The sequence below is a fragment of the Pedobacter cryoconitis genome (assembly GCF_014207135.1).
Classification (GTDB): domain Bacteria; phylum Bacteroidota; class Bacteroidia; order Sphingobacteriales; family Sphingobacteriaceae; genus Pedobacter; species Pedobacter cryoconitis_D.
The window spans coordinates 230,687-288,357 of sequence record NZ_JACHCC010000009.1 but is presented as its reverse complement, the minus strand read 5'-3'; the positions used below and the strand labels follow the sequence as shown (position 1 = coordinate 288,357).

General features: G+C 41.0%; 54 protein-coding genes, 6 tRNA genes and 1 riboswitch (2 of these 61 running past the window's edge). Of the genes, 33 read left to right on the top strand and 27 right to left on the bottom strand.

The genetic code is table 11. From position 1 onward, the window contains the following. From sprA to HDF25_RS17920, 8 genes are all read left to right on the top strand, one after another. Positions 1-2,141, top strand: partial view of a cell surface protein SprA gene (sprA, locus tag HDF25_RS17955; RefSeq protein WP_184627261.1) — the end only. 5,047 nt of this gene lie to the left of the window's left edge; 2,141 of the gene's 7,188 nt are visible here — the last part of the coding sequence; its start codon lies off the left edge, out of view; the stop codon is at positions 2,139-2,141. Positions 2,142-2,248: 107 nt separating this feature from the next. Then, a complete protein-coding gene (gcvH, locus tag HDF25_RS17950) occupies positions 2,249-2,629 on the top strand; it encodes a glycine cleavage system protein GcvH (RefSeq protein ID WP_184627259.1) in 381 nt (126 codons plus the stop codon). 85 nt (positions 2,630-2,714) lie between these two features. After that, on the top strand, positions 2,715-3,041 hold the full coding sequence (locus HDF25_RS17945; RefSeq protein ID WP_260409402.1) for a VanZ family protein: 327 nt from the start codon (positions 2,715-2,717) through the stop codon (positions 3,039-3,041). After that, positions 3,025-3,162 carry a hypothetical protein gene (locus HDF25_RS17940; RefSeq protein WP_184627255.1) on the top strand — a complete coding sequence of 46 codons (138 nt, stop codon included), beginning with the start codon at positions 3,025-3,027 and terminating at the stop codon, positions 3,160-3,162. Before HDF25_RS17945 ends, HDF25_RS17940 begins: the two co-directional genes overlap by 17 nt. Before the next feature lie 157 nt (positions 3,163-3,319). Further along, positions 3,320-6,166, top strand: coding sequence for an outer membrane beta-barrel protein (locus HDF25_RS17935; RefSeq protein ID WP_184627253.1), 2,847 nt, complete (start codon positions 3,320-3,322; stop codon positions 6,164-6,166). 134 nt (positions 6,167-6,300) lie between these two features. Next, positions 6,301-6,516: a ferrous iron transport protein A gene (locus HDF25_RS17930; RefSeq protein WP_184627251.1), complete on the top strand. Its 216-nt coding sequence runs from the start codon at positions 6,301-6,303 to the stop codon at positions 6,514-6,516. A 7-nt stretch (positions 6,517-6,523) separates the two neighbouring features. Beyond that, on the top strand, positions 6,524-8,644 hold the full coding sequence (gene feoB, locus HDF25_RS17925; RefSeq protein WP_184627249.1) for a ferrous iron transport protein B: 2,121 nt from the start codon (positions 6,524-6,526) through the stop codon (positions 8,642-8,644). Positions 8,645-8,662: 18 nt separating this feature from the next. After that, positions 8,663-9,277, top strand: a complete 615-nt coding sequence (locus HDF25_RS17920) for a SprT-like domain-containing protein (RefSeq protein ID WP_317618214.1) — start codon at positions 8,663-8,665, stop codon at positions 9,275-9,277. On the opposite strand, the gene HDF25_RS17915 is transcribed toward HDF25_RS17920, so the two are convergent. From HDF25_RS17915 to pdxA, 13 genes are all read right to left on the bottom strand, one after another. Continuing rightward, on the bottom strand, positions 9,226-10,044 hold the full coding sequence (locus tag HDF25_RS17915; RefSeq protein ID WP_184627247.1) for a hypothetical protein: 819 nt from the start codon (positions 10,042-10,044) through the stop codon (positions 9,226-9,228). The two genes, HDF25_RS17920 and HDF25_RS17915, sit on opposite strands and share 52 nt — an antisense overlap. Before the next feature lie 60 nt (positions 10,045-10,104). After that, positions 10,105-12,081, bottom strand: a complete 1,977-nt coding sequence (locus tag HDF25_RS17910) for a thiamine pyrophosphate-dependent enzyme (RefSeq protein ID WP_184627245.1) — start codon at positions 12,079-12,081, stop codon at positions 10,105-10,107. 5 nt (positions 12,082-12,086) lie between these two features. Further along, entirely contained in the window at positions 12,087-13,478 is a 1,392-nt protein-coding gene (locus tag HDF25_RS17905; RefSeq protein WP_184627243.1) for a LutB/LldF family L-lactate oxidation iron-sulfur protein, read from the bottom strand. Positions 13,479-13,545: 67 nt separating this feature from the next. Beyond that, positions 13,546-15,162: a M28 family peptidase gene (locus HDF25_RS17900; RefSeq protein WP_184627241.1), complete on the bottom strand. Its 1,617-nt coding sequence runs from the start codon at positions 15,160-15,162 to the stop codon at positions 13,546-13,548. Positions 15,163-15,369: 207 nt separating this feature from the next. Continuing rightward, positions 15,370-15,807, bottom strand: a complete 438-nt coding sequence (gene rpiB / locus HDF25_RS17895) for a ribose 5-phosphate isomerase B (RefSeq protein WP_184627239.1) — start codon at positions 15,805-15,807, stop codon at positions 15,370-15,372. Between the two features lie 3 nt (positions 15,808-15,810). Then, on the bottom strand, positions 15,811-16,701 hold the full coding sequence (tatC, locus tag HDF25_RS17890) for a twin-arginine translocase subunit TatC (RefSeq protein ID WP_184627237.1): 891 nt from the start codon (positions 16,699-16,701) through the stop codon (positions 15,811-15,813). Positions 16,702-16,781: 80 nt separating this feature from the next. Next, the gene (accC, locus tag HDF25_RS17885) at positions 16,782-18,122 is read right to left on the bottom strand and encodes an acetyl-CoA carboxylase biotin carboxylase subunit (RefSeq protein WP_184627235.1); all 1,341 of its coding nucleotides are present in this window, start codon (positions 18,120-18,122) and stop codon (positions 16,782-16,784) included. 36 nt (positions 18,123-18,158) lie between these two features. After that, the gene (gene accB / locus HDF25_RS17880; protein WP_184627233.1) at positions 18,159-18,638 is read right to left on the bottom strand and encodes an acetyl-CoA carboxylase biotin carboxyl carrier protein; all 480 of its coding nucleotides are present in this window, start codon (positions 18,636-18,638) and stop codon (positions 18,159-18,161) included. A gap of 82 nt (positions 18,639-18,720) precedes the next feature. Then, positions 18,721-19,710, bottom strand: a complete 990-nt coding sequence (locus HDF25_RS17875) for a beta-ketoacyl-ACP synthase III (protein WP_184627231.1) — start codon at positions 19,708-19,710, stop codon at positions 18,721-18,723. A gap of 13 nt (positions 19,711-19,723) precedes the next feature. Further along, a complete protein-coding gene (gene plsX, locus HDF25_RS17870; RefSeq protein ID WP_184627229.1) occupies positions 19,724-20,662 on the bottom strand; it encodes a phosphate acyltransferase PlsX in 939 nt (312 codons plus the stop codon). 100 nt (positions 20,663-20,762) lie between these two features. Continuing rightward, a complete protein-coding gene (gene rpmF / locus HDF25_RS17865; RefSeq protein ID WP_184627227.1) occupies positions 20,763-20,954 on the bottom strand; it encodes a 50S ribosomal protein L32 in 192 nt (63 codons plus the stop codon). 18 nt (positions 20,955-20,972) lie between these two features. Then, on the bottom strand, positions 20,973-21,506 hold the full coding sequence (locus HDF25_RS17860; RefSeq protein ID WP_184627225.1) for a YceD family protein: 534 nt from the start codon (positions 21,504-21,506) through the stop codon (positions 20,973-20,975). 76 nt (positions 21,507-21,582) lie between these two features. Further along, a complete protein-coding gene (gene pdxA, locus HDF25_RS17855) occupies positions 21,583-22,662 on the bottom strand; it encodes a 4-hydroxythreonine-4-phosphate dehydrogenase PdxA (RefSeq protein ID WP_184627223.1) in 1,080 nt (359 codons plus the stop codon). A gap of 269 nt (positions 22,663-22,931) precedes the next feature. Here pdxA and HDF25_RS17850 point away from each other — a divergent pair, with 269 nt between their 5' ends. From HDF25_RS17850 to HDF25_RS17820, 7 genes are all read left to right on the top strand, one after another. Beyond that, the gene (locus tag HDF25_RS17850; RefSeq protein WP_184627221.1) at positions 22,932-24,356 is read left to right on the top strand and encodes a hypothetical protein; all 1,425 of its coding nucleotides are present in this window, start codon (positions 22,932-22,934) and stop codon (positions 24,354-24,356) included. Between the two features lie 159 nt (positions 24,357-24,515). Next, on the top strand, positions 24,516-25,298 hold the full coding sequence (gene rsmA / locus HDF25_RS17845; protein WP_184627219.1) for a 16S rRNA (adenine(1518)-N(6)/adenine(1519)-N(6))-dimethyltransferase RsmA: 783 nt from the start codon (positions 24,516-24,518) through the stop codon (positions 25,296-25,298). A gap of 11 nt (positions 25,299-25,309) precedes the next feature. After that, positions 25,310-26,236, top strand: coding sequence for a 2-hydroxyacid dehydrogenase (locus HDF25_RS17840; protein ID WP_184627217.1), 927 nt, complete (start codon positions 25,310-25,312; stop codon positions 26,234-26,236). 9 nt (positions 26,237-26,245) lie between these two features. Beyond that, positions 26,246-26,623 carry a hypothetical protein gene (locus HDF25_RS17835; protein ID WP_184627215.1) on the top strand — a complete coding sequence of 126 codons (378 nt, stop codon included), beginning with the start codon at positions 26,246-26,248 and terminating at the stop codon, positions 26,621-26,623. Positions 26,624-26,639: 16 nt separating this feature from the next. After that, on the top strand, positions 26,640-27,056 hold the full coding sequence (locus HDF25_RS17830) for a hypothetical protein (RefSeq protein WP_184627213.1): 417 nt from the start codon (positions 26,640-26,642) through the stop codon (positions 27,054-27,056). A gap of 113 nt (positions 27,057-27,169) precedes the next feature. Next, the gene (locus tag HDF25_RS17825; protein ID WP_184627211.1) at positions 27,170-27,613 is read left to right on the top strand and encodes a MarR family winged helix-turn-helix transcriptional regulator; all 444 of its coding nucleotides are present in this window, start codon (positions 27,170-27,172) and stop codon (positions 27,611-27,613) included. A gap of 11 nt (positions 27,614-27,624) precedes the next feature. Continuing rightward, positions 27,625-28,473: a universal stress protein gene (locus HDF25_RS17820; protein ID WP_184627209.1), complete on the top strand. Its 849-nt coding sequence runs from the start codon at positions 27,625-27,627 to the stop codon at positions 28,471-28,473. A 43-nt stretch (positions 28,474-28,516) separates the two neighbouring features. Here the strand turns inward: HDF25_RS17820 and HDF25_RS17815 are convergent, their stop codons facing one another. Continuing rightward, positions 28,517-30,394, bottom strand: coding sequence for a M1 family metallopeptidase (locus tag HDF25_RS17815; protein ID WP_184627207.1), 1,878 nt, complete (start codon positions 30,392-30,394; stop codon positions 28,517-28,519). 231 nt (positions 30,395-30,625) lie between these two features. Here HDF25_RS17815 and greA point away from each other — a divergent pair, with 231 nt between their 5' ends. Together greA and HDF25_RS17805 are read left to right on the top strand one after the other, a co-directional pair. Beyond that, a complete protein-coding gene (gene greA, locus HDF25_RS17810; protein WP_184627205.1) occupies positions 30,626-31,099 on the top strand; it encodes a transcription elongation factor GreA in 474 nt (157 codons plus the stop codon). A gap of 11 nt (positions 31,100-31,110) precedes the next feature. Then, positions 31,111-31,503, top strand: coding sequence for an HIT family protein (locus HDF25_RS17805; RefSeq protein ID WP_184627203.1), 393 nt, complete (start codon positions 31,111-31,113; stop codon positions 31,501-31,503). A gap of 11 nt (positions 31,504-31,514) precedes the next feature. Here the strand turns inward: HDF25_RS17805 and HDF25_RS17800 are convergent, their stop codons facing one another. From HDF25_RS17800 to rsgA, 3 genes are read right to left on the bottom strand one after another with little or no spacing between them, the layout of a single operon-like run. Then, on the bottom strand, positions 31,515-31,841 hold the full coding sequence (locus tag HDF25_RS17800; protein WP_184627201.1) for a nucleotide pyrophosphohydrolase: 327 nt from the start codon (positions 31,839-31,841) through the stop codon (positions 31,515-31,517). After that, entirely contained in the window at positions 31,842-32,294 is a 453-nt protein-coding gene (dtd, locus tag HDF25_RS17795) for a D-aminoacyl-tRNA deacylase (RefSeq protein ID WP_184627199.1), read from the bottom strand. 5 nt (positions 32,295-32,299) lie between these two features. Further along, a complete protein-coding gene (rsgA, locus tag HDF25_RS17790) occupies positions 32,300-33,220 on the bottom strand; it encodes a ribosome small subunit-dependent GTPase A (protein WP_184627197.1) in 921 nt (306 codons plus the stop codon). Between the two features lie 93 nt (positions 33,221-33,313). On the opposite strand from rsgA, the gene HDF25_RS17785 reads away from it, so the two are divergent. The 4 genes from HDF25_RS17785 (at position 33,314) to thrC (ending at position 38,639) form a co-directional block, all read left to right on the top strand. Then, positions 33,314-33,670 (top strand): MmcQ/YjbR family DNA-binding protein, encoded by a 357-nt coding sequence (locus HDF25_RS17785; protein WP_184627195.1) that lies wholly within the window; start codon positions 33,314-33,316, stop codon positions 33,668-33,670. 261 nt (positions 33,671-33,931) lie between these two features. After that, entirely contained in the window at positions 33,932-36,379 is a 2,448-nt protein-coding gene (thrA, locus tag HDF25_RS17780) for a bifunctional aspartate kinase/homoserine dehydrogenase I (protein WP_184627193.1), read from the top strand. Beyond that, a complete protein-coding gene (locus tag HDF25_RS17775) occupies positions 36,376-37,311 on the top strand; it encodes a homoserine kinase (RefSeq protein ID WP_184627191.1) in 936 nt (311 codons plus the stop codon). Before thrA ends, HDF25_RS17775 begins: the two co-directional genes overlap by 4 nt. An 11-nt stretch (positions 37,312-37,322) precedes the next feature. Further along, a complete protein-coding gene (thrC, locus tag HDF25_RS17770) occupies positions 37,323-38,639 on the top strand; it encodes a threonine synthase (RefSeq protein ID WP_184627189.1) in 1,317 nt (438 codons plus the stop codon). An 11-nt stretch (positions 38,640-38,650) separates the two neighbouring features. On the opposite strand, the gene HDF25_RS17765 is transcribed toward thrC, so the two are convergent. The 3 genes from HDF25_RS17765 to metH all read right to left on the bottom strand — a co-directional run bounded on the left by HDF25_RS17765 (position 38,651) and on the right by metH (position 43,785). Continuing rightward, a complete protein-coding gene (locus HDF25_RS17765) occupies positions 38,651-39,088 on the bottom strand; it encodes an META domain-containing protein (protein ID WP_184627187.1) in 438 nt (145 codons plus the stop codon). Positions 39,089-39,162: 74 nt separating this feature from the next. Continuing rightward, entirely contained in the window at positions 39,163-40,116 is a 954-nt protein-coding gene (metF, locus tag HDF25_RS17760) for a methylenetetrahydrofolate reductase [NAD(P)H] (RefSeq protein WP_184627185.1), read from the bottom strand. 9 nt (positions 40,117-40,125) lie between these two features. Then, positions 40,126-43,785 (bottom strand): methionine synthase, encoded by a 3,660-nt coding sequence (gene metH, locus HDF25_RS17755; RefSeq protein WP_184627183.1) that lies wholly within the window; start codon positions 43,783-43,785, stop codon positions 40,126-40,128. Positions 43,786-43,902: 117 nt separating this feature from the next. Beyond that, positions 43,903-44,011: riboswitch (SAM riboswitch) on the bottom strand. Positions 44,012-44,222: 211 nt separating this feature from the next. Between metH and HDF25_RS17750 the strand changes: the two genes are divergently transcribed. After that, on the top strand, positions 44,223-44,846 hold the full coding sequence (locus HDF25_RS17750) for a class I SAM-dependent methyltransferase (protein WP_184627181.1): 624 nt from the start codon (positions 44,223-44,225) through the stop codon (positions 44,844-44,846). 38 nt (positions 44,847-44,884) lie between these two features. Here the strand turns inward: HDF25_RS17750 and HDF25_RS17745 are convergent, their stop codons facing one another. From HDF25_RS17745 to murQ, 3 genes are read right to left on the bottom strand one after another with little or no spacing between them, the layout of a single operon-like run. Further along, positions 44,885-45,634, bottom strand: a complete 750-nt coding sequence (locus HDF25_RS17745; protein ID WP_184627179.1) for a Bax inhibitor-1/YccA family protein — start codon at positions 45,632-45,634, stop codon at positions 44,885-44,887. A 50-nt stretch (positions 45,635-45,684) separates the two neighbouring features. Next, the gene (locus HDF25_RS17740) at positions 45,685-46,254 is read right to left on the bottom strand and encodes a hypothetical protein (RefSeq protein ID WP_184627177.1); all 570 of its coding nucleotides are present in this window, start codon (positions 46,252-46,254) and stop codon (positions 45,685-45,687) included. Positions 46,255-46,260: 6 nt separating this feature from the next. Further along, entirely contained in the window at positions 46,261-47,067 is an 807-nt protein-coding gene (gene murQ / locus HDF25_RS17735; RefSeq protein ID WP_184627175.1) for an N-acetylmuramic acid 6-phosphate etherase, read from the bottom strand. Positions 47,068-47,252: 185 nt separating this feature from the next. On the opposite strand from murQ, the gene HDF25_RS17730 reads away from it, so the two are divergent. Beyond that, the gene (locus HDF25_RS17730) at positions 47,253-48,860 is read left to right on the top strand and encodes a S41 family peptidase (protein ID WP_184627173.1); all 1,608 of its coding nucleotides are present in this window, start codon (positions 47,253-47,255) and stop codon (positions 48,858-48,860) included. A gap of 54 nt (positions 48,861-48,914) precedes the next feature. Here the strand turns inward: HDF25_RS17730 and der are convergent, their stop codons facing one another. After that, positions 48,915-50,216 (bottom strand): ribosome biogenesis GTPase Der, encoded by a 1,302-nt coding sequence (der, locus tag HDF25_RS17725; RefSeq protein WP_184627171.1) that lies wholly within the window; start codon positions 50,214-50,216, stop codon positions 48,915-48,917. Between the two features lie 46 nt (positions 50,217-50,262). Continuing rightward, entirely contained in the window at positions 50,263-51,141 is an 879-nt protein-coding gene (gene era, locus HDF25_RS17720) for a GTPase Era (RefSeq protein ID WP_184627168.1), read from the bottom strand. 111 nt (positions 51,142-51,252) lie between these two features. Here era and HDF25_RS17715 point away from each other — a divergent pair. The 10 genes from HDF25_RS17715 (at position 51,253) to HDF25_RS17670 (ending at position 56,068) form a co-directional block, all read left to right on the top strand. Further along, positions 51,253-51,328: transfer RNA gene (locus tag HDF25_RS17715), tRNA-Met, on the top strand. A gap of 38 nt (positions 51,329-51,366) precedes the next feature. Further along, positions 51,367-51,438 (top strand) — tRNA-Glu (locus tag HDF25_RS17710). A 44-nt stretch (positions 51,439-51,482) separates the two neighbouring features. After that, positions 51,483-51,555 (top strand) — tRNA-Met (locus tag HDF25_RS17705). Between the two features lie 44 nt (positions 51,556-51,599). Next, positions 51,600-51,671, top strand: a tRNA-Glu gene (locus HDF25_RS17700). Positions 51,672-52,125: 454 nt separating this feature from the next. After that, positions 52,126-52,509 carry a hypothetical protein gene (locus HDF25_RS17695; protein WP_184627166.1) on the top strand — a complete coding sequence of 128 codons (384 nt, stop codon included), beginning with the start codon at positions 52,126-52,128 and terminating at the stop codon, positions 52,507-52,509. A 262-nt stretch (positions 52,510-52,771) separates the two neighbouring features. Then, positions 52,772-53,254, top strand: a complete 483-nt coding sequence (locus tag HDF25_RS17690; RefSeq protein ID WP_184627164.1) for a GNAT family N-acetyltransferase — start codon at positions 52,772-52,774, stop codon at positions 53,252-53,254. A 12-nt stretch (positions 53,255-53,266) separates the two neighbouring features. Next, positions 53,267-54,079, top strand: coding sequence for a helix-turn-helix domain-containing protein (locus tag HDF25_RS17685; RefSeq protein WP_184627162.1), 813 nt, complete (start codon positions 53,267-53,269; stop codon positions 54,077-54,079). A gap of 40 nt (positions 54,080-54,119) precedes the next feature. Further along, positions 54,120-55,661, top strand: a complete 1,542-nt coding sequence (locus HDF25_RS17680) for an FAD-dependent monooxygenase (protein ID WP_184627160.1) — start codon at positions 54,120-54,122, stop codon at positions 55,659-55,661. A 222-nt stretch (positions 55,662-55,883) separates the two neighbouring features. Next, a tRNA-Met gene (locus HDF25_RS17675) sits at positions 55,884-55,956 on the top strand. Positions 55,957-55,996: 40 nt separating this feature from the next. Further along, positions 55,997-56,068 (top strand) — tRNA-Glu (locus HDF25_RS17670). A gap of 61 nt (positions 56,069-56,129) precedes the next feature. On the opposite strand, the gene HDF25_RS17665 is transcribed toward HDF25_RS17670, so the two are convergent. Both HDF25_RS17665 and HDF25_RS17660 read right to left on the bottom strand, forming a co-directional pair. After that, positions 56,130-57,491: a carbohydrate porin gene (locus tag HDF25_RS17665; RefSeq protein WP_184627158.1), complete on the bottom strand. Its 1,362-nt coding sequence runs from the start codon at positions 57,489-57,491 to the stop codon at positions 56,130-56,132. Positions 57,492-57,601: 110 nt separating this feature from the next. Beyond that, on the bottom strand, positions 57,602-57,671 hold the end of the coding sequence (locus HDF25_RS17660; protein ID WP_184627156.1) for a hypothetical protein. 368 nt of this gene lie beyond the right edge of the window; only the last 70 of its 438 coding nucleotides appear in the window; its start codon lies off the right edge, out of view; the stop codon is at positions 57,602-57,604.

Below are 57,671 nucleotides of genomic sequence, written 5' to 3'. Positions count from 1 at the left end.
CCAATGTACATAAAGAGCGTACCGATCCGACTAAAAAACCTAAACTCTGGGATATAGAAAATTTCAGCGGGACTTATTCTTATACTAAATTCCTGCATCACGATTTTATCAATGAGAATTCAATACAGAAAACCTATCATGGTTCCCTGGCTTATAACTATTCAGGACAGTCAAAAAATTACAGACCTTTTGATAAGATCATTAAATCAAATCTGCTGACTTTATTAAAAGATATTAACATCAGCCCTTTACCTACATCCATTAATTTCAGAATTGATGTGGATCGTTTTTATTCGGAAAATAGTCTGAGAAATACTGATCCTGATAATACCATACCAATCAATACGACTTTCAATAAAAACTTCCTGATCACCCGGGTATATGCCATTTCATGGAACCTGACTAAATCCCTGACCCTGGATTTTGATGCAACTAATTATTCCATCATTGACGAACCGGACGGAAGACTAAATGGCTTGAAACGTGATACAGTATGGCAGAACCTGCTCAGACTGGGACGTACCACAGACTATACCCACAACATGAATATTACTTATGCTTTACCAATCAATAAAATTCCCGGATTGGACTGGATAAACGTAGCCACACGTTATGGAACAAACTTCAACTGGCAGACAGAGCCATTGGCGACCTTAAGAGATCCTACAATTAACCTCGGAAATACTATACAGAATTCAAGAACGATCCAGATTAATCCAACCTTTAATTTTACCAGTCTGTATAATAAATTCGGCCTGCTGAAAAGAGCAAACGGAGATAGCGGAGGACCGGGATTCCTGCTTGGTTTATTGACCAGTATTAAGAATATCAATGCGGCCTATACACAGACCAAAGGGATATTTTTACCAGGCTACCTGCCAACGACAGACTATTTTGGTATAGATAAGCTCTCGGGTGCACCAGGTCTTGGCTTCGTATTTGGTAGCCAGGCTGACATCAGACAGCGTGCAATCAACAGTGGCTGGATAACGAAAGATACCCTTCAAACCCAGTTGTATGTAAATACAATGAGACAGGACCTGAGTATTACCGGCGTACTGGAACCTTTCCGTGATTTCAGGATTACTCTGACTGCAAATAAGAACCAGACCATGAATTACTCTACCAATTTCAGGTTTGATACCAACACGCAGTCTTTCCGTAACCTGAGCCCTTATACAACCGGTGATTACAGCGTTTCATTTATTACCCTGGGGACTGCTTTCTCAGAAAGCCCGGGTAGTACGGTATCCAAACTCTTTAACCAGTTTATGGATAACAGGTCGATCATTTCCCAGCGTTTAGGAGCAAAAAACCCGAATTCACATGGTGTGGTTGATGGTTTTGCAGATGGCTATGATAAAAACTCCCAGGATGTAATTATAGCGGCTTTTATTGCTGCTTATACAGGTCAGGATGCCTCAAAAGTCAGTTTAAACTCTTTCCCTAAAATACCATTGCCTAACTGGCGGATTAATTATGGCGGTTTAACCAAAATAGACTTTATCGGAGATTATTTTAAATCAGTTGACCTGAGACATTCTTATCGTTCTATTTATAGTGTTAATGGTTTTAACTCTTTGCTTCAGTATCAGCAGACCGACGGTTATGTAAGCAGCAGAGATGTGAATCAGGATTTCCTTCCTTTTTATCAGTATTCACAGGTAACTATTGCAGAACAGTTTGCTCCGTTGATTGGAATTGATGCCCGTTTGAAAAATAACCTGACTGCGAATTTTGAAGTGGCCAGAACCCGTATGCTGGGCCTGAGTCTTGCCAACAGTCAGCTTGCGCAATTGTCAGAGAATAACCTGGTTTTCGGAATTGGTTACCGTACCACTAAATTCAGGTTCCCGTTCGGTTTATTTAAACAATTGAAGATGGATAACAATATGGACTTCAAACTGGACGTTTCTGTAAGAGATAATAAGACTGTAATTTACAGGGCAGATATATTGACCGCAGAAGTTTCTTCCGGAGCGAAGAACATTACGTACAGACCTAGTATAGATTATATCCTGAACCAGCGGTTTAATATCAAGTTGTTCTATGATTCGAATATTACCAAACCATATACTTCGCAATCATTCAATACTTCATTCAGTAACTTTGGGTTTAGCTTAAGAATTACATTGAATTAATACATAAACAATTTTAAACAGGCTTTCAGGCCTGTGAAATATAAAAATCTTAACATTGGGTATAAAGGAGATATTAATTACCTTTGGTCAATCAAATCGAATAAAAAATGAATTTTCCATCAGAACTAAAGTACACTAAAGACCACGAATGGGTTAGAGTTGAAGGTAATGAAGCCTTTATAGGTATCACTGCTTTTGCACAACGCGAATTAGGTGATATCGTTTATATCGATATCAATACCGTAGGTGAAGAAGTAAATAAAGATGATGTTTTCGGTAGTGTTGAAGCCGTTAAAACTGTGTCTGATTTATTTATGCCTGTTACTGCTACTGTATTAGAAATTAATGCTGCATTGAACGATAGCCCGGAATTAGTGAATTCTGATCCTTACGGAGAAGGCTGGATGGTAAAAGTAACCATTAAAGATGCTGCTCAGGTTGCTGAATTATTAGATGCTGCTGCATATCAGACTTTAGTTGGTGCGTAATTAAATGAATATATTCAAAGCATTATCATATCAGCGCTGGGCCCTTTTGTGGACCGTGTTTATTCTAATCCTTTGTACTATAAAAATGCCCGATTCCATTGGTGGATCGGGCTTTTTCTTTACCGGATTTGATAAGCTTGTACATCTGGGGTTTTTCTTCGTCTTAACTATTTTGCTGTTTTTTGGTAAAATACAGAGTCAGCATAATTACAGTTTCAGGTCATATACAATACTTAAGATCATTGTGCTTACTTTTATACTGGGCGCTTCAATTGAGCTGATCCAGAAGTATTTCTTTAGTTACAGATCAGCAGAATGGTGGGATCTGGGATGCGACATGATTGGCGTATTTATGGGCGTATTCGGATACGTATTTCTGCATAAATCAAACTACAATGAGAAGAAAAATTAGTTTATTACTTTTATTGGCTGCGGTAGGATTGAACGGATGCAGCATTTTCAGACCCGGATGTCATTGTCCGAAGGTAGTCCACACTGCTGGTCCTCAGGCTAAAACGGGCAGGAATAGTTAATCATCTATTCTGCCCTGTGTTAAAACAATTGAGCAGCCTTTCAGGTGCTTAATTTGATGTATTTAAAATGTTACCCTTCTTTTAACACTCCTCGCCAAACTATTTTCCCCGAATTGAGTCTCATTAGGAGTTAATTGAAAAATATCAAGCTCCCTAAATGATGAATTTTACAAAAAATCTCCTGCTGACTGCCTTTATCCTCCTCAGCTTTTCTGCCTATTCGCAACAAAAAAATGGCTCCGTAACGGGTAAAGTCATTAATGCGAAAGACAAATCACCGATAGACTATGCCTCTGTTGCAGTTAAGAGTCTGAGGGACTCCAGTGTAGCTGGAACCATTAATACAGACCCTGATGGTAGTTTTGCGATCAAAGGACTCTCTCCCGGACCTTACAGGTTAACCGTGGCCTATCTTGGTTTAAAAAGTGTGAATAAGGTATTTACAGTAACTGCTGCTGTACCTGCCGTTAACCTCGGGACTTTCGGAATGGATGACAATGGATTAAACCTGAACACGGTAGTTATTAAAGGAGTAGTTACTCCTGTAGTGGTGAAAACAGATACTGTTGAATACAGTGCCGGGGCCTATAAAGTAAGAGAAAACGCAGTTGTGGAAGATGTCCTGAAAAAGTTACCCGGCGTGGATGTGGCTAAAGATGGATCCATCAAAGCCCAGGGCGAAACAGTTACCCGTGTACGTGTGGATGGTAAAGACTTCTTTGGTAATGACCCTTTACTGGCGACCAAAAATTTACCAGCCGATATGATTGATAAGATCCAGGTTATAGACCTGCTTTCCGATCAGTCACAGTTTACTGGCGTCGATGATGGGAACAGAGAGAAAATTATTAATATCACGACTAAAAAAGATAAGAAGAACGGATATTTTGGTAATTCAAGTGCTGGTTATGGTACAGATGGCCGTTATGATGTGAACCTGAATGCCAATAAGTTTGATAAGGAACAGCAGTTTTCCTTAATAGGTCAGTTTAACAATGTAAATAAACAGAATTTCGGCGGTGGCGGTGGATTGGGAACCGGCGGCGGTGGCGGTGGTGGCGGTCGTTTTAGTATTGCTTCCGGAGCCCCTCCTCAGGGAATCACAAACACGAATGCAGCCGGACTTAACTTTGCTGACGTTTATACAGACCAGACAAAAATCACTGCCAGTTATTTTTTCAATAAAACATCTTTATTTAATGATCAGAACAGTACCGTGCAGAATTTATTAGGAAATGGTACAACTACATTTAATCAGGACCTGACCAGTACTACGAATGCGACGAATCACCGTTTTAATTTTTTAGTGGATACGAAAATTGACTCCTCAATGTCTATCCGCGTTCAGCCCAATATTACCTATACAGAGACGGGACTGGGACAGAATACCAGTTATGTGAACAATTACAGTGATTATACAACTGTAGGTACACAGGGGCTCAATACAAGTTCTAAGACACCAACCATTACCAATAATATCCTGCTCAGGAAAAAATTCGCAAAGAAGGGGCGTACCATATCCCTGAATATCAATACGACTATCAATGATAATGATGCTAAGAATTATAATGATATCGTAAACAATACTACCGGAGCTGATCCTGTAAAGAGCGCACTCATTAACCAGCTGAATAACCAGAGTTCAGATGCAATCAGTAATACTTCGAGACTGGTTTATACAGAGCCGCTTTCTAAAACCCTGAACCTGGAACTGAATTATCAGAATATGTATAATTTCAGTAATAGCGAGCGGTATACGTATAATTTTAATCCCGTTACTTCTCAGTACGACCTGCCGGATCTAACCTATACGAATAGTTATGAGAACAAAACATTGACTAATGCTGTGGGTACAAGTCTAAGCAAAGTGGCGAAAATGTATACCTGGAATATCGGGGTTGCAGTACAAAATACCGAAAGGAGAAATGAAAACCTGACCACCGGTAATATACTGAACCAGAGTTTTTATAATTTCATCCCATCGGGTCAGTTCCGTTATAATTTCAGCAAAGGTAAAAGATTGGTGATCAGATATCGCGGAAGTACACAACAACCTTCCATTGCGCAGATCCAGCCAATTCCGGATAACTCAAATACACAAAGTATTCCGATTGGTAATCCTAACCTGAAACCTTCTTTTACCAATAATCTTACCGTTGTATATAACAATTTTGACTTTGCGAAGTCACGTTCCCTGTTCATTTTTGCAAACGTAACCCAGACATTTAATTCTTTTGGGAATAACAGCATGCTGATCAATACACCTACTGATCCGAACTTCGGAAAAATTGCAGTGATACCTGTCAATGTCGGAGGTGTATATGCAGGAACTTTCGGGTCCTCTTTGGGTTTCCCGGTAGTTAAGGATAATAAACTGACCCTGAATATTGACCTTGGAGGTACATACGCAAGAGGGGTGAACTTTACGAACTCTATTCAGAATATCACAAATAATCTGTCTGTGACGAATAAATACAGACTGGTTTCTTCCCTGGATAAACTGGATATGGTGGCAAGTGTGGCAGGATCAATTAACAGGGCAACTTATTCTGCGCAGGCAGGGTCCAACACTACTTACTACACGCTGAATCCGGCGATTGATATCAGTTATATGTTCCCTGGATCAATACGTCTGGCTACTACAGTAGATTATTATCAGAATACAGGCAGAGGGGCTGGTTATGATAATAGTTATACATTGGTAACAGGTTATATCAGCAGACAATTCTTTAAAAACAGAGGAACTTTCAAAGTAGCTGTCAATGATGCACTGGACCAGAATCAGGGAATTTCAAGAACTGCTACCAATAATACAATCACAGATTTAAGATATAATGTGTTGAAAAGATATTATATGTTTTCGTTTACTTATTCGCTCAACAGAATGGGTGGTAAGAACATACAGGGAGATATGCCTGGCCAGGGTGGTGGAAGAGGTGATCGTGGTGGTTTTGGCGGCGGTGGCGGTGGTGGCGGCGGCGGTCGTAACCGGGGAGATATGTAGAATTTAAACAAGAAAAGCCAGATTCAATTGAATCTGGCTTTTCTTGTTTAAGAACAACCTGGTTTTTGATGGATAAGTCCTTGTTTATTTGGATTTATTATTGATAAAGGGTACCTTGCGGACTAATTAAAGATATGAACCTTTCGCAGTTAAATCCAGGAGAACGTGGCACTATTGTAGCTTTTACAGATTTAGAAATGTCAGTGAAATTAATAGAGATGGGCTGCTTGCCTGGTGAAGTTGTGGAGGTCGAACGTTTTGCTCCGCTGGGTGATCCAATGGCTATCCGCGTTGCGGGATATCAACTTTGTTTACGTAAAAACGAAGCTTCTGTGATTATAATCTCTTAGATACATTTTGGCTGCTACTACTTTAAAAATTGCACTGGTTGGGAATCCGAATACGGGAAAATCAACTTTGTTTAACCTGCTTACCGGGTTAAACCAGAAAATCGGGAACTTTCCGGGAATTACTGTTGATAAGAAAACAGGTTATTGTAAACTCTCTGCGGACAGACAGGCTGAAGTAGTCGATCTGCCAGGTACCTATAGTTTATATCCGAAGAGTAAAGACGAGAGTATCGTTTTCCAGGTTCTGGCAGATCAGCAAAACCGGAGCCATCCGGATCTGGTAGTACTGGTGGCTGATGCGACTAACCTGCGCAGGAATTTATTGTTGTATTCTCAGGTAGCTGATCTGCAGATTCCGGTAATACTTGCCCTGAATATGACAGATATGGCTAAAAAGGAAGGGATCGATATTAATATTGATGAACTTTCTTCACGTCTGGGTGTACAGGTTGTGGCTATTTCTGCAAGAAGTAAAACAGGCCTCGAAGAACTGAAAAAAGCAATTGCCAATGCGACTACTATTCCTACCCAGGTGGAGGGAGCAGATGTTAATGTACTGGCAAAAGATGCCATAGAAGAAGCAAAGACTTTTCTGGGTACCAGCAATGATTATTTTGCTTTACAGTTACTTCATCAGCATGAACACCTTGATATTTATACTTCAGCACAGCATACACAATTAGAACAGATTAAAAAGGCACACCATTTTGAGTCTTCAAAATTACAGGCAGCCGAGACAATCGCGCGTTACAGATATTTAAGCACTGTCTTAAGCGGTGTGATCAAAGATACAGGTGCTATAAAGAAATTTGCATTCAGTGATAAAATAGACTCTGTATTAACAAATCGTTTCTGGGGATTTTTTATCTTCATTTTTATCCTGTTATTTATTTTTAATGCCATTTTTTCGCTGGCCGCCTATCCAATGGGACTCATCGAAGAGGGATTTGCCTGGTTTACGAAATTCGGACATGAACATCTTCCCGATGGAATATTAACTAATCTTTTTCTGGATGGTATTGTTGCCGGAATAGGTGGGATTAGTGTGTTTGTTCCTCAGATTGCAATTTTATTTGCACTGATTTCAATTCTGGAAGATACCGGTTATATGGCCAGGGTAACCTTTATGATGGACAAAATCATGAGGAAATTCGGGATGAGTGGTAAATCTGTGGTCCCGATGATCGGTAGTTTTGCCTGTGCAGTACCCTCTATTATGAGCGCCAGGAATATTGAAAACTGGAAGGACAGGATTATTACGATTATGGTTTCACCATTGGTCAGCTGTTCTGCAAGGCTTCCTGTTTATACTTTACTGATCTCTCTGATCATTCCGGATACGAAACTGTTCGGTATCATCAATATGCAGGCATTAGCCCTGATGGGGATGTATCTGATCAGTATTTTCGCTGCGGTTATCGTTGCTTTTGTCATGAAATTCCTGATCAAGGCTACAGAGAAATCATATTTTATTATGGAGTTACCAGTTTACAGGATGCCAAGATGGAACAATGTCCTGTTTACCATGTATGAGAAATCCAAGACATTCGTATTTGAAGCAGGTAAGGTGATCATTGCTATTTCCATTGTATTGTGGGTAATGGCTACTTATGGCCCTCCCAAAAGCTTTGACCAGATAGAGAAAAAATATGCAGCGATTGAGCTGAAGAAAGACAGTTTACAGATCAGTACACTGGAAAGAGATAAAGCTGCAGAAAAACTGGAAAGTTCTTATGCAGGTATTCTGGGCCGGACTATAGAACCTGTCATCAAGCCCCTGGGTTTTGACTGGAAGATAGGTATTTCACTGATTACATCATTTGCAGCAAGAGAGGCGTTTGTAGGAACGATGGCTACCATTTACAGTGTAGACAACGGAGAGGGACAGACAGGAACGATAAGAGATAAAATGAGAGAAGCCAGAAATCCTGAAACCGGATTGCCGGTATTTACCTTTGCTACTGGTTTTGCGCTGATGCTGTTTTACGCTTTCGCAATGCAGTGTATGAGTACGGTAGCGGTTGTATACAGAGAGACCAAATCATGGAAATGGCCGGTTATACAAATCGTGTACATGACAGGAATGGCCTATGTAGCCAGCTTAATAGCCTTCCAACTTTTAAAGTAAATTCTTTATCTTAGTACTGTGGAAAAAATCAATGTTTTAGCACAGTATATGCCCCCCGAGGCAGCTCCGGTAATAGCTAAATGGATTGATTATTTTCAGTGCGAATTTAAGATATCCAAAAGCAGGGCCACTAAACTGGGGGACTACAGACACCCTTTTAAACAATTGGGACATAAGATATCAGTGAACAACAATCTGAACCGCTATGCTTTTCTGGTGACTACAGTTCATGAATTTGCACATTTGCTCACCTGGAATGATCATAAAAATAAGGTCAAACCCCATGGTGGAGAATGGAAGCATAATTTTAAAAGAATGATGACCCCTTTTCTGGATCAGCAGATTTTTCCGGAAGATCTCCACATCGCTATCAGCACTTATCTGAGTAATCCGTCGGCTTCGAGTTGTACCGATTTAAAGCTCTCCAGGGCGCTCAAAAAATATGATGTTGTCAGAGATCATACCCGCCTGGAAGAGTTGCCCCAGCATACTGTATTTACTATTAAGGATGGACGCAGATTCAAAAAGGGAGAGCAGCTCAGGAAAAGGTTCCGGTGTGAATGTCTGGATAACGGTAATATCTATTTGTTTAGCCCGCTGGCCGAAGTGGTTGCAGCTGCAACAGGAACATAAACAGCGTTGTGATCCTCGATAACCCATTTCAGTTTTAACCAGCGATCTTTAAAGAGTCCCGGGAAATTTAACAGGCTGTCTACGTAAGTATCTTTATTTTTTACCAGGATACTTGCCTTATAGTTTGACTGTCTTTTACTCTTGAGCGTAATATAAAGTGCATCAGGATACGTAGTGATATTATCGAATACCATTTCAAACTTATCAGTACCATTGATTGCATCATTGATACCTTTCACATCCGAAACATAATTATCATCCGGATATTTACTGTCAGCAGGTTGTACAGGCAGATAGGGAAGTGTGCGGAGTGCTTCTTCTGAACTTGCTGTGCGGTTATCTATTTTAAAGGTAACGTTATTGCGCAGGTAAATGCGACGGTCCCTGTAAACACCTCCCTCCTCATTCATGAGTTTATTCCGTTCCTTCACCAGGATCAGACTGTCATTTTTAAAATAGTAGCTTTTTACTGTATTACTGATAGTCCCGTTAGTGGTATAGGTTTTATATAACATACCATTATCATGGGCACTGTATTTTTCTGCGTACACCGAGAAATCGCCTGATTCATAAATCAGACTGTACTGCTTTCTGTAATCTTTAAGATTCCTGTCAATCGCTGCAGAAAAATTTAAGATGGATTTATCGGTTATTCCGGTCATACCTTCTTCGGGCAAAGCAGCTTGCGGATGGGTAGACTTAAAATAATTACAACCAGGAAGCGTAAAGAGCAGTAATCCTAAACTTAGTAAATAAATGGTTCTCATGTCGCGCTTCTGTAAATAATGGCAATGCTGTCCAGGACAGGCCATTATCGTGCCAACGCATCAATAGGCCAGTATTTTTTGTACAGTTTTATGCAAACGGCTCTTGGCGAGGAACTGATCTTCCAGTATTTTACTCATCGGAATGGCCGTATCTATACTTGCACAGCGCATGACGGGGGCATCAAGATAGGTGAAGCAGTGTTCGGCAATCCATGCTGCGATCTCTGCTCCGAAACCACAACTCAGGGTATCTTCATGAAGTATAATCACTCTGCCGGTTGATTTTACGGCTTCCGAAACGGTTTCTTTGTCCCAGGGTTGTAAACTGCACAGATCTACCAGTGAAATAGCTAATTCCGGGTGGGCCTCCAGGTAGGACAAAGCCCAGTGTACCCCAAGACCATAGGTGATTATTGTCAACTGGTTGCCCTGTTTTAACAGGTTTGCCTTTCCGATTGCGACCGTGTAATAACCAGCAGGAACTTCACCACTTAAACTTCTGTATAAATATTTATGTTCAAAATAGAGCACAGGGTTAGGATCTTCAATCGCGGCAATTAATAAACCCTTAGCATCATATGGGAAAGCAGGGTACACTATTTTGAGTCCGGGAGTTTTGGTAAACCAGGCTTCATTACTCTGAGAATGAAAAGGCCCTGCCCCAGTACCGGCTCCTGTTGGCATACGAATTACTACATCCGCTTTTTCTCCCCAGCGATAATGTGTTTTGGCCAGGTTATTTATAATCTGGTTAAAACCACAGGTGACAAAATCAGCAAACTGCATTTCTACGACAGCTTTATATCCATTGATAGAAAGGCCAAGTCCCGCACCTACAATTGCAGATTCACAGATGGGGGTATTTCGCACTCTGGCTTTACCAAATTCTTCTACAAAACCAGCAGTTATTTTAAAGGCACCTCCGTATTCGGCAATATCCTGACCCATAATAACCAGGTTGTGATGTTGCTGCATTCCGATTCTCAATCCGTCACTGATGGCATCAATATACCGCATTTCTGTAGCTGATTCAGTAGGGAGAGTAACTTCCTGTATATAGGGGTAATACATATCCGCGAGTTCCGTTTCTATCGAAGGGACAGGATCCGCATCTTTAAAAGCAAGCTCAATCTCCCGGTCTATTTCAGCTTTAAATTCAGCTTTGATCTCCTGTAACAATTCATCGGTCAGTACGCGCTGATGAAAAAGGTAATCTTCAAATGTTTTAACAGGGTCTTTAGTGCCCCATTCTTCAAACAGCTGAGCAGGTATATATTTTGTGCCCGAAGCTTCCTCGTGGCCGCGCATTCTGAAAGTTAAACATTCAAGCAGAACAGGTCTGGGATTTAAGCGGATGCTCTCTGTGATTTCGGTAATCGTATCGAAAACTTCGAGGATATTGTTTCCGTCTATCTGAATCCCCTCAATGCCATAACCAATTGCCCGGTCAACCAGGTGTTCACAATTAAATTGTTCATTGATAGGGGTAGAGAGACCGTAGCCATTATTTTCAATCAGAAAGATGACTGGTAAATTCCAGACTGAAGCTACATTGATGGCTTCATGAAAGTCGCCTTCACTGGTAGCGCCTTCCCCTGTAAAAACCAGGGTAGCCTTATTTTGACCCGCAATCAGATCCGCCATGGCAATTCCGTCAGCCAGGGCCATTTGCGGACCCAGGTGAGAGATCATACCAATGATTTTGTAATCCTGCGTGCCGAAATGAAAAGACCTGTCCCTGCCTTTGGTAAAGCCGGTTACCTTTCCCTGCCACTGCGCCATTAAGTTACGCAGGGGAATATCCCTGGAGGTAAAGACCCCCAGGTTCCTGTGCATGGGAAGAATATATTCTTCTGCATTCATGGCCAGGGTTGAACCTACAGCAATAGCTTCCTGTCCGATTCCTGAAAACCATTTCCCTATATGACCCTGTCTGAGCAGGATCAGCATTTTTTCTTCGACCATTCTGGGATAAAGGAGACACTTATACAGCGACAATAATGTTTTATCGTCTTTTTCTTTCCGGTCGAAATGCATATAGGTTAGGTTTGTGGTTTAGTTTTATTTTGTTCCTCCCACTGTTTAGCGAAGGATTTAGGTGCTACTTCCGGCATTTCACGATACTTTCCCCACATCTTTTTAAAGAAAAATTTAAGAAAGAAGTTCTTGATTTTTCCTCCGAACATATCCATTCTGGATCTTTTCGCCATTCCGGCATTCCATACTTTCCAGCCAATTTCTTCAGTTTTAGAATTTTCATGCTGGTCTGCAGCATCTCTTCTGTTCAGGAGCAGCATTTTATGAATGTCAATTTTTACCGGGCAGACTTCAGAACATTTCCCGCAAAGACTTGAGGCATAACTCAGGTGTTTGAAATCTTTCATCCCCTGTAGATGCGGAGTAATGATAGAGCCGATCGGGCCACTATAAGTTGTATTGTAGGTATGTCCCCCAATGTTTTTATAAACCGGACAGGCATTCAGACAGGCTCCGCAACGGATGCAATACAAGCCCTGACGCTGATCTTTCTGCGCGAGCAGATTGGTACGTCCGTTATCCAACAGGATCACATACATTTCTTCCGGTCCGTCAGTTTCACCAGGCTGTCTCGGGCCACTCAGAATAGTATTATATACAGTCAGGTTCTGACCCGTTCCATGGCTGGATAACAGCGGCCAGAAAAGGTCAAGATCTGCCATCGAGGGGATTATCTTTTCAATGCCGACAATGGCAATATGTATTCTTGGAAAGGTTGTGCTCAGCCTGGCATTACCTTCATTTTCCGTTAATGCAATGCTGCCCGTATCAGCGATCAGGAAATTACCACCAGTTATACCGATATCAGCGGTCAGATATTTTTCACGCAGTAATTCCCGGGCTTTCTGTGTAAGCTGTTCGGGTGTGAAATCTATAGGTGTACCAAATTTCTCGTGGAATAATTTAGCGATATCTTCTTTGGTCAGGTGCATTGCCGGTGTGACAATGTGATAGGGTTTCTGTCCCAGTAACTGAACAATAAATTCGCCCAGATCACTTTCTACAGAGGTTATCCCATTTTTCTCCAGAAAGTCATTTAAATGAATTTCTTCAGTAGTCATGGATTTCGATTTGATAACCGATTTGCCACCGTTCCTGTTGATTATATTTAAGATCTCTTTTTGTGCTTCTTCTGTATCATTTGCCCAGATTACTTTTCCACCCCGACGCTGGAAATTCGATTCAAATTCAGGTAAGAATTTGTCGAGATTTTCCATTACCCGCCATTTGATTACATGGGCCTTCTTTTTTGAGTTTTCTAAATTCTCAAATCTCGTTAAACCCTTTGCAACCGCATCATTGTATTTACCAATGTTGTGGTTGATCGTGTTACGATGATCCAGATCAAATGCCTTCTCATCTGCCTTTTCCAAAAACTCTTCAGCAATCTTCGTCATTTTCAAATATAATAATTACGCTTGTAGCTAAACGAAAAAACCTGCACGTTATGCAGGTTTTTTGAAATTAGTTTTTAGGTGTGCCATCTTCGTTTTTATCTACCTTAGGCCGGTTTGGACGGTTTGCCAGGTCCCAGGCAGTAAAATAGACTAATTTTGCCCGTCTGGCCAGCATGTCGAAGTTGATTTTACTCACTTCATCACCCGGCTGATGGTAGTCTTCATGTACGCCGTTGAAATAGAAGATCACCGGTATACCGTGTTTGGCAAAATTATAATGGTCTGAACGATAGTAGAACTGGTTTGGATCTGTTCTGTTATTATATTTCATATCCAGGTTCATTTTCAGGTAGTCGTCATTGGCTTTTATTCCTGCCGCATTCAGTTCTGAACTTAACATATCAGACCCAATGATATATACATAATCAGGATGATCTTTATGTGCAGAATCGACCCTTCCGATCATATCAATATTTAAATCAGTAATCGTATTTTCCAGTGGAAGTACAGGGTGTTCCGAATACCATTCTGAACCTAAAAGACCTTTTTCCTCACCAACTACTGTCATAAATAAGATACTTCTTTTAGGCCCTTTTCCTGCGGCTTTAGCTTTAGTAAAGGCATCGGCAATCAACAATACGCCGGTAGTTCCCGAGCCATCATCATCAGCACCGTTGTTCACTTTATCTGTACCGGAAGTCGTCAAACCAATATGATCATAATGACCGGTGATCACCAGGATTTCCTTTTTTAAGACCGGATCCGAACCTTCCAGGAAACCCAGTACATTCTCTGCCCTTACTTTAACTTCGCTCTTCAATGCACTGCCAGACACTGCTGTATTGATGATAAAAGAGGCTGGTTTTCCTGTAGAACTGATCTTTTGCTGGATAGTCTCTACCGAAGTCCCTGAAGCTTTTAGCAATTCGTTAGCGGTAGCTGTCGAGATACTAATGGAAGCAAAGGGTTTCATTTTTGCCATACGTGCAGTACTTTCGGCTGTTTTCAGTGAAAGTTGACCCGAACCCGCATACATTAACTTTGCTTCTTCAGAAAGGTTATCCAGCGCAGGGTCAATTTCCAGAACAGCCAATGCTTTGTGATCTGCCAGGTATTGGATTTTCTGACGTTTTGCAGCCATTGCTTTTCTTCTTGCAGCACGGTCTGCCGGGGCAGGCTCATCTTTTAAGGTTGGATTTCCATTCGCAAAGATCAGTACTACTTTTCCGGCCACATCGATATCTGCATAGTCATTATAATCGGCTGTATTGATGCCATAACCAGCGAATAGTACTTCTTTAACATCAAAGTTAAATCCCTGGAGGGATACATTATAGGCCGGAATAACAAAATCTTTATTGTTTTCCTTAGCCTGGCCATTAATCTTGAAATTACTTTGGGTCAGGTTATAGGTAACCATATCAATAGGCTGGAAATATTCTCCCTCTACCGGGCCTTTTAGACCAATACTTTTGAAATAGTTTTTGATATAATCGGCAGCCATCCAGGCTCCTTTTTTACCAGTTTCCCTGCCTTCATATTCATCAGATGCGAGTACAGAAAGGTGTTTGTAAGCATTTGCCTTATCAATGCTTTCACTGAATTTAACCGCAGTTTTATTCTGCGCACAGGCAGCCAGACATAGCAGAAATGCCAGGCTTGTACTTAAAATGTGTTTATTCATTATTTAGCTTTTGTTAATTATCTTATTTAATTAGTTGGAAAATCGGTTCAGTTTAAAGAGGGATTGAAGATAAGAAAATAACCGCTGAGTTGCCTGTAAGACTCATGTTACATGAATTCTTTTCCCGGTTCCGGACGGGATCCGGATTTTAAACAGAAAAGGCCCGGGTTGTTTACCCGGGCCTTTTTATAAATTTCTAAAATCTGTTTAGCAGGATATTTTTCCTACACGGGTTGCATGCCTGCCCCCTTCAAATGCAGTATTCAGAAAAGTCATCACCATTTCTTTAGCTAGTTCTTCAGTTACAAAACGTGCCGGGATACAGATTATATTTGCATTGTTGTGCATCCTCGATAAAGCTGCAAGTTCATTCTCCCAGCATATCGCAGCCCTGATTCCCTGGTGTTTATTCGCTGCTATGGCTATTCCGTTTGCACTTCCGCAGATCAGGATGCCAAAAGGGAATTCCCCATTTTCAACCGCTGTTGCCACCGGATGTGCAAAATCAGGATAATCTACTGAATCAGCTGAATAAGTTCCAAAATCTTTGACTTCAAAGTCCGTGAGAAAAGCACGTAATACTTCTTTATAGTTAAAACCGGCATGGTCAGCGCCAATGGCTATTTTTAATGGTGTTACAGACATGATTTATGAGTTATTGCCTTTAGTTGTACCGTATAATTCTTTGTTTTTTCTGCGTTCAATTTTTGCTGAAATGAAAATACTCAATTCATATAAGATGAAGAGCGGGAAAGCAACCACAAGCATCGTCACCATATCCGGAGTAGGGGTAACTACAGCTGCAATGATCAGGATGATTACAATTGCATATCTCCGGCTTGCCCGCATAAATGCCGGGGTCATGATGCCAAAAATGGAGAGGATATAAATAACTACTGGTAGTTCAAATATAATTCCTGTTCCAATTGTTAAGGTGGCAACAGATGATAAATAAGAGTCAATAGTGAAAGTATTTTCGATCATCGGACTCACCGAGAAATTCGTCAGGAAGTTAATCGAGAGTGGACAGATAATGAAATAGCCGAATAAAACACCTATCAAAAATAATACAGAAGCAAAGAAGACAAATCCTCTTGCAGCCTTCCTTTCTTTATCATGAAGGGCTGGTTTTATAAATAACCAGAGTTCAAAAAGGATATAAGGGATACCAAAAACTACCCCGGTCATGATACAGGAATTGATCTGTAAGGTAAACTGGCCGGCCATTTCCGTATTGATGATTTTACCATTGATTTTGGTGATACAGAAGTCAGTTCCCAGCGAAGGGAAGATCTGAACTAATTTACACATCATCCGGTAAGTCCAGAAAGTAGGGCTGTCAGGGCCCATAATGATAGTGTTGAAGAGGAAGTCGTAATACCAGAAGGCAAGACCAGTGAAAATTACTACGGCAAGTAAAGATCTTAGTAAGTGTTTTCTTAATACATCAATATGGTCGAAGAAAGACATTTCAGATTCCAGATTCTTTCCTTTATTCTTAATAGCACCAATTAGGTCCTTCGCTTTGTTATCACTCATGTACGTTATTTGTAAACAAAAATACCATTCTATTTTATTAGAATGGTATTTACGTTTTAAATATAATAATTAGATTTTCTCTATTCAGAAAAAACAAAAGTTTCCATGAATTTCGTGGTGAAATTCCCGGCCCTGAAGTTAGGGTCTTTCATTAATTTTAAATGGAAAGGAATGGTTGTTTTCACACCTTCAATCACGAATTCACTTAAAGCACGCTCCATCGTACTGATTGCTTCTTCACGTGTTTGTGCAACACAGATCAGTTTGGCAATCATAGAGTCATAGTTGGAAGGAATCTGATAACCTGCGTAAACATGTGTATCAACCCTTACACCATGTCCTCCCGGAGAATGGAAGTTCGTGATTTTTCCAGGACAAGGTCTGAAGTTATTGAAAGGATCTTCAGCATTGATCCTGCATTCGATAGCATGCATATCCGGAAGATAATTCTTACCAGAGATAGGAACGCCACAAGCCACTTTGATCTGTTCTTTAATTAAATCATAGTTGATAACTTCTTCAGTAACCGGGTGTTCAACCTGGATACGGGTATTCATTTCCATGAAGTAGAAGTTACGGTGTTTGTCAACTAAAAATTCGATGGTTCCTGCACCTTCATATTGTACAGCAGCTGCACCTTTGATAGCAGCTTCACCCATACGCTCTCTCAGTTCAGGAGTCATAAAAGGTGATGGAGCTTCTTCTACCAGTTTCTGGTGACGACGCTGAATAGAGCAGTCGCGCTCAGATAAGTGACAGGCTTTACCATACTGGTCACCAATAATCTGGATTTCAATGTGGCGTGGATCCTCGATGTATTTTTCTAAGTATAAACCGTCGTTTCCGAAAGCAGCACCCGATTCCTGTCTTGCACTGTCCCATGCATTTTCAAACTCTTCATCTTTCCATACCACACGCATTCCACGGCCACCACCACCGGCAGTTGCTTTAAGGATAACAGGGTATCCGACCTGATTAGCCAGAACGATACCTTCTTTTACGCTTTCCAGTAAACCTTCAGAACCTGGGATAGTAGGTACCCCAGCTTTTTTCATGGTTTCCTTGGCAGAAGCTTTATCTCCCATAGAATTGATCTGTTCAGGTGTAGCACCAATGAACTTAATTCCATAGTCTCTGCAGACAGAAGAGAATTTAGCATTCTCTGATAAAAATCCATAACCAGGATGGATCGCATCGGCATTGGTTAATTCAGCAGCAGAAATAATGTTCGGGATACTTAAATAGGAATCTTTACTCGGAGGAGGGCCTATACAAACAGCTTCATCCGCGAAACGAACATGTAGACTTTCTCTGTCGGCAGTCGAATAAACTGCGACAGTTTTAATGCCCATTTCTTTACAGGTACGAATAATACGCAATGCAATTTCGCCCCTGTTGGCAATTAATATTTTTTTAAACATATAATTGATAAGATGATAATTTGCCAGAAGCAAATATTACATAGGTTCTACTAAAAATAATGGTTGGTCGTATTCTACAGGTGATGAATTATCAACCAGTACTTTAACTATTCTTCCAGAAACTTCGCTTTCAATTTCGTTGAATAACTTCATTGCCTCGATAATACAGATAACTTTACCTGTAGTGATCTCATCGCCTACATTTACAAACGAAGGTTTGTCCGGGCTTGATGAACGGTAAAAAGTTCCGATCATCGGAGATTTGATGGTAATATATTTAGAATCATCAGCTTCTGCAGAAGCCGCGTTGCCTCCTGTTACAGCAACAGGTTGTACTGCCGGAGCGGAAGGTAACACCTGAGGTGCCACTGCCTGGGCAGGAACTGTTGTGGTAATAACCGTTGGGGCCTGGTTAGTTTTAATAGTGATTTTGAAGTCCTTTTGCTCAATTGCAACTTCATTGACGCCCGAACGAGAAACAAATTTAATGAGTTCCTGAATTTGTTTGATATCCATTTTTTGGTGTTTTGTTGAAAAGATATTGGTCTTTTAAAGACTCTAAGTTAATATTTTTATTTGTATAAAATTGGCATACAAATTAGTAAGCCCATTTTAAGTACACTGATCCCCAGGTAAATCCACCACCAAAAGCAGCAAGAATAATATTATCGCCTTTTTTGAGTTTGTCTTCCCATTCCCATAAACACAAAGGGATAGTTCCGTTAGTTGTATTTCCGTAACGTTCAATATTGATCATTACTTTTTCAGCACCAACACCCATTCTTGAAGCCGTAGCATCAATAATTCTTTTATTAGCCTGATGAGGCACTAACCAGGTCACATCTTCAGCCGAAAGCTGATTGCGTTCCATGATTTCTGCTGCTACATCAGCCATGTTGGTTACTGCAAATTTGAAAACTGCTTTTCCTTCCTGATACACAAAATGTTCCCTGTTGTCCACAGTTTCATGAGATGCCGGTTTTACAGATCCACCAGCTTTCTGATGCAGGAATTGTCTTCCGGCACCATCAGATTTCAGTACGGAATCAATGACGCCGTTACCTTCTTCATTGGGTTCAAGCAATACCGCTCCACAGCCGTCTCCAAAAATAATACAGGTAGTTCTGTCTGTATAGTCAATGATCGAGGACATTTTGTCTCCGCCAACAACCAATACTTTTTGATGTTTCCCCGATTCAATAAACTGTGAACCAGTAGAAAGTCCGTAAATAAATCCGGAACAGGCTGCCTGCAGATCAAAACCCCAGGCATTCTTCGCGCCAATTTTATCTGCTAAAATATTTGCCGTAGCCGGGAAAGGTAAATCAGGCGTAGTGGTACAGAAAATGATCAGATCAATTTCTTCTGCTGTTATTCCTCTTTTCTTTAACAGTCCGTTAACTGCATGAACTGCCATGTCGGAGGTGCCTAAACCTTCACCCTTTAATATTCTTCGCTCTTTAATACCCGTTCGTGAGGTTATCCATTCATCAGTAGTGTCAACAATCGATTCTAGTTCTTTATTAGAAAGCACATAGTCAGGAACATAACCTTGAACCGCAGTAATTGCAGCGTGAATTTTATTCATTTGTTATCAGATTTTATTTAAATGCATCTTGTATTTTTTCTACCAGACCTGTTAATATCATGTCTCTCGCCTGAAAGATCATGTTTTTAACAGCGGTAGGCGAGGAGATTCCATGACCTATGATCACAGGTGCATTTACTCCAAGAACCGGACTTCCACCGTAATTTTCATAATTGAATCTGTCGAAGAACTCATCTTTAAGTCCTTTTTTGATCGTCATTATGTAAAACGATTCAGCCAATTTAAGCATAATGTTTCCGGTAAACCCGTCACAAACAATAACATCTGCTTTTTCATTGAATAAATCACGCCCCTCAATATTACCTATAAAGTTAAAGAGATTACATTCTTTCATCAAAGGGAAAGTTGCCAGACTCAGCATATTTCCTTTTTCATCTTCTTCACCAATATTGATCAGACCAACCTTTGGATTATTTATCTGCATCACATTTTCTGCATATAAACTTCCTAAAACCCCGAACTGGAGTAAAGTGTCTGGCTTACAATCGGCATTTGCACCAACGTCAAGCATTAAACCCCTTCCCCCGTCAAGTTTTGGAACGATTGTACACAGGCATGGCCTGATGATGCCCGGAACTGTTTTTACACTGAAAACAGCACCTACCATCATCGCACCGGAATTACCCGCTCCGACGAATGCATCAAGTTCTCCCTTTTTTAACATGGAGAAACCTACAGAAATACTTGAGTTTGGTTTTTGAGCAATTGCTCTTGTGGGATGTTCGCCCATACCAATTACCTCTTCGGTATGAACATATTCAAAGTGATCGGGATTGAACCCATTCTCGGCAAGCAAAGGCTTTATTTGCTGAGTATCACCAATCAGCACTAAGTGCTCATTGGGCGCTAGTAATTCATGAGCAGCTATTGCTCCCAAAACGTTCGCTTTGGGAGCATAGTCTCCGCCCATTATATCGAGACCTATTTTCATAGTAAAAAATCAGTTTGTGAGTAAAGCATTATTGCCTTTTTTTTCAAGCGCCTAAGTTAAACTTAAACAGGCTGAAAACACAAACAATTTCTCAGGAAAATTAACCTATTGTGGTATTTTCAATAACCAGTTTACCGTTGTAGTACAAATTACCATCAACATTGTATGCGTGGTGTGGAGTGTGGATTGCACCAGTAGTTTGACAAGTAGCTAAAGAAGGAGCTACCGCTTTATAGTGTGTTCTTCTTTTATCTCTTCTACTTTTAGAGATCTTGCGTTTTGGATGTGCCATTGATGTTTTATTTAATTATTATTTTAATTTTTTTAATGCTTCCCATCGTGGGTCAGCACTTGTTGTATTCTCTTCTTGCTGAGCGGGATTAGCCAGACTTTCCAGTCTTTCAATCATCTCTTCGTCGCATTTGGCACCATTGCCGTTCTGCTCACAAATTTTTATATAGGGTACTGATACAGTGATAAATTCATATAGAATATCAGCAATATCAATGCTACTTTCTTTTTTATTCAGGATGATGATCTCTAAATCATCACTCTCCAGTTCATCTTCTGCAAACTTTACAATCTGTCTTTCAGCAATGTCAAGCGGTGCATCAAATTCAGCTAAACATTTGTCACACTCTAATCTTATCGTTCCGGTTAAACGGATTTTTAAAATCAGCATTGTTTCCTGTTTATCCAGTTCTACCGCTACTTTAAGGGCACCCTTTTTGACTAAAGAGTACTCGTAGGCATCAAAAAAGCTGTTATCAATCTCAAAATCAAATTGATGCTTGCCAATTTTTAAGCCAGTAAACGGAATCGAGAATTGTTTTAAAGGTTTCAATTGTAACAAAATTTTAGCCCGCAAATGTATGAATTAATTTGATATTTCTGAAATGTTTTAGAAATATTATTGTTTGTTAATTTGCATCATCCTTCACATCTGCTGCAGTTTCTATAATTTTTCCGCCGCTTCTTAACTGATTGCCTAACAGATCGTCCTGTTCACGTCTGTGTTTGACAATATGTACTGCCGCAAAAACTGCTTCGATGAAAGAAGAAGGATCTGCAACGTTTTTTCCGGCTATATCGTAACCTGTGCCATGATCAGGTGAGGTACGTACATATTTCATTCCTGCGGTGAAATTAACCCCACTTCCAAAAGCAATCGTTTTAAACGGAATTAAGCCCTGGTCATGATACATCGCGAGTACAGCATCAAATTGTTTATAGGAACCTTTGCCAAAGAATCCGTCGGCCGGATAAGGACCGAAACAAATTACCCCCGAATCGAAGGCCTCCTGTATGGCAGGCATAATAATATCCTGTTCTTCAGAACCCAGTAAACCATTGTCTCCGGCGTGCGGATTTAAGCCAAGAACGGCAATTTTAGGCTTCTCAATCCAGAAATCCCTTTTCAGGCTCTTATTGATCATGATCAGCTTTTTGACAATACTTTCTTTGGTAATGCTTTCTGCAACCTTAGAAACAGGAATATGCCCGGTAACGACACCCACACGGATATCTTCACTAATCAGGAACATTAATACGTCGGCACTGCCGGAACGTTCCTGAAGGTATTCTGTATGACCAGGGAATTTAAAATTCTCTGATTGTATGTTATGTTTATTGATCGGAGCGGTAACTAAAGCATCGATATTTCCTTTAACCAGGTCTTCGGTTGCTCTTTCTAAAGATAACAAGGCATATTTTCCGCCAGTTTCATTGGCTGTGCCCAGTTCAATTTTTACATCCTCTTCCCAGCAGTTGATCATGTTTGCCTTTTTAGGATTGGCAGCTTCTGCATCATTGATCACGTTAAAACTGAAATCCGGCAGAGCCAGTGCCTTTCTATGGTAAGAGGCTACTTTTGTATGTCCATAAACGATAGGAGTACAGTAATCAAGAATACTGTTATTGGCTAATGTTTTCAGAATAACTTCTAAACCGATTCCATTTACATCACCTATACTGATACCTATTTTGATTTTATTGCTCATGTTCAAATGAAAATTTGCGCAAAATACAGAATTCCATTTGATCTGGGGGAGTTATGAAAAAAAAATGATACTAGTCTGGTTGGGTTATGTTTAGGTACTGTTCTGATGCTGGTCGTAATGAGTCCATATTCAAGGTATCCTGAGGGGATGGTGAGGCCACGTTTTTCCTAAGTAAAAGGTGGCCTGAACGTGGCCTCATGGTGGCCTTATGGTGGCCTTATCTCGAACAGTATTCCTATCTTTACAAAAGAGAACGACCCCATCATCATATGAACAGGATAGCTGACTGGTTTAAAAGAAGTAGTGATAAAAATAGTGAAAAAGATGGAATTCCATCCAGGATATATCCTAAAACACGTTTCGCAACCAGTATCTTTAAGGATTCCAGAATCAATACCAGACATTCTTCAATAGGGATTTCAGGGCCAAACAGGGACGACGAATCAATTGTTTTTACGCAAATTGACTATATCACAGCAGAGAAATACACTTTTGGTCCGGAGGAAGAACTTACAGACGGGCCTTATTTCTGGGTAAGTATAAAAAGTTTCACCACCCCGCAACTGGATGCATCCAGCTGGATGGACGGATTTCAGCAATTGGAGTCGTGGTTATGGAAACTACCGGGATTTGACCGGGAAGTTTATCTCGATTTTATAGAAAAAGATACATTATCTGTGGTTCTATGGCGGAAAGATGCCCCTGATGAAATGATTATTCATCCGGCAGGAAGCTCATCGGCTGATTTATTACAGGAAGGAATCTGGCTGGATGACCAGTCCGTTATGATTCAATGGGGAACGTATAAAGATTTAATCGCCAATCCACTGGTTCATGAAGTTCCTGATCTTCATCCCAATGAATTATTTATTTCCACAAAATACAGGATCAATGCACCTTTTGTATTAAATGGCGTCAAATTAGACTATCTGGAATATAGAACAGATGGTTATGTCCCGAAGGAAGGATTTAATTCTGATCTTCCGGTTGTTAAGACCAATTGCTGTATGCAGTTAGGGAGTCATCCGAAAAAAGCATTCGGGAAATTGGAATCGCACCTGGATACTTATTTCCAGGGCTGGGAGGTTAAAAAAGAAAGGGATCATCGTTTGTCCTGTACTTATACCAGAGACCGGGTAAGTGTAAATATTAGTCTTTTGTATAGTGAAGATTTAAAAGACTATGACAGAGTATGCTGGCTTTTTATAAATTATCAACCTGATCTGACCCGTTATTATACAGATACTTATCAGCAGAGTTTACAAATTACAGCTGCTATTGGTTATCGGGTATTTCCTTTCAGCGCAGCAATAGATACTAATTATCGTTTAGCGCCTGGTGCTGAATGTTATGCCCGTTATACACCAGCCTGTTTTCAATCATTATTTACTGCTGATACTCAGTTTCTGATCTGGATTGATCCCCAGGCCGGTAAGATTGGTTTTGCCAGTCCGGAACAGGCAATGATTTTAAATAGTAGCGATATCAAAGCGAATAGCCTGGTTTTTCTGAGCAGTTACTTTAGGGATTCACAACCAAACATCACGCTTAAGCTCAATCTTCCAACTCATCAAACGCAGCTGATTGCAGATTTTGGCTCTTTCAAAGAGCAGGATGCTATTGCTTTTGCTTCAGAAATTGAAGAATTCCTTGAAATTACTATGATCAGGACAGAAGACCGCCAATATTACTAATTGAAATCCACTCTGTAACTGAGCTCAAAACACACCGGATTTTTAAAATTTGACCTTTACTCGTAAAACTTTAGTTATTTTGCAACTTTTAGTGGAGAATGGCCTGTTTAGCTTTAAACAGAATTAACTCTCCGGGTTACAGAAATAAACAATAATCATATGAGTTTGGTAAGGGCGAAGAAACATTTAGGACAACATTTTTTGACCGATAAGAAGATAGCGGCTAAAATAGTAGATGGTTTAGTTCATACCGACCAATACCGTCAGGTGCTGGAAGTAGGACCGGGTATGGGGATTCTTTCAGATATTTTGCTGGAAAGAGAAAACCTGGAGACTTATATGATTGATATCGATGTCGAATCCTACCATTTTCTGAACGATAAATATCCTCAGATGGGAGAAAGATTAATTAATGGTGATTTCCTGGCTATGGATCTCCGGAAGGTTTTTTCCGGGAAGTTCGCTATCATAGGTAATTTCCCTTACAATATATCTTCACAGATCCTGTTTAAGGTTCTGGAGCACCGTGAAAATGTAGTTGAGATGGTTGGGATGTTTCAAAAGGAAGTAGCCGAACGCTGTGCTTCAAAAAGCGGGACCAAAGATTATGGAATTTTGAGTGTACTGATCCAGGCTTATTACAATATCGACTATTTGTTTACGGTAAAACCAGGAACTTTTAATCCGCCGCCTAAAGTCAATTCGGGCGTGATCCGTCTAAGCAGAAATGACAGGGAAACATTGCCCTGTGATGAGAAACTGTTCTGGACGGTTGTGAAAGCTGGATTTAACCAGCGTCGGAAAACATTACGTAATGCACTTTCGGGCGTATTGCCTAAAGTGAAAATGAATGACCATATTTATTTCGAAAAAAGAGCGGAGCAATTAACTGTAGAGGATTTTATAGCCCTTACACAGCTGGTAACTAAGCTTTCCTTATAATTTCAGAGCAGATGAGCGGTAAAATTTTAATTGTTGATGATCTACATCCCGCGTTTAAAGACAGGGCAGCACAATTAGGTTATGAAGTTGATGATCTTCCGAAAATCACCAGAGCAGAAACGCTGGCTGTGATTGCCGGATATGATGGCATAGCTGTACGGACTAAATTTAAAATAGACAGGGAGCTGATGGAGGCTGCCCCGCGTCTTAAATTCGTAGCCAGAGCAGGTGCCGGGCTGGATAATATTGACGAAGCTTATGCTAAGGAAAAAAATATTCAGTTGCTGAATGCACCCGAAGGAAACAGGGATGCTGTAGGGGAACATGCGATGGGTATGCTGCTTTCACTGATTAACAACCACCGAAAAGCAGATATAGAGATCAGAAATGGAATCTGGGACCGCGAAGGTAACCGTGGATGGGAGCTTAAGGGTAAAACAGTAGGAATCATCGGTTACGGTTTTATGGGTAGCAGTATGGCCAGGAAACTTTCCGGTTTCGAAGTCAATGTGATTGCCTATGATAAATATAAAACAGGTTTTTCTGATGCTTATGCAAGAGAATGCAGCATGGAAGAGATTGTTAAACACAGTGATGTTCTAAGTCTGCATATCCCGCTGACCGCCGAAACAAGGCAAATGGTGAATGAAGAATATTTCTATCACTTCAAAAAAAATATCTTCTTTATCAATACGGCAAGGGGTGAAATTGTCAATACCAAAGCCGTACTGAAAGCCATTAACTCCGGCAAAATTTTAGGAGCAGGACTGGATGTACTGGAAGCAGAAAAATTCCCGAATCTGGCCGAACAATCCTGGTATGAGGAGCTGAGCGCATCACAAAAAGTTATACTTACTCCCCATGTAGGTGGATGGACATTTGATTCTTACAGGAAGATTTCAGAGGTATTGGCTGATAAGCTGGAACGGATTCAATAGGTTCGTAACATGGAAGTGATTCATTCAACACTTATTGAGACCTTATTTTTCTATATACTTCCAACCCTGTTTCTGATCCTGATCCTGGTGTTTGTGGTATTGTACCCGTCCGTTAAGGATAAAAATAAACCGGTTAACAATTATACTGCCGCTGGATTAAGCCTGGCGGTCTGTTGTGTTTATACTTCTTTAGCCATGATCTTTCATAGTCCGGCGACGCTGACAGTCTTGGCGATGCTGCATTTTATAACTTGTCTCCTTCTGGGTTTCGTCTTCAAAAAATGGGTGTGGATTTTAAGCTTTATGCTACTGTTGCTGATTGTGACTATCATCGGGATTATTATCTTTTTCAGTACGCTGAAGTTTGACCTGGGAAGGGTACGCTAATTTTTTTATGAAATTTATGAGGCCAGTGACCCGTGAAATTATTTGTATCAACGTTGCTGCAGTTGTTTGTACTTATATCCAGGTGATGTGGGCTGCGCCAGACGGACCTTCGGCCAGGGATCTGAGTGGTTCACCCATTTCTTATCTCCATTGGTTTTGCCTTCCCGTTCTCTTGTTTTTAAATGTTTTATTATTGACGCTGGGTAAAAGAGGTCATACATCTTTTATCCAGGGCGTATACAGTACTTCATTATTAACTGCTTGCTGGTTAGTGATGAATTATCTGGAGTTTGCTGACCGTGTGGCAAGTTGGAGTACTTTCTCTGCCCTGGAAATATGGTCTTCCGTATTTATGACCTCTGTGTTGACTATTGGCGTTTGTTCAACAGTGTTTTTCTTTATCCATTATCGGTTCATCAGGATAAAATCCTGATCTTTTGAGTATCTAATAAAATCTTAATGTCAAAAATTCCTGTTCCGGAAATAATAGTATAGATCTATACTATCTATTGCTTAACTTTAATATGTCTTTTAATGGAATAGGTTATGACAACTAAAAGTAAAGCCTTATTAGCCCTTGAACTCGGACGCGCAGTCATTGAGCTCCGGATCCGTTCCCGTCAGTTTATTCAACGAAGAATCAAAGAAAACCAGCTTAATATTACGTATGAAATGCTCGAGGTACTGATGTGTCTCTGGGAAAGGGATGGAATCAATCAGCAGGAAATAGCAGATCGTATTATTAAAGAAAAGGCGAGTATGACCTATCTGATAGATAATCTGGTTAAACGCGAACTGGTGAAAAGAGAAGAAGACGGGAATGACAGAAGGAGCAATCTGGTTTATCTGACTACAGACGGGAAAAACCTTCAGGAGAAACTCCTTCCCTGGGCGATTGAAATGTATGCAGCCGCATCCGAAGATTTAACAGCTGAGACTATTTTATCCACGACAGCACTTATCCGGCAACTGACTCAAAATATTAATTAAAATGATTGATTATGAAGACAATTCTCATACCTGTAGATTTTTCAGTATCCTCCATTAATGCCATTAATTATGCTGTTGATTTGAGTAACCATCGTCATGTTGAACAGATTATTCTTTTTACGCAGTGTTATGTTTCTCTCTTTGAACAGATAATCCCTACGCCTGATTTTATCCAGACGGGCGAAAATGAAGCCCAGGAGCTAAGAGGAAAGCTCAAAAGACAGTTAGAAGAATTAAAGGCACAGCTTTTAAAGAAGCTGGGGGCAGGGACTACCATTAAAACTGTATTTCTGAAGATGCCTTTACTGCGTGCAGCTTTAAAGTTGATTGAAGAGGAGCAACCCGATGTATTACTCTTAGGCAGCAATAATGATTTTGTGGATGAAAAGAGTTCAGTAGGGGATCATATGATTGAACTGGCCAGGATCAGTCCGGTACCGGTATTCATTGTCCCACCGGATGCCAGGTATGTACCTGTAACCAATGCGCTCGTTGCCTGTGATTTTAAAACGCTGAACCATGTAGGTCTGTTGAAACGTTTACATGGTATTAAACACTGGCCTCATCCCAAACTGGCTCTTTTAAATGTGGATCCGTTAAATAAACATCTTGACCCGGAGCATCCCGTACAGGAGATTGATGGGATTCTCAAAGAGATGCTGGCTGATTATGAATACGAATTGTTTTATTCGGATGAGAACGATATCCTGAAAGGAGTCATTGAGTTTGCTGATCAGCATCAGCAGCAACTGATCATTGCACTGCCTGGAGAACATAGCTTCTTGTATAGTTTAACGCATCAGAGTATCACAGAAGGGCTGTCCAGAGATGCGGGCAAACCCGTACTGATCCTTAAATAAACAAAAAGGGCCTTGTATAAATACAAGGCCTTTTTTGATGAGTTTATTTTGTCCAGCTGTTGTCTGCGGGTTTGGCATCCATATAGATGCCCCCGTCTAAAACGATGGATGAAACTGTTTTCTTTGCATTGAACTGTACATTAACCGCTTTCTGATTAAATTTCCAGATCTGCGGTGTTTCATGGATAGTCTCAGCAGAACCATCTGCATAAGTTATTTTGATGTCGAAAGGAATAGCAAATCCACCTGTGTTTTTGATCGAAATGCTGTAGGTTAATCCTTTGATAGTTACTTTGTCGATGGCCAGATCAATATAATTATTGCTGAAGAACCAGTTGTTCCAGTACCAGTTCAGGTCCTGATGGGAAACATCATTAATCGTATTAAAGAAATCCCATGGAATAGGGTGTTTACCATTCCAGCGGTCCATATAGGCATGCAGGTATTTTTTGAACAGCGCATCTCCGAACAGATCTTTTAAACCCAGGTAAGCCAGTGAAGGTTTAACATAGGCATTGTTACCATAACCCACTCCTGATACTTGTGTCGATAAGCTTATAACCGGCTGATCTTCTTCAGTCGAAGGATCTTTGATCCAGCGTACAACCCTGAATTTTTTGTAACTTTCATCTGCAACTTCTTTGCCCAGCTGGTGCTGACCAATCAGGTATTCCAGGGTAGTTGCCCAGCCTTCATCCATATGGGCATAGCGGGTTTCATTGGTCCCCATATAAAAAGGAAAATAAGTATGCGCAATTTCGTGGTTCAGGACGAACTGACTGAATTCCAGATCCGGTGTGCTTGAATCATTAACCATCATCGGATATTCCATGTCTGCAAAGCCCTGAACTGCGGTCATTTTAGAGAATGGATAAGGTATGCCCGGCCAGTTGTTTGAAAACCAGTCCAGCGCCTGTTTACCCCAGACTACTGCGTGAGAGAAGTCTTTGGCTTTACTGTCATAAGAAGCCTGTACACTTGCTCTGCGGTTAGTTTTATTATCTACAACTACACTTCCGGCATCCCATACATAATGATTGCTCATTGAAAAGGTTACGTCGGTAATATGATCTGCTGTGAATTTCCAGATATTCCAGTCATTCTGTTTGGTCACTTCTCCGGCAGCCATCTCCTGGGCACTGGCAATAGAGGTTACGTCATCGCTCGTATAAGACTTTTTAAGCTTCTCTGCGAATTTAGGCTGTAGTACTTCGTCCGGGTTCTTTAAGTCACCTGTGGCCCAGACTACGTAGTTCTTTGGTGCTTTTACATTTAACAGGTAATCATTAAAATCATTATAGAACTCGGTACGGTCTGTATGAGGGATTCTGTCCCAGCCATTATAGTCATCGTAAACGGAAATTCTTGGGAAAGCGTAAGCGACAAAAAAAGTTGTGCTGTCAAGCTGCCCTTCTCTTCCGCTCTCCTTTGACAGTGGGTAACTCCAGTCAATAGTAAAGGTTGCTGTTTTTCCTGGTCCAAGGGCACTCTTCAGCGCAACATCGGCTACTGTACCCCAGTCTTTGCTGTTCACATTATATTTTTGTCCATCTACTGAAAACGATTTAATATCTAAGCCGGGGGTTAAAAAATCCTTGCTCACATAACCTGATCTTGGTGCTTCTGGTTTATGGAGGTTATTGACAAACCTGATAGCAACTCTGTGAAGGGTGTCCGGGCTGTTATTGGTATAAGTTATGGTTTCCGTTCCGCTAACCACCTTGTCATTTGGGGTGACGGTGATCGTCATATCGTACTTTCCTTTATTCTGCCAGTAGTTTTTCCCTGGTTTACCATCCAGAGAACGGGTACCTTTATCGTATGCTGCTTTGATATTTCTTGGCATATACAATTCCTGAGCCTGGGCTGTCAACGTACCTAACAGGAACAGAGCGGCTATTTTGAAAAAGTTTTTGTTCATAAATATTTTTTTATGGTGCATTCAGAACCTGTATAAAATTGGTCTGGTAATTTTATACAGGCACCCAAAAGTAATTGTTTTAAGCGCTTTCCAAACAATTCAAATTAAAAGATTTGCTTTTGTAAGAATTGCCTGTTATCTTCGTTTGAATTGAAGCAAGACTATGTGGGCTTAAAAGCCGATATAGTCTTGTTTGTATTTTAAAGGTTTTACAAATAATAAAATTGAGCTATGACAGAGGTAACATACTACACTCAGGAAGGATTAGATAAGCTAAAGGAAGAGGTACATTACTTAACTACTACGGGGAGACAATTGATCTCCAAAGCTATAGCTGAAGCAAGAGACAAAGGCGATCTATCTGAGAATGCGGAGTACGATGCTGCTAAGGAAGCACAAGGTCTGCATGAAGCAAAAATATCCAAATTGAAAAGCACGCTTGCATCAGCAAGGTTAATTGACGAGTCGAAACTGGACCTGACAAAGGTACTGGCCCTTTCTATCGTAAAAATAAAGAATGTTAAAAACGGTGCGACGATGACTTACCAGCTGGTTGCGGAGTCGGAAGCAGATTTGAAAACCGGTAAGATTTCGGTAAAATCACCGATTGCACAGGGACTATTGGGGAAATCGGTGGGAGATAAGACAGAGATTGAAGTTCCGGCAGGAAAAATCGAATTTGAAATATTGGAAATCACAAGATAAACCACTTTTATATGTCAAGTATATTTTCTAAGATCGTAGCCGGCGAAATCCCGGCACATATAGTAGCCGAGACCACAGAGTTTATGGCATTTCTGGATGTTAGCCCTTTAACTATGGGTCATGTACTGGTTATTCCGAAAAAGGAAATCGATTATATATTTGATATGGACGAAGAGAGTTATTTTGGTCTTACTTTATTTGCCAAGATAGTAGCAGAAGCGCTGAAAAAGGCCTTTCCTTGCGTTAAAGTCGGGATGGCAGTGATTGGTTTGGAGGTACCCCATGTACATATCCACCTGATCCCGATGAATGCGGTAGGGGACATGAATTTCAGTAAAGCTAAACTAAACCCATCACAGGAAGAGCTGAAAGAAGCTGCCCTGAAAATAAAAGCACAGTTATAATCTTAACTGTGCTATTTTAATTTCTCATTATTTTTATGTCTGTCAGCATCTCTGATGCTTTTTTTGATCAGGTTTTTTTCCATGGCTTCAGTCAGGTTAATGCCAGTCTGATTAGCCAGGCAGATCAGTACAAATAATACATCTGCCATTTCATCACCCAGGTCAACAGCTTCATCACTTTTTTTGAAAGATTGTTCACCATATCTGCGTGACATGATCCGGGCTACTTCGCCTACTTCTTCCATTAAAATGGCTGTATTGGTCAGTTCATTAAAATAGCGGATACCAGTTGTATTGATCCACTGATCGACAGTCTCCTGTGCTTCCTGTATAGTCATTTATTCTTTGTTTTTGGTATCAATCAATATAGTAACGGGACCGTCGTTGACAAGGCTTATCTTCATGTCTGCACCAAAAATCCCTGTTTGTACCGGTTTATTCAGTAGTGCAGTCAACTGATGGATCATGGCTTCATAAAGTGGAATCGCCTTTTCCGGTCTTGCTGCACGGGTAAATCCGGGTCTGTTTCCTTTTTTGGTCGCGGCAAACAAGGTAAACTGGCTGATCAGCAAAATATTTCCATCTATATCAGCAAGAGATTTATTCATCAGACCCTGTTCATCACTAAAAATCCGGATGTTGGAAATTTTAGCCGCGAGCCATTCCAGATCCTCCTGTTCATCTGCATCTTCAATGCCCAGCAGAACCAGTAAGCCGTTTTCAATGGCACCGGTAAGTTCCTGGTTAACATGGCAGCTGGCCTGGGTAACTCTTTGTATAACTGCTCTCATTCCGTTTATGCTCTGGTTTCATTACCATGATAGATACTCAGGTAACTTTCATAACGGCTGCTTTCTATTTCACCGTCTTCCACTGCCTGGAGTACAGCACAGTTAGGTTCATTGATATGGCGGCAGTTATTAAATTTACACAGGTGCATCAGATCACGCATTTCCCTGAAATAATGTCCCAGCTCTTCGGGTTTGATATCATATATCCCAAGCTCCCTGATACCCGGGGTATCAATGAGGTAACCACCAAAAGGGAGTGTATGCATTTCTGCGAAAGTAGTCGTGTGCTGTCCTTTATCACTGGCTTCAGAGATTTCTCCTGTTTTGATACTTCTTCCAGGGAGCAGTTCATTGATGAGACTGGATTTTCCTACACCCGAGTGACCGGAGAATAAGGTTGTCTTATCTTTGAGCAGGCTCTCTATTAAAGGGATATTAGTCCCTTCCAGGGCAGAAACTTCATAACAGGGATAACCCAGGCGTTCATATATGCTTTTATATTCGGCCAGCACTTCCAGACCGTCTTCATTATACAAATCCAGTTTGTTAAAAATTAACACCGCAGGGATGCGGTAGGCTTCTGCGGTTACTAAAAAACGGTCTATAAAACCCAGTGAAGTTCTTGGAGAGGCCAGTGTAACGACCAGGAAAGCCTCATCTAAATTCGCCGCAATAATCTGGGCCTGTTTAGACAGGTTAATTGATTTTCTGATAATGTAGTTTTTCCGGGGATGGAGTTTATAAATGACTCCGTTTTCAGAATTGGGCTCCATTTCAAAGTCTACCTGATCTCCGACTGCAATTGGATTAGTGGTCTGAATTCCTTTGATCCGGAATTTACCTTTAATCCTGCATTGATAATCCTGTCCATCTTCTCCATGAACCAAATACCAGCTCCCTGTTGATTTTATTACTAGTCCTTGCATAATTTACGGCATAAAGGTAAGGAAAAAGAGAACGGTGTTTTGCATCAGGACCTTAGGTTTGATAAATTTACAGCTTATGTTAAAATGATTTTTATGGACATTGAATCTTTTCATGATTACTGCCTGGCTAAAAAAGAAGTAAATGCAGGTTTCCCCTTCGCAAATCTTCCAAAGGTCCTGGTCTTTAAGGTCGCCGGAAAAATGTTTGCGGCAACAGATATTAACCTTTTTTCAAGTATCAGTATCAGATGTAACCCGGAAACGATTGATGAATTGCGTGCCCGTTATCCTGCTTTGCAGGAGCCATCTTATTTTAGCAAACGGCACTGGAGCCGGATAGTTATGGATAATTCATTACAGAACCAATTGATTTTTAAGTGGATTGATGAGTCTTATGAGTTGGCTGTTAGTAAATTAACCAGGAAGATGAAAGCAGAGCTGGGTTTGTAGTTTAAATCTGGGGATAAATATTTTTTTGTCTTATTTCTTGCTTATTAGAAAAATATAACTTTACTTTATGGCGTAGCGCTAACGAAGCAATATGGGCTATAACTATATGATAAATAATTCAAACTTGACAACATCCATTATTATTACTACCACCGGGATACTCGGAGGCGGCTCTATAATGGTATGATAAGAAAGATAAAAAAAACCATAAAAAGCGCCTTCCTCTAAACCGGAAGGCGCTTTTTTTTTAACCTAAATATTATGAATATTTTAAAATTCGGAGGTACTTCAGTAGGTTCAGCAGCAGGCATCCGTACACTGATCAGCATTTTGCGGGAACGGGAACAGGGTGATTACCCAGTAGTTGTACTCTCGGCAATGAGCGGGGTGACCAACCTGCTTCAGACAATGGCCGAAAAAGCGCAGGTAGCAGAAGAATATGCTGCCGAACTGAAAGAAATTGAGGAAAAACATTTTGAAGTTGTCAGAACTCTGCTTCCGGCAGCTGCTCAGAATCCCGTTTTCACCAGGTTAAAGATATACTTCAATGAACTTGAAGATATCCTGCAATCGGTTTATCATCTCAGGGAACTGAGCCCCCAGACCAGGGACTTAATTCTGAGTTTCGGAGAGCGCTGTTCTGTTTTTATGATCAGTCATATCGCGAAACAGGATTTCCCGGATGCACTTTGTGTTGACGGGTCTGAGCTGATCAAAACTGACAGTAATTTTGGACAGGCTAAAGTGAATACGCCTTTAACGGAACTGCTGATCCAGGATTTTTATGGGTTAAACCAGGATAAACTATTATTTGTCACCGGATTTATTGCAAGCAATACCGAAGGAAGAACCACTACTTTGGGACGGGGCGGCAGTGATTTTACTGCTGCAATCTGGGGAGCTGCCCTGAATGCAGAGGAAATAGAAATCTGGACTGATGTGGATGGCATGCTGACAGCCGATCCGCGGATGGTGGAGAAGGCATTTTCTTTGCCTGAACTGAGTTATACCGAAGCGATGGAACTGTCTTATTTCGGGGCTAAAGTTATTTATCCGCCAACGATGACTCCTGCTTTCCTGAAAAAGATACCTATCGTCATTAAAAATACTTTTAATACTGCTTTTGGCGGGACTTATATCCGTCATGGTGTCAATACCTCTAAACTACCGATTAAAGGGATCTCTTCTATCGATGAGATCAGTATACTCAACTTATCAGGAAGTGGTATGGTTGGAAAGGCCGGGTTCAGCGGCAGACTTTTCTCACTGTTATCCAGGGAACAGATTAATGTCGTACTGATTACCCAGTCGTCTTCAGAACACAGTATCACTTTTGCCGTGAAACCGACTGATGCATTAAAAGCGCTGGCCATCATCAGCAAAGAATTTGAACTGGAACTGCAAGCTAAAAAACTGGAATATCCACAGGTAGAAAATGGATTGGCCGTGCTGGCTATAGTGGGAGAAAATATGAAACATACCCCTGGTATGTCTGGTAAGTTATTCCATGCACTGGGCAGAAACGGAGTGAATGTCAGAGCAATTGCACAGGGATCTTCTGAGTATAATATATCGGTTATTTTATCCAAAACAGATTTATCAAAAGCTGTCAATGCGGTACATGACGCTTTCTTTGCTGATCTGAAGAAAACCCTGCATGTTTTCTGCCTGGGTACCGGGAATATCGGTAAAACTTTGTTCCGCCAGTTATTAGTGCAAAGCCCTTTACTGGCAAAAAACAATGATCTGGAAGTAAAGGTGATGGGAATCAGTAATTCCCGTCAGATGTATTTAAGCAAAACCGGGATCAATCTTTCCACCTGGGAGAATGAACTGGAACAACATGCTGAAAAGGCAGATCTGGCTTCATTCGTTCAGCAAATGAAAGCGATGAATTTACCGAACTGCGTTTTTGTAGACAATACTGCGAGTGCCAACCCGGTTAATTTTTATCAGAAAATCCTGGAATCCAGTATTTCTCTGGTGACCTGTAATAAAATAGGAAATTCAGCAGAATATGCACAGTACGCTGCCTTCAAAACTGCGGCAAGGAAATACGGAGTGGATTTTCATTATGAAACTAATGTCGGAGCAGGACTTCCGATCATCCGTACACTGAAAGACCTGATGTTAAGTGGCGATAACATCTTTAGTATTGAAGCAATCTTATCGGGTACTATTTCCTACATCTTTAACAATTTCAAAGATGAAGTCCGTTTTCATGAAATCGTGAAAGAAGCGCAGGATAAAGGATATACAGAGCCAGATCCGCGGGATGATTTAAATGGAAAAGACTTTATGCGCAAGATGCTGATCCTGGCCAGGGATGCGGGATATGCAATGGAAGAAACTGATGTAACTATAGAAAGTATGCTGCCTCCTGCCTGCATGGCCGCCAGCAGTGTGGCAGATTTTTACCAGGAACTGGAAAATAATGCAGCATATTTTGAAGATTTAAAGACACAGGCAGCAGCCGGAAACCGGGTCTTAAGATATATTGGCAAGCTGGAAGGTGGAAAAGTGACAATCAACCTGCAAATGGTAGATGATACGCATCCTTTTTACATGCTTTCCGGAAGTGATAATATTATTTCTTTTACTACAGACCGGTATAAAGACCGTCCGCTGGTTGTTAAAGGACCCGGAGCTGGTGCAGAAGTCACAGCTGCCGGTGTATTTGCAGACATTATAAACGTGGGTAAAAAATGAGAGATTCAGTAAAAGTTTTTGCTCCGGCAACAGTAGCGAATGTGGTTTGTGGATTTGATGTTTTAGGGTTTGCAGTAAATGCTCCCGGGGATGAGGTGGTGATGAAGCGCTCTGCAACACCAGGAGTGGTGATCTCTAAAATTACAGGTGATGATGGACGACTGCCGCTTGATCCGGCTAAAAATACAGTTAGTGCAAGTGTTCAGAACTACCTGAAGCATATCGGGCGTCCGGATGTAGGGGTTGATATTGAACTGCATAAAAAGATGCCTATCGGCAGCGGTTTAGGCTCGAGTTCGGCCAGTACAGTAGCAGGTTTATTTGCGATCAATACTTTGATGGATAATCAGCTCAGCAATAAAGAAATGGTTCCTTTTGCGATGAAAGGTGAGGAACTGGCCTGCGGATACGGGCATGCAGATAATGTTGCGCCTGCTTTACTGGGTGGTTTTGTGCTGGTCAGAAGTTATGAACCGCTGGATGTGATCAGTCTTCCCTTTCCTGAAGCACTTTGTGCGGCAATTGTTTATCCGGAAGTTGATGTACCGACCAAAGATGCCAGGCAAATGATCCGTTCCAAAGTTTTATTGAAGGACGCGGTTAAACAATGGGGAAATGTAGCAGGACTGGTAACAGGATTATTCACCAATGACTATGACCTGATTGGTCGCAGTATGGTAGATGTACTGGTCGAGCCCACGCGGTCTATCCTGATTCCTGATTTTTACAAAATGAGGGCTATTGCCATGGAAATGGGGGCAATTAGTTTTGGTATCTCTGGCTCAGGGCCTTCAGTCTTTGCACTGACCAAGGATGAAGAAACTGCCAGTAAGATAACTTCGGCATTGCAGAAACAATTGAAATCAATTCAAATCAACAGTCTTTCATTTGTATCACCGGTCAATAAAAAAGGCCCGGTTGTACTGGATTAAAAAATGTAGTTATGAAATTATACAGTACCAATAATCACGATTTAAGAATGGACTTCCAGTCTGCGGTTTTTAATAGCATGCCGGAGGATAAGGGGCTATATATGCCAGTTACTATCCCGGTTCTGGATCCGGAATTTATTGCTCACCTTGACCGGTATACACTGCCTGAGATTGCTTATGAAGTTGCTTTTGCCTTGTTGGGGGATGATATCCCGGCTGCGGATTTAAAAGCGATTATAACTGATGCCATCAATTTTGAAGCACCATTACATCCTTTGGATGAACAAACTTATGTGCTTGAATTGTTTCATGGACCCTCACTGGCTTTTAAGGACTTTGGTGCAAGATTGATGAGCAGGATCATGGCTTATTTCCTGAAGGACGGTGAACAGCTGCTGGATGTTCTGGTTGCTACATCTGGGGATACAGGTGGGGCGGTTGCTTTAGGTTTCCTTGGGGTAGCCAATACGCGGGTAACCATTTTATATCCTAAAGGTAAAGTGAGTGAGATTCAGGAGCTACAGTTATGCAGTAACGGGCAGAATATCCGGGCAATAGAAATTGACGGTACTTTTGATGACTGCCAGCACCTGGTGAAACAAGCTTTTGCTGATGAAGAACTGAAGAGTAAAAGAAGATTAACCTCTGCCAATTCTATCAATATTGCCAGACTGATCCCACAGACTTTTTATTATTTCAACGCTTTGGCCCAGTTATTCAGGAAAGGGAAAAGAAGTGTCGTTTTTGCTGTGCCGAGCGGTAATTTTGGAAACATTGCAGCAGGTTTGCTGGCTTATCGGATGGGACTTCCTGTGAAACAGTTTATTGCGGCTACCAATGCCAATGATACGGTTCCCCGGTTTTTAGAAACGGGTGTTTATGAAACCAGAGCATCGGTACAGACCTATGCGAATGCGATGGATGTCGGAGCACCCAGTAACTGGGTAAGGATTATGGCTATGTTTAAGGAAGACCGGGCAGCTGTAAAGGAAATGGTCAAAGGTTATCGTTATTCGGATGGGGAAACCGTTCAGGCTATCAATGATATATTCAAACGCTTTAACTATGTGGCTTGTCCGCATACGGCAATTGCCTGGCTTGCTGTACAGGAATATCAGCAGCAGTATCCTTCAGCTGACGATTCTTTTGTCTTTTTATCAACTGCACATGCCTGTAAATTCCCTGATATATTCTCTGAAGAGCTTGCTGCGCAGATCACTGTGCCTGCTCAGGTTGAGGAATTGAAAAAGAAAGAAAAGCTGGCTACGGCTATGAAGGTAGATTTTGAGTCTTTTAAGACCTTTTTGTTAGCAGCAGACCGCGTTTAGGCAGGCTGTTGCTATTTTATTTTTTTAAACCGCATGATCGCGATATCGCCCATCATAAAATTAAGGACGGTATCGCCCTTGACGGTATATTTATTTACTTTTTTCAATGTTTCAAAGAAGATGGCCTCTCCTTCACCCGGGCAGGCCATTTTTGTCATTGCCAAAGGCTGATCGAAATTAATGGAAGTATCATCTGCATTGAGTTTTCCCGAAAAAGAATTACAACTGCTGTTCCCACTAACTTTTTTATCGGAAAGACTGAATACTAAAGTTGGTTTATTTCCAGGATAAAGGCCGTTGAAAGCTATTCTTGGTCCTGAGATATAATTCAGCTCCCAGCTTCCTCCCAGTTTAGATAAATCTGAACTTGCTTCTACTGTGTTCTTTAAGGCATTACAGGATGTTAAAGTGCCTATAACCGTAAGTACCATCAATGTCGTCCTTCTCATATCATTCTTTGTAGAGTATGAAATATACAAAGAATCTGCCAAATATCATTTAGCAGAATGATTCTGACAATAAATTAGAAAACTGCCCTTGCAATTCTTTTGGTTGGTTCAGGGTTACTCATCGTGTAAAAATGTAAAACTGGTGCGCCAACTTTAATTAACTCTTTGCACTGCTGGATCATCCATTCTATACCAACTTCTTTTACGTCCTTTTCTGTTTTACATTCCTGTATAGCTTCGGTCAGGTCCTCGGGCAGGTCAATGTGGAAGATCTTGGGTAAACTAATCAGCTGTTTTGAGGAAGTAATAGGTTTTAGGCCGGGAATTATGGGGACATTTATCCCGTTTGCTCTGCATTGGGCAACAAAATCACAGTATTTGGCATTATCGAAAAACATCTGGGTAACGATAAATTCGGCACCCATTTCCACTTTTTGTTTCAGGTATTTAAAATCTGTTTTAAGATTCGGTGCTTCAAAATGTTTTTCAGGATAACCGGCTACCCCGATACAAAAGTCAGTCTGAAAAGCAGAGTGATCTTCAAATAAATAACGGCCCTGGTTCATGTCCGAAACCTGACCCAATAAATCGGTTGCATAGGCATGGCCACCTGGTGTAGGAATAAAGGTAGAATCAGCATGTCTTGCATCACCACGCAAGACCAATACATTGTCAATACCTAAAAACTGGAGGTCAATCAGGGCATTTTCTGTTTCTTCTTTGGTAAAACCTCCACAAATCAGATGTGGGACAGCATCTACCTTGTATTTATTCATGATCGCTGCACAGATCGCTACTGTCCCGGGACGTTTGCGATAGGAAACTTTCTCAAGCAGCCCATTATCATGTTGTTTGTAGATATAATCTTCTCTATGATAGGTTACATCAATGAAAGGAGGATTAAACTCCATTAAAGGATCTATAGCATTATAGATATCAGTAATGCTTTTACCTTTAACTGGCGGTAAAAGTTCAAAAGAGAACAGGGTTTTGCCCTTGGCATTGGTTATGTGGTCGGTGATCTTCATTTTATAAGTTTAATAAGCCAGATTCGGACTAAGCCATCTCTCTGTGTCTTCTAGGGTCATGTTTTTTCTTACAGCGTATTCTTCTACCTGGTCTTTAGTGATTTTTCCGAGGCCAAAATATCTGGACTGCGGATGGGAGAAGTAGAAACCACTTACGGCTGCGGTTGGATACATAGCAAAACTCTCAGTCAGGCGAAGACCTATTTTTTGTTCTGCGCCCAATAAGTCAAACAAGGTTTCTTTTTCTGTATGGTCAGGACAGGCCGGATAACCTGGAGCGGGACGGATACCTGCATATTCTTCTTTAATCAGGTCTTCATTACTCAGCTGTTCATCGGCAGCGTAACCCCAGTAGTCTTTACGGACCAGCTCATGCAGATGTTCTGCAAAGGCTTCAGCCAGCCTGTCGGCCAAAGCTTTTGCCATAATACTATTGTAATCATCATAGTTAGCCTCAAATTCAGCTACCATTTCATCACAACCAATACCTGTAGTGACTGCAAAACCACCAAAGTAATCCTGTTTACCATTTTCCTGGCCAGCCACGAAATCGGACAAGGCATAATAAGGTTCTCCTGCAACTTTTTCTGCCTGCTGGCGAAGGGTGTGAATGGTCACGGGTTTGCCGTCTACATCCAGGATGATATCATCGCCACTGGCATGTGCAGGCCAGAATCCGATTACTGCTTTTGCAGTCAGTAATTTTTCATCTACTATTTTTTGCAATAATACACGGGCATCATCATATAATTTTTTGGCCTCGTCGCCGACAGATTTATCATTGAATATTTTTGGATAACTGCCTCTCAGTTCCCAGGTATGGAAAAAAGGTGTCCAGTCAATATAGGGAACGAGGGTTTCCAAAGGATAGTCCTCAAATGTTCTGGTACCCGTAAATTTAGGTGCAGGAGCAACTAAAGCCGGGTCAATTACAAATTTGTCCGCCCTGGCTTCTTCCAGCGATTTGAAACGTTTATCTGAACGTTTATTCAGGTGTGCTTCACGCGCTTTATCGTATTCCTGTCTGATTCCATCTATATAACCGTCACGGGTTTCTTCATTCATCAGGGTACTGCAAACAGTTACACTCCTGGAAGCATCCAGTACGTGGATCGCAGGTCCGGAATAATTTGGTGCTATTTTCACAGCAGCATGGATCCTGGAAGTAGTAGCTCCGCCAATCAGCAGCGGAACGGTAAAACCTTCGCGTTCCATTTCTTTGGCAAAATGGACCATTTCATCAAGGGAAGGGGTAATCAGTCCACTTAAACCAATGATATCTGCATTGATTTCCTTAGCCTTTCTGATGATTTCCTGAGCAGGAACCATCACACCCATATCTACGATTTCAAAGTTATTACAAGCGAGCACGACACCGACAATGTTTTTACCAATATCATGGACATCACCTTTTACCGTAGCTAATAATATTCTTCCGGCAGATGAACTCTGATTTCCGTCGGGATTATCGAGTTTTTCCTGTTCGATAAAAGGAAGGAGGTAAGCCACTGCTTTTTTCATCACCCTGGCAGATTTTACAACCTGGGGAAGAAACATTTTTCCGGCACCAAACAGGTCCCCGACTATATTCATTCCGTCCATTAAAGGACCTTCAATAACCTGTATAGGACGGGCATATTGTTGTCTGGCTTCTTCTACATCGGCATCCAGGTATTCTATAATTCCTTTGACTAAAGAGTGGGAAAGACGTGATTCTACAGATTCTTTTCTCCATTCTTCATCTTTAACCAGTTCTTTTCCCTTAGATTTTACGGTTTCTGCAAAATCAACCAGTCGCTCTGTTGCATCCTCGCGGCGATTCAGAAGGACATCCTCTACGCGTTCGAGCAAATCGGCCGGAATAGCTTCATAAACTTCGAGCATTCCTGCATTCACGATCCCCATATCCAGACCAGCTTTGATGGCATGGAATAAAAAGGCAGAATGCATCGCCTCACGTACGGTATTGTTTCCTCTGAAAGAGAAAGAAATATTGGATACCCCGCCACTTACTTTTGCATAGGGCAGGTTCTCTTTAATCCAGCGTGCTGCATTGATAAAATCAACAGCATAATTATTATGTTCTTCCAGTCCTGTCGCAACGGTTAAGATGTTAGGGTCAAAGATGATATCTTCGGCAGGGAAACCGATTTCATCCACCAGGATATCATAAGAGCGTTTACAGATCTCTTTACGGCGTTCAAAGTTATCAGCCTGTCCATTTTCATCAAATGCCATCACGACAACGGCGGCCCCGTAATTCATGATCTTACGGGCACTTTCACGAAACTTATCTTCTCCTTCTTTCAGGGAAATAGAGTTTACAATACCTTTTCCCTGTAAACATTTCAGTCCGTTTTCAATCACACTCCATTTAGAGGAGTCAACCATGATTGGCAATTTTGAAATATCGGGTTCGGAAGCGATCAGATTTAAGAATTTAGTCATGGCTGCCTCCGAATCAAGCATCCCTTCATCCATATTTACGTCAATGACCTGCGCTCCACCTTCTACCTGTTGGCGGGCAACGGTTAAAGCGGCTTCGTAATCACCACTCAGGATCAGTTTGGAAAATTTAGGTGAGCCTGTAATATTGGTTCTTTCCCCGATGTTGACAAACATGCTGTCTGGGGTAATGGTTACGGGTTCCAGTCCGCTTAAACGCAGGTACCGGGGTATTTCGGGGATTTGTCTTGGTTTAACATTTTTGGCTTTTGCAGCAATGGCAGCGATATGCTCTGGTGTAGTGCCACAACAACCGCCCACGATATTCACAAAGCCGTTTTGAATGAAATCTCCAACCATAGAGGCTGTTTCATTAGGCATCTCATCATAAGCACCAAATTCATTTGGTAAACCGGCATTAGGATAAGCGGAGACATAACAGGGGGCTTTAGCCGACAGTTCTTCAATATGCGGTCTCATGTCTTTGGCTCCTAAAGCGCAGTTAAACCCAATACTTAAAGGGTGTGCATGTACAATCGAATTCAGGAAAGCTTCAACAGTTTGTCCGGATAATGTTCTGCCCGAAGCATCTGTAATAGTCCCGGAAATCATGATCTCGATTTTACGGCCGATTACTTCTTCGTATTTTTTAATCGCAAAGATTGCTGCTTTAGCATTCAGGGTATCAAAAATAGTTTCAATTAATAACAGGTCAGAGCCTCCGTCAACCAGACCTCTTATCTGCTGGTAATAGGCATCTACGAGTTCGTCGAAGGTCAATGCTCTATATCCCGGATCATTCACATCGGGAGAAATAGATAGGGTACGGTTGGTCGGGCCGACAGCACCGGCAACAAAACAGACGCGCCCTGGATTTGCGGCCATAAATTCTACGACAGCTTCGCGTGCTATTTTTGCACCCTCGAAACTCATTTCATAGTCCAGCTCCTCCATTTTATAATCCGCAAGGGAAATCCGCTGCGTACTAAAAGTATTGGTCTCAATGATATCTGTTCCTGCTTTCAGGTATTCGGTATGGATTGCCTTGATAATATCAGGGCGTGTAATATTCAGCAGGTCATTATTCCCTTTGACATCGCAGGGATGATTCGCAAAGCGTTCTCCTCTGAAATCTTCTTCGGTCAGGATGTAACGCTGAATCATAGTGCCCATAGCACCATCGATGATTAGTATTCGTTTTTTAAGCTCTTCTCTTATGCTCATTATCTGTATAAATGGTAGCCATTTTTCCGTATTGCAGGTCATTATTACCTGGTCAAATATGCGATGGAAAATTGTGTATAAACTGGCCTAATCAGAAATCCGGTGACGGATCGAATTAACTTATCTTTCAGGAACAAATAAATTGCTCGAGTAGAATGTAGCACCTTGTAAGCACAGGTTGCTAAGACTTCGTCGGGTCTAATCCCTCCGTCTTTCTTTATAAGCTGATGCAAAAATGCAACAAAGAAAAGTCAATTCCAAGAAATCAGCGATAAAGCGGTATAAAATTGCAAAATACAAGCAAATAGGAGGGGGCTTCGGAATAATGTTCTGTTAGATTTGGAGCAGGATGTTAAGTCACTATTTTACCTGGGGCCGATAAGCCCTGAGTTTTGTCTTTGTACATTGCATAATTAATAACCTTAAGGGAAGAAATTATGGCAAATGAAAGTAATAAACCCGAATTCTGGGAATCCAGCTTTATAGATAAACAGGAGATGTGGGGCCTGGAACCATCGAAGTCTGCAGTATTGACGAAGGATTTTTTTGTCAGTCAATCTGTGAAAAATATCCTGGTACCTGGAATTGGCTATGGAAGGAATGCGCAGATTTTCATAGAGAACGGAATAGCAGTAACGGGTATTGAAATTTCAAAAACTGCTATTGAAATGGCGGGTAAACATTACGGTACCCAGATGACTATCCATCATGGTTCTGTAACTGATATGCCATTTGATAAATACCAGTATGAGGGGATATTTTGCTATGCATTAATTCATTTATTAGCTGCCAGCGAAAGAAAGAAACTTATTCTGGACTGCTATAACCAAATTCAGAAAAATGGATATATGGTCTTTACAGCTATTTCGAAAGAAGCACATACTTATGGACAAGGTAAATTTGTCAGTAAGGACCGTTATGAAATATTTGATGGGGTAAAGATGTTCTTTTATGACACAGAATCAATCCATGAGGAATTTGACCAGGCTGGATTAGTTGAAATCACAAAGATTAAGGAGAGTCAGCCGTTCTTTATGATTAAATGCAAAAAAGCCAGTTGAGTTCTTTTCAACTGGCTTTCCTTAAAAATTATTAAGGTCTATTTTCTTCCACCGAATATTCTTAATAAGAACAGGAAGATGTTAATGAAGTCAAGATATAGGGAAAGAGCACCCATGATAGCTAATTTCTTAGCATCATCCGCAACCATTGCTGTACCATTCTCTTCGATACCAGCACCGATACGTTTCAGTTTCTGAACATCATAAGCGGTTAAAGCTGTAAACAAAGCTACACCGAAGAAACTCATGATATAATCAAACCCCGGGCTTTTCAGGAACATATTCACTATAGTTGCAATAACTAAACCAACTAATCCTACCATCAGGATCGGGCCGAATTTACTTAAGTCAGTATTAGTAGTATATCCAAGGATCGCCATTAAGCCAAATATTCCGGCTGCAGCTGCAAAACATCCTATTACAGAAGCTGAGGTATACATCAGCAGGATGAAACTCAAACTAACCCCTGTCAGTACCGAATAAAGGATGAAAACACCTAATAATGCACCATAGGAAAGTCTGCTCAGTCCGGCACTCATTAAAAGAACCAGTGCCAGAGGAGAAAACATGGCTACATAACCTAAAATTGATAAACCACCTGTTTGTCTGTTGATCAGGTAATTCAGCATTTCAGGGGTATTTGCCATATAAACAGCAGCAAGTGTAGATATACCCAGTGCGACGAACATCCACAAAAACACATTGGCAAAGAATTTCTTTGCAACAGTTCCTGATTGGTTTTCCACAAAAACTGATTGTTGTGACCAATTATTATTATTGTTATCCATGTTATTTCTAATTTTAATTAAATATACGAATCTATTTGTATCAGCAAAAGCTATGCCCCTAGTCTTTTTGTCAGAATTTCTTCAACTTTATGATAGATCTGGAGTGGTTTGATTGTTCTCCATGCCAAATCGTCAAGCTCACCGCCAAAGTTAATATAGTAATCGATATTACTGCTTCTGAATTCTTCTATGACATGAGGGTTAAAATTCAGACCGGTGATCCACCCATCTTCTACATCCTGGAACCACTCTTCATAATAGCTGTCTTCGGAGGCATGAAAATTAAGGATGTTTTCGCCGATCAGGATAAATTTATTTATTCCTTCATCAATCATGAGCTCCAGTATTTCACGTTTCAGGAGCATAATATCATTTCCAATGGCATCATTCCATTCTCCGATAAATTCAATGATGGCATAATGATGGTCATAATCGACATACAAAACTTTAAGATAAAGGGTATTTGACCCAAAATCATCCCACTGGGGATGAATCAAAAAGTTATATAGCTGTTTATCGAAATAAAACTCGGAGTACTCTGTGTTATAAAAAGGTGACAGGGGATCTTCTGCGGCTATATAGTCGTCACGCCAGCGGTAAAATGGTTCTATTTCGTGCATATTTTTTTATTTATTACCGGCCTCCACAGCTTTTCTGACGCTTCCGTAACGGATCAGGAGATCTTCAGCCTGTTTATAGCCGATATGAAGTTCATTCATCACCATCTGTGTACCTCTGTCAACGAGTTTTGAATTGGTTAATTGCATATCAACCATCCTGTTTCCTTTAACTCGTCCCAACCGGATCATCACAGTAGTACTCAGCATGTTCAGTACTAGCTTTTGTGCCGTCCCCGATTTCATGCGGGTAGATCCTGTTAAGAATTCAGGTCCAACAACTACTTCGACCGGGAAATCACTTGCTTCTACTACCGGGCCACCTTCATTACAGATAATACAACCGGTCAGCACCCCGTTTTCTCTTGCCTTTAACAGGCCACCAATTACGTATGGAGTGGTGCCGGATGCAGCAAGGCCAATCAGGCTGTCACCAGAATCTATATTGAATTTTTCTAAGTCTTTCCAGGCTTGCGTCTGGTTATCTTCAGCATTTTCTATCCCGCGTCTGAGTGCTTCATCACCTCCGGCAATAAGGCCAACCACCAGATCGGCAGGAACGCCAAAGGTCGGCGGGCATTCGGAAGCATCCAGTACACCTAATCTGCCACTGGTACCTGCACCGATATAAAATAATCTGCCTCCGCTTTTCATCTTTTCTGCTATAGCACTGGCCAGTCTTTCAATCTGAGGCAGAGCCTTTTCTACTGCTAAAGGAACTGTTTTATCCTCGTTATTTATTCCCCTCAGAATCTCAATTACTTCCATCTGATCAATATCATGGTATTTTGATTCTTGTTCGGTGATGCGTATCATATTATTTGTTTTTTGATAAAAATCGGCAATTTCTTTCTAATGGGGAAATTATGAATGTAAATCGGCCGGAAATAGGACCGGATATTTATAAACATCGTGGTTTATGATAAAAAGATGAAACAATTATAATTCTGTATAGGTTAAACTCTTAGTGTAATTTCATAACTTTGTGCAACTGCTATTTCATGAAACCAACTACCCGTAAAAATCTATTTATTGCTGTCACTTATTCTGTTACTTTAATAGGTGGTATGTTCTTGGGTTATAAGTTTTTAAAGGATCAGGGTTTCACGTTTGAACGTCATGTTCAGTTTGTAGATAAGAACTCTGATAAAGTAGATGAAATTATCAATCTGATCAATAAGAATTATGTGGATGAGATTAATGCAGACACCTTAAGTCATCTTGAAATCGACAGCCTTTTACATAAGCTCGATCCGCATAGTGTCTATCTTCCGCCAGTCAAAGCAAATGCGCAGTCAGATTTACTGGAAGGTAATTTTGAAGGCATTGGAATTGAGTACTACATTCTTAAGGATACACTGCTGGTCACTAATGTAATCAAAGACGGACCGGCTGCAATGGCTGGCCTGAAATTAGGGGATAAAATTCTGAAAATCGACACACTTCAGGTGAGTGGAAGACATCTCACCAGGGATAAGATGATCGGCAGGATTAAAGGGAAGAAAGGGACTGCTGTACAACTGGTAATTTTACACGCTGGTGCAGTACATCCGGTTTTACTGAATGTGAAACGCGGCCGTGTGAGTGTCAGCAGTATTGATGCTGCTTATATGATCAATGCAGATGCCGGCTATATCAGGATCAGTGAATTTGGCGCAAATACAGATAAGGACTTTGTGGAATCGGTAAAAACACTGAAAGCAGCAGGAATGAAGAAACTTATTCTGGACTTGCGGGACAATGGTGGGGGGTACCTGACTGCCGCGACAGGTCTGGCCAATCAGATCCTTCCGGAAAATAAATTGATTGTGTACACCGAAGGTAAACATGAACCGCGTACAGATTATATTGCGACAGGGGGAGGGGAGTTTGAAAATGGTAAACTGGCTGTACTGATCAATGAGAATACGGCTTCAGCAAGTGAAATCCTGGCTGGTGCAGTTCAGGATCTGGATAGGGGGATAATTATCGGACGCCGCTCTTTTGGAAAGGGCCTGGTACAGGAACAGTTTCCTTTTGGAGATGGTTCGGCGCTGAACCTGACTATTGCAAGATATTACACACCGCTGGGCCGGAGTATTCAGAAGTCTTATAAGAAAGGATATACGGCCTATCAGAATGAGATCGATGACCGTTATAATGACGGTGAGCTTACTGATAAACCGGTTGCTTCGAAAGACAGTCTGCGCAGAAACCTGGCATTTACAACCGGATCAGGAAAAAAAGTTTTTGCCGGTGGTGGTATAGAACCGGATATCTATGTGAAAATGGATACCACGGGGATGAATAAGCTGTATAGCTCACTGCTGACTAAAAAGGTGCTTTTTGATTATGTATTTGATATTCTGGCTAACCGCTACAATGCAGCATACCTGGAGCAGAACCTGGCTACTTTTACGATCAGTGAGACAGATTATAAGGACTTTGTGAAATATATTCAGGCTAAGAATATTGTGATTGATCCTAAGCAATTACAGGCTGCGAAACCGGTGATCTACAACGACCTGAAAGCACTTCTTTTCAAATATCATTTAGGGGAAGCCGGTTATTATAAGGCTTTAAACTTAAATGACAGTATGGTTAAGCAGGCTATTTCTAGTATGCAATAACTATACTGTCATTTTGTAGAACCTGTTTATTTGATTAAACAGGTTTTTTTTGCTCTATTTCTGTCTGAAATAAATCTGGATCGGCACTCCTGAAAAATCGAAGTGCTCACGTAATTTATTTTCAATGAAACGTTTGTAAGGCTCTTTGATGTACTGTGGCAGGTTACAGAAGAAAGCAAACATCGGTGAAGTCGCATTGATCTGCGTCACGTATTTTACTTTAATATATTTTCCTTTTAGTGCTGGCGGCGGATATTTTTCAATGATCGGCAGCATGACATCATTCAGTTTTGAAGTAGGAATTTTCTTACCTCTGTTTTTGAATGTTTCCAGTGCTACTTCAATGGCTTTGAAAATACGTTGTTTACTCAATACTGAAGTAAACACAATTGGTACATCTGTGAATGGCTGTAATTTTGTGCGGATCTGTTCTTCGAAAGCTTTCATTGTTTTGTTATCTTTCTCAACCAGATCCCACTTGTTAACCAGGATCACAATACCTTTTTTGTTTTTCTCTGCTAAATGGAAAATATTCACGTCCTGCGACTCTAAACCTTCGACCGCGTCAACCATTAGTAATACTACATCAGCCTCTTCAAGGGCTTTAATAGTACGCATAACGGAATAAAACTCGATGTTCTCTTTTACTTTTGTTTTCTTACGAAGTCCGGCTGTGTCAATGAACATAAATTCATGTCCGAACTGATTGTAGTGAATATGGATTGAATCTCTTGTTGTACCAGCAATAGGGGTAACAATGTTTCTTTCCTGGCCCATTAAGGCATTGATCAGGGAAGATTTACCCACATTTGGTCTGCCGACTATGGTCAGTTTTGGTAAAGCATTTTCTTCAACTACGTCATCTTCAAAGTGAGAGATCACTTCATCCAGTAAATCACCTGTACCCGAACCTGTCATAGAAGAAATTGAATAGATCTCTCCTAATCCGAATCCGTAGAATACAGCTGCATCATTTTCCAATGATGTATTATCTACTTTATTTACAACGATAAAAACGGGTTTCTTGCTGCGGCGTAATAGCTGGGCTATTTCATCATCCAAATCTGTAATTCCAGTGATTACGTCTACCATAAACAGGATAACGGATGCTTCTTCGATCGCAATAACCACCTGCTCACGGATGGCTGCTTCAAACAGATCTTCAGAATTAGCTACATAACCACCTGTATCGATTACAGTAAATTGTTTGTGTGTCCATTCGGCAGTGCCGTAATGACGGTCGCGTGTCACACCACTGAAATCATCAACAATTGCTTTACGACTTTCTGTTAAGCGATTAAAAAGGGTCGATTTGCCTACGTTTGGTCTTCCGACGATTGCGATAATGTTACTCATGTGTTTTGTGAATTGTATTAATTATTAAGGGGTTGCAAAGGTAGGTTTAATTTTCGTACCCGAAACTTTTTAAATAGTTCTTTTTACTTCTCCAGTCAGGAAGTACCTTTACGAAGGTTTCAAGGAATACTTTCTGATCTAAAAATTTCTCAATATCCTTACGTGCTTCAGTACCAACTCTTTTCAGCATTGAACCGCCTTTGCCAATCAGGATGTTTTTCTGGGAATCACGCTCTACTATAATCTCTGCACTGATCCTGGTGATCTTCTCTTCTTCTTTAAAAGAGGTAATCACTACTTCTGTACTATAAGGAATTTCTTTCTGATAATTATTGAAGATCTTCTCTCTGATGATTTCAGATACGAAAAAACGTTGTGTCTTATCTGTAAGATCTTCTTTATCATAATAGGGTGGATGCTCAGGAAGGTATTCGAGTACTCTTTCCATGATACCATCTAAATTGTATTTATGTAATGCAGAGATCGCATAGATATGTTTAGGCTTCAGCAGTTCCTGCCAGTAAGCTTGTTTTTCTTCTACCTGCTCCTGTGTTGCCCCGTCAATTTTGTTGATCAGCACAATCATAGGAATGGTCGTATTGATTATTTTTTCCAGTACATCATTCTCATCATGCTGTTCATTAATGTCTGTTACAAATAAAATTAAATCTGCATCACTTAGTGCACCTTTAACAAAATTCATCATAGAATCTTGTAGTCCGTAACGAGGTTTTATGATGCCGGGAGTGTCAGAAAAAACAATTTGAGAATTTTCTTCGTTGACAATTCCTAAAATACGGTGACGGGTAGTCTGGGCCTTCGGTGTGATAATCGATAGCTTTTCCCCCACCAGAGCATTCATTAACGTGGATTTACCAACATTTGGCTTTCCTATTATGCTTACAAAACCTGCTTTATGCGACATTGAATTTTTTTTTAAAATAAATTTGCATTGCAAAGAAACGAAATATATCTTTGCAGACCAATTTAAAACAAAGGAAGATTTAATCTTTATGCGTTTTATTTTGATAAATAGTGCGGGGTGGAGCAGTTGGTAGCTCGTCGGGCTCATAACCCGAAGGTCATCAGTTCGAGTCTGGTCCCCGCTACCATAGAGAAGTCTGACATGCAAATGGCTCAGCTTTAAAATGGCCCGTTCGTCTACCGGTTAGGACGCCAGATTTTCATTCTGGAAATAGGGGTTCGATTCCCCTACGGGCTACAATGAAACGCTAGTTTAGGCTAGCGTTTTTAATTAACACATAGTGCGGGGTGGAGCAGTTGGTAGCTCGTCGGGCTCATAACCCGAAGGTCATCAGTTCGAGTCTGGTCCCCGCTACCTGGAAAGCGTTTAAATTGAAAAGTTTAAGCGCTTTAATTTGAGGCCCGTTCGTCTAGGGGTGAGGACGCCAGATTTTCATTCTGGAAACAGGGGTTCGATTCCCCTACGGGCTACGAAAACTCTCCCGTCCATGGGATAAGCATTGGAGAGTATTAAAAAAAAATATTAAAAGCCTTCAGATTTTTCTGAAGGCTTTTTTATTTACTGCCAGAATTTCTACATTTAGTTTGTTCCAAACTATTTAAGATGTTAAGAAAAGCGCTCTATACTTATCCGAATATTAACCGATCTGAGATAATTGATTTAGTTCAAAATACTCAATTTATTAAATTGAGTAATGAATCTGCTGTCCGAACAATTTTTTTTCAGCGATTTAAAGACAGATATAATGGTGTACCTGTTTTTTCGTGATATACATGTAAAGAATTTGAAAAATTTAAGAAGGCTATACCTTTATTCAGGATAGAGCCAATTGAAGTTTATAATCATGGAAAATTACGTCAGACTAACGAAGGGATTATTCAGTATGATTATGAGCAGCATCAAATAAATGAGGTTATTTTCCATTTGTTAAAAAATAAAAGTTTAGAAAAAATATCGACTATTGATGGAGAATGTGGTTTCACCTATCTGGATGAACACAACGATATCCTTGATAAATTTAGTGTAAATCTATTTGAAGAAATAAACCCTTTAAAGCTGGATGGCGAAATTGCTGATTTAGCCCTTCAAGGTAGCGTGTACTGCAGGTGGGAATATTCTGCTTCAGAAACAAAAGAGATGGCGGTAGAATTTATCGACATTATTACCGAAAGACGTTATGAAGATTTTAGAGTATATAAATCAACAATGGATTGGAATGGATATATTTTAGGATTTTTCGTAGCCTATTTTTTATTTGATGAAGGAAAAGGTGAGTTTTGGATACTATCAAAAGACGACTTCGATTAAATCACTTTCGAAAAAGTTCGGACTTTGTAGGTTTTATGCCTCTTAATATATGATAAGCTTGTTAAGCGAGAATATTCTAATTTAGAAGCTCAATCTAAACATGAGGTGCAAAAACAATAAATATAAACAGATGAAAACTAAGAAGTTGATTTTGTATATTTAAGAGTTGCCAGTAATGTAAGACGAGCGTACAACTACGACTGTTTTAATTCATCCGCTGCTTTTCAAAATTATTACTGACAGAAAAACTTAAAGTAAGGGAATGATATATAATGATGAAATAATATTGCGGAAGACAGAGATTTCTGATTTAAATACCTTCTTCATCTTTCAGCTGGACAGTGAAGCAAACTATTTAGCTGCTTTTACGCCGAAAAACCATACGGACAAAATAGCCTATCTTCAGAAATATACAAAATTCCTGACTGATCCGACCATCAATATGCGGACAATTATGATGAATAATATTATCGTTGGAAGTGTCGCAAAGTTTGAAATAGAGGGTGAGGCAGAGATTACCTATTGGATTGACAAAAAAGAATGGGGTAAAGGTATCGCAACAAAAGCACTTAAAAACTTGATGGCTATTGAAAATACCAGGCCCGTTTTCGGACGTGTTGCATTTGATAATTTAGGGTCACAAAGGGTCTTAGAGAATTGTGGTTTTGTGAAAATTGGGACTGACAAGGGTTTTGCCAATGCCCGACAGGCAGAAATAGAAGAATTTATTTATAAGCTAAGCTAGCAATAACATTCGATGCATCATCAAGAATTTGAACCTCCTGAAGAGCTAAGGGATACCATTAAGTGCTTTTGGTACAACAGAAGAGATTCCGGAGAAGAGCAATCGGGGTTTGAGGTACAACCTGATGGTTATGCCGAAATTATTTTTCATTTCGGAAGCGGCTGCAGTATTTCTTCTAATGGAAGTTTAAAGGCATTGCCATCGCCATTTATGATGGGCTTACTCGATCAGCCTGTTCTTTTTTATGCGAAAAACCGGTTAGAAATCATTGGTGTCAGGTGTTTTCCCTGGACAGTGTTCGATTTGCTGGGCTTGCCTTCCGGTAAAAATGGAGTGTATATATTTGAGCATCCCATCGCTCAGCTTCAACCCATCCTGGCGCAATTGATGGAAGCCGGCAGGATAGATGAGGCGCTGGCCGAGGTGAAACAGTATTTTTTGAATGCACAGTCGCAGGTTGCTGCTAACAGTATGTTATTCAAGGCGGGTGCAGCAATGAGAGAAGCAAAAGGCACTATGCCGGTAAGTCAGGTGGCAGCGGCGGCTCATGCGACGGTTCGTACCTTAGAAAGGAAATTCAAACAGTCTTCTGGTTATACTGTTAAAGATGTATCTGGTCTGATACGGTTTGAGCAGGTACGGAATCAATTATGGCTTGATCCGGATGCTAACCTTGCAGCCTTAGCCCATGAGTTTGGTTATACAGATCAATCTCATCTCAGCAGGGAATTCAAACGCTATAGTGGTGTTACGCCGGCGGCATTTGGGCGAAAAGCAAAGAAGGAGAAACAAAGCAACGATTTTGTCGCGTTTATACAAGCCTAATACGGCAGTATTCCAGAATTTTGTGTCACAATCATTATATATGAAATCTACACAAAATCATTTTACTTACGATATAATCATTTCCGGCGCAGGGCCGGTAGGTCTGTTTCTTGCCTGTGAACTGGCCCTGGCCAAGTGTTCAGTCCTGATACTGGAAAAGGCGGAAGATCCACACTCGCCATTAAAGCAACTTCCTTTTGGGATACGGGGGCTCTCTGCACCCACTATTGAAACACTTTACCGCCGTGGTTTACTCAAAGAACTTGAGGTGCACAAGCGGCTTAAAAGCCCTCACCAGAATGGCGGAGAAGGGGCACGCCGTCAGGTTGGACATTTCGCGGGCATTCCATTTCATGAGGGGGATATTGACACCTCACAGTGGAAGTATCGCCTGGCAGGCTCGACACAGACCAGTCTGATTTCTGAAATGCAGGAGCTTGAAATAGTGCTGGCCCGTCGTGCAGAATCTCTGGGTGTAGAGATTAAGCGTGGGTTTGCCATGACTGGGTTTCATCAAACTGAGGACGGGGTAACAGTTCAGTCAGACGATCAGTCTTTTAAAGGTAAATGGCTTGTGGGTTGCGATGGAAGCCGCAGTGTTGTTCGCAAGACGGCTGGTTTTGATTTTGCAGGCACTGAGCCGGAGTTTACCGGCTACTCTACCCGGGTTGACATTGCCGACCCGGAGAAACTCAACCCAGGCCGAAACGTAACACCCAGAGGTATGTACCTGCAATCGCAACCGGGTTACCTGATGATACAAGACTTTGATGGTGGGGCATTCCATGGTGAACAAAAGCCAATCACACTTGAGCATGTGCAGGAGGTGTTACGCCGCATCTCGAAAACTGATGTGACTATTAGTACTCTGCATATCGCAACCACCTGGACTGACCGCGCACGACAAGCCACAACTTACCGCAAAGGACGGGTATTGTTAGCCGGTGATGCCGCACACATTCATGCGCCATTGGGAGGGCAGGGGCTTAACCTTGGGTTGGGTGATGCAATGAACCTTGGCTGGAAACTCGCCGCAATAATACAGAAGAAAGCTCCCGAAAATCTGCTGGATAGTTATTATACCGAACGGCACCCAATTGGTGCGCAGGTACTGGACTGGTCACGTGCCCAGGTTGAGATTATGAAACCTGGCCCGGCTACCCATGCACTGTATGCAATTATCCGCGACCTGATGGATACACGCGATGGTGCCACCTACATGGCTGGACGGGTGTGGGGTGTCCATACGCATTATAATCTCGGTGGCGACCATCCTCTGACAGGCCACAGTGTCCCCAATTTTGAGTTCGGAGACGGTACGAAAATTGGTGAGTTAATGCACGATGGCCAGGGGATACTGCTTGATTTTGACAGGAATGCTTCACTCAAAAATCTGGCGGCTGAATATAGTGATCAAATCAAGTATGTTTCAGCTCGGGCGAAAGAACAATTAGGACTTAATGCTTTATTGATACGCCCTGATGGGTGTGTTGCCTGGGCTTCTGATCATACCCCTGATTACAGCGAACTTCGAAAAACTGCTGCCCGCTGGTTTGTTTGTAATTCGGGGATCAGGGATTAATTACTTCATATTTCTGTTGTTTGGTGAACAGATTTGTCGGTATTTAAATGTTTTTTGAATTTTATTCACCTCATTTGGAATTACTTATGGTGATATCTGTTGGTTAAGTGTAATTTATGTTGGATTTACCTTCGCTTTTTCTATCTTTGCACCTCAGGTTTTACAGGATATGTGTAAAACAAAGCATTGACAATACATACCAGGAAGGTATAGAAAATATAGTGCGGGGTGGAGCAGTTGGTAGCTCGTCGGGCTCATAACCCGAAGGTCATCAGTTCGAGTCTGGTCCCCGCTACCTGAGAAACATGGTCTTTAGAGATTAGTCGTTTCAAAATGGCCCGTTCGTCTACCGGTTAGGACGCCAGATTTTCATTCTGGAAATAGGGGTTCGATTCCCCTACGGGCTACACAAAATAAGGCGTTGAGTAATCAACGCCTTATTTTTTTGTCCTGTATTTTCTGAATAACTTAGAATTCAATATGAGCTCTTATCCCCGGGATACTGATTGGACCCTTGCGATCAATATTGTAAGCTGGATTTAAGATCAGTTGATAGTCAGCAGATAAAGATAGATTAGTGCAGAGTCTTGCATTGTAGAAAGTCTCAAAAACTTGCTCACGTCCATAATTTAAGTTTCCGTCCCCTATAATAATGCCTGATCCGCCTGCTTTCAGATAGGCCTGGAAATCTTTACTTATTCCATTTGAAGAAACAGCCAGACCAAATGCATCATCGGGTCTGCCCCATAGTTTACCGCAGGCATTAATACCTAACTGGATGGTCTCATCGATATCGGTAAATGCCCAGGAAGCAGTTTTTCCATCATTCCAGCCATAACGGGCAAATGCACCTATATTTTTGATCACAGGTTGTTCTATATTGATCCCGTAACCATATTTGATACCCCCAAATTTTGTTCCTAATGTTGATCCGTTAATTATACTGGCCAGTGTACTATCTCCTCGTAATAAGCCTTGGGTCGCATCTTTATATTTAGGTGCACGGCCGCTGTTCCTATAGCCGGTAATCCTGATAACTCCCGGTTCAGCAAATAGTTTGTATTTTGTAGAGAACTCCAGGGCCATTGCATTGGTCTTCAGTAAATCCCAGTCCATTTTCATGGCATTGGCCTGTTTTGGCATTTGTGTAAAGGCAAATTTAATGGCATATTTTGGTTTGATCAGTTCGATCTCCAGGCCTGATGTGTATCCCCTTGTGTCGGCAGCAAAATCCCAGGCGCCGTTGGCCATCATTGACCAGTTCATAAATTGTGATCTGGCATCGTGATTATAGGTATTATCATCAAAAAAATCGGCCAGGCAGAATTTACCTATGTTAACTGTGATTCTGGAATCAGGGATTGCCCCACGAAGCCGCATTGCAGCGTCTTCCTGCTGAGAATATCCACTGCCCTTTAAGGCAAAGGTCTGTTGAAAATATACCCTGGATGTAAAAGGTACAGGTGCAGGGCTGCCTACCCGGTAGATTTCCCCATTAGGAAACCCGGCAATACCATGAGTGGCGGAAAAACCACTTCCTCCTGTGATTTCAGGAGCAAAAAATATAGCTGCATTTTTCCAGAGTCTTCTGCCGATAAATATCGTTGCTGTTAAGGATAAATTAGCTTCCTTATTGCTATCCAGGCTGAATGCTCCTGCATATTTAAAATGATGAGCGCTATGAAATTGTTTGATGGCAGTAGACTGATAATGAAATGTCCAGTTTTTAGAAGTTATAGTAGAATCTGGGTTTATGCCATTGGTGTCCTGAGCATATGTAAAACTGGCGGTAAAAAAGAGAACAATTAAAATAAGTAGCGCTTTAGGCATAATAAAGGTGTGAAATAAATAAACGAATAGAATTAAATAGGTGAAAACACAGGAGGATGAGAGCTTTTTCCTCCTGTGCGGAGCGGAAATTGTCTTGTATTTGTGATTAATCAATCAATAATGTGATCACCATATAGCTGATAGTACACATCCAGACAGGCCAGGTTGAAGGACATCGTG

Bases quoted from the DNA above. Each gene is read 5' to 3' on its own strand.
- greA (WP_184627205.1), top strand. From the start codon at position 30,626: ATGACAGAGGTAACATACTACACTCAGGAAGGATTAGATAAGCTAAAG.
- era (WP_184627168.1), bottom strand. From the start codon at position 51,141: ATGTCGCATAAAGCAGGTTTTGTAAGCATAATAGGAAAGCCAAATGTT.
- metH (WP_184627183.1), bottom strand. From the start codon at position 43,785: ATGAGCATAAGAGAAGAGCTTAAAAAACGAATACTAATCATCGATGGT.
- HDF25_RS17830 (WP_184627213.1), top strand. From the start codon at position 26,640: ATGAGGCCAGTGACCCGTGAAATTATTTGTATCAACGTTGCTGCAGTT.
- HDF25_RS17910 (WP_184627245.1), bottom strand. From the start codon at position 12,081: ATGCATTTCGACCGGAAAGAAAAAGACGATAAAACATTATTGTCGCTG.
- HDF25_RS17690 (WP_184627164.1), top strand. From the start codon at position 52,772: ATGATATATAATGATGAAATAATATTGCGGAAGACAGAGATTTCTGAT.
- HDF25_RS17825 (WP_184627211.1), top strand. From the start codon at position 27,170: ATGACAACTAAAAGTAAAGCCTTATTAGCCCTTGAACTCGGACGCGCA.
- rpiB (WP_184627239.1), bottom strand. From the start codon at position 15,807: ATGTCTGTAACACCATTAAAAATAGCCATTGGCGCTGACCATGCCGGT.
- der (WP_184627171.1), bottom strand. From the start codon at position 50,216: ATGAGTAACATTATCGCAATCGTCGGAAGACCAAACGTAGGCAAATCG.
- HDF25_RS17900 (WP_184627241.1), bottom strand. From the start codon at position 15,162: ATGAATAAACACATTTTAAGTACAAGCCTGGCATTTCTGCTATGTCTG.
- HDF25_RS17730 (WP_184627173.1), top strand. From the start codon at position 47,253: ATGAAACCAACTACCCGTAAAAATCTATTTATTGCTGTCACTTATTCT.
- tatC (WP_184627237.1), bottom strand. From the start codon at position 16,701: ATGAGTGATAACAAAGCGAAGGACCTAATTGGTGCTATTAAGAATAAA.
- HDF25_RS17850 (WP_184627221.1), top strand. From the start codon at position 22,932: ATGAACAGGATAGCTGACTGGTTTAAAAGAAGTAGTGATAAAAATAGT.
- HDF25_RS17940 (WP_184627255.1), top strand. From the start codon at position 3,025: ATGAGAAGAAAAATTAGTTTATTACTTTTATTGGCTGCGGTAGGATTG.
- HDF25_RS17815 (WP_184627207.1), bottom strand. From the start codon at position 30,394: ATGAACAAAAACTTTTTCAAAATAGCCGCTCTGTTCCTGTTAGGTACG.
- HDF25_RS17745 (WP_184627179.1), bottom strand. From the start codon at position 45,634: ATGGATAACAATAATAATAATTGGTCACAACAATCAGTTTTTGTGGAA.
- dtd (WP_184627199.1), bottom strand. From the start codon at position 32,294: ATGAGAGCAGTTATACAAAGAGTTACCCAGGCCAGCTGCCATGTTAAC.
- rpmF (WP_184627227.1), bottom strand. From the start codon at position 20,954: ATGGCACATCCAAAACGCAAGATCTCTAAAAGTAGAAGAGATAAAAGA.
- HDF25_RS17905 (WP_184627243.1), bottom strand. From the start codon at position 13,478: ATGACGAAGATTGCTGAAGAGTTTTTGGAAAAGGCAGATGAGAAGGCA.
- HDF25_RS17930 (WP_184627251.1), top strand. From the start codon at position 6,301: ATGAACCTTTCGCAGTTAAATCCAGGAGAACGTGGCACTATTGTAGCT.
- HDF25_RS17875 (WP_184627231.1), bottom strand. From the start codon at position 19,710: ATGAATAAAATTCACGCTGCAATTACTGCGGTTCAAGGTTATGTTCCT.
- HDF25_RS17935 (WP_184627253.1), top strand. From the start codon at position 3,320: ATGATGAATTTTACAAAAAATCTCCTGCTGACTGCCTTTATCCTCCTC.
- accC (WP_184627235.1), bottom strand. From the start codon at position 18,122: ATGTTTAAAAAAATATTAATTGCCAACAGGGGCGAAATTGCATTGCGT.
- HDF25_RS17800 (WP_184627201.1), bottom strand. From the start codon at position 31,841: ATGACTATACAGGAAGCACAGGAGACTGTCGATCAGTGGATCAATACA.
- HDF25_RS17750 (WP_184627181.1), top strand. From the start codon at position 44,223: ATGGCAAATGAAAGTAATAAACCCGAATTCTGGGAATCCAGCTTTATA.
- murQ (WP_184627175.1), bottom strand. From the start codon at position 47,067: ATGATACGCATCACCGAACAAGAATCAAAATACCATGATATTGATCAG.
- HDF25_RS17775 (WP_184627191.1), top strand. From the start codon at position 36,376: ATGAGAGATTCAGTAAAAGTTTTTGCTCCGGCAACAGTAGCGAATGTG.
- HDF25_RS17665 (WP_184627158.1), bottom strand. From the start codon at position 57,491: ATGCCTAAAGCGCTACTTATTTTAATTGTTCTCTTTTTTACCGCCAGT.
- accB (WP_184627233.1), bottom strand. From the start codon at position 18,638: ATGGATATCAAACAAATTCAGGAACTCATTAAATTTGTTTCTCGTTCG.
- HDF25_RS17835 (WP_184627215.1), top strand. From the start codon at position 26,246: ATGGAAGTGATTCATTCAACACTTATTGAGACCTTATTTTTCTATATA.
- HDF25_RS17680 (WP_184627160.1), top strand. From the start codon at position 54,120: ATGAAATCTACACAAAATCATTTTACTTACGATATAATCATTTCCGGC.
- HDF25_RS17840 (WP_184627217.1), top strand. From the start codon at position 25,310: ATGAGCGGTAAAATTTTAATTGTTGATGATCTACATCCCGCGTTTAAA.
- gcvH (WP_184627259.1), top strand. From the start codon at position 2,249: ATGAATTTTCCATCAGAACTAAAGTACACTAAAGACCACGAATGGGTT.
- thrA (WP_184627193.1), top strand. From the start codon at position 33,932: ATGAATATTTTAAAATTCGGAGGTACTTCAGTAGGTTCAGCAGCAGGC.
- plsX (WP_184627229.1), bottom strand. From the start codon at position 20,662: ATGAAAATAGGTCTCGATATAATGGGCGGAGACTATGCTCCCAAAGCG.
- HDF25_RS17740 (WP_184627177.1), bottom strand. From the start codon at position 46,254: ATGCACGAAATAGAACCATTTTACCGCTGGCGTGACGACTATATAGCC.
- rsgA (WP_184627197.1), bottom strand. From the start codon at position 33,220: ATGCAAGGACTAGTAATAAAATCAACAGGGAGCTGGTATTTGGTTCAT.
- HDF25_RS17820 (WP_184627209.1), top strand. From the start codon at position 27,625: ATGAAGACAATTCTCATACCTGTAGATTTTTCAGTATCCTCCATTAAT.
- HDF25_RS17805 (WP_184627203.1), top strand. From the start codon at position 31,111: ATGTCAAGTATATTTTCTAAGATCGTAGCCGGCGAAATCCCGGCACAT.
- HDF25_RS17765 (WP_184627187.1), bottom strand. From the start codon at position 39,088: ATGAGAAGGACGACATTGATGGTACTTACGGTTATAGGCACTTTAACA.
- HDF25_RS17785 (WP_184627195.1), top strand. From the start codon at position 33,314: ATGGACATTGAATCTTTTCATGATTACTGCCTGGCTAAAAAAGAAGTA.
- HDF25_RS17685 (WP_184627162.1), top strand. From the start codon at position 53,267: ATGCATCATCAAGAATTTGAACCTCCTGAAGAGCTAAGGGATACCATT.
- metF (WP_184627185.1), bottom strand. From the start codon at position 40,116: ATGAAGATCACCGACCACATAACCAATGCCAAGGGCAAAACCCTGTTC.
- HDF25_RS17945 (WP_260409402.1), top strand. From the start codon at position 2,715: ATGCCCGATTCCATTGGTGGATCGGGCTTTTTCTTTACCGGATTTGAT.
- thrC (WP_184627189.1), top strand. From the start codon at position 37,323: ATGAAATTATACAGTACCAATAATCACGATTTAAGAATGGACTTCCAG.
- rsmA (WP_184627219.1), top strand. From the start codon at position 24,516: ATGAGTTTGGTAAGGGCGAAGAAACATTTAGGACAACATTTTTTGACC.
- pdxA (WP_184627223.1), bottom strand. From the start codon at position 22,662: ATGAGCAATAAAATCAAAATAGGTATCAGTATAGGTGATGTAAATGGA.
- HDF25_RS17915 (WP_184627247.1), bottom strand. From the start codon at position 10,044: ATGAGAACCATTTATTTACTAAGTTTAGGATTACTGCTCTTTACGCTT.